General features: G+C 73.0%; 57 protein-coding genes (2 of these 57 running past the window's edge). 28 read left to right on the top strand and 29 right to left on the bottom strand.

The window, feature by feature from the left end; genetic code table 11:
• The 4 genes from M1L56_RS01955 to M1L56_RS01940 form a co-directional block, all read right to left on the bottom strand.
• Positions 1-369 carry the 5' portion of a glycosyltransferase family 4 protein gene (locus tag M1L56_RS01955; protein WP_248597932.1) on the bottom strand. It extends 1,803 nt beyond the left edge of the window, so 369 of the gene's 2,172 nt are visible here — the first part of the coding sequence; its start codon is at positions 367-369; its stop codon lies beyond the left edge, outside the window.
• Between the two features lie 170 nt (positions 370-539).
• Complete coding sequence (locus M1L56_RS01950; RefSeq protein ID WP_248597931.1) at positions 540-974, bottom strand: hypothetical protein; 435 nt, start codon at positions 972-974, stop codon at positions 540-542.
• A gap of 100 nt (positions 975-1,074) precedes the next feature.
• Positions 1,075-1,893, bottom strand: coding sequence for a M15 family metallopeptidase (locus M1L56_RS01945; RefSeq protein ID WP_248597930.1), 819 nt, complete (start codon positions 1,891-1,893; stop codon positions 1,075-1,077).
• The gene (locus M1L56_RS01940) at positions 1,893-2,567 is read right to left on the bottom strand and encodes an amidase domain-containing protein (RefSeq protein ID WP_248597929.1); all 675 of its coding nucleotides are present in this window, start codon (positions 2,565-2,567) and stop codon (positions 1,893-1,895) included. The genes M1L56_RS01945 and M1L56_RS01940 overlap by 1 nt, the downstream gene beginning before the upstream one ends.
• A 289-nt stretch (positions 2,568-2,856) precedes the next feature.
• Here M1L56_RS01940 and M1L56_RS01935 point away from each other — a divergent pair, with 289 nt between their 5' ends.
• The 5 genes from M1L56_RS01935 to M1L56_RS01915 all read left to right on the top strand — a co-directional run bounded on the left by M1L56_RS01935 (position 2,857) and on the right by M1L56_RS01915 (position 8,666).
• The gene (locus M1L56_RS01935; protein ID WP_248597987.1) at positions 2,857-4,122 is read left to right on the top strand and encodes an ABC transporter substrate-binding protein; all 1,266 of its coding nucleotides are present in this window, start codon (positions 2,857-2,859) and stop codon (positions 4,120-4,122) included.
• A gap of 82 nt (positions 4,123-4,204) precedes the next feature.
• Positions 4,205-5,182, top strand: a complete 978-nt coding sequence (locus tag M1L56_RS01930) for a carbohydrate ABC transporter permease (protein WP_248597928.1) — start codon at positions 4,205-4,207, stop codon at positions 5,180-5,182.
• A 2-nt stretch (positions 5,183-5,184) separates the two neighbouring features.
• On the top strand, positions 5,185-6,126 hold the full coding sequence (locus M1L56_RS01925) for a carbohydrate ABC transporter permease (RefSeq protein ID WP_374255622.1): 942 nt from the start codon (positions 5,185-5,187) through the stop codon (positions 6,124-6,126).
• Positions 6,123-7,583: a GH1 family beta-glucosidase gene (locus M1L56_RS01920; protein WP_248597927.1), complete on the top strand. Its 1,461-nt coding sequence runs from the start codon at positions 6,123-6,125 to the stop codon at positions 7,581-7,583. Before M1L56_RS01925 ends, M1L56_RS01920 begins: the two co-directional genes overlap by 4 nt.
• A 57-nt stretch (positions 7,584-7,640) precedes the next feature.
• The gene (locus M1L56_RS01915; RefSeq protein ID WP_248597926.1) at positions 7,641-8,666 is read left to right on the top strand and encodes a LacI family DNA-binding transcriptional regulator; all 1,026 of its coding nucleotides are present in this window, start codon (positions 7,641-7,643) and stop codon (positions 8,664-8,666) included.
• A 3-nt stretch (positions 8,667-8,669) separates the two neighbouring features.
• Here the strand turns inward: M1L56_RS01915 and M1L56_RS01910 are convergent, their stop codons facing one another.
• Positions 8,670-9,572 (bottom strand): site-specific DNA-methyltransferase, encoded by a 903-nt coding sequence (locus M1L56_RS01910; protein WP_248597925.1) that lies wholly within the window; start codon positions 9,570-9,572, stop codon positions 8,670-8,672.
• Between the two features lie 105 nt (positions 9,573-9,677).
• Between M1L56_RS01910 and M1L56_RS01905 the strand changes: the two genes are divergently transcribed.
• Positions 9,678-10,184 carry a hypothetical protein gene (locus tag M1L56_RS01905; RefSeq protein ID WP_231878591.1) on the top strand — a complete coding sequence of 169 codons (507 nt, stop codon included), beginning with the start codon at positions 9,678-9,680 and terminating at the stop codon, positions 10,182-10,184.
• A 51-nt stretch (positions 10,185-10,235) separates the two neighbouring features.
• On the opposite strand, the gene M1L56_RS01900 is transcribed toward M1L56_RS01905, so the two are convergent.
• Together M1L56_RS01900 and M1L56_RS01895 are read right to left on the bottom strand one after the other, a co-directional pair.
• A complete protein-coding gene (locus M1L56_RS01900; protein ID WP_248597924.1) occupies positions 10,236-10,556 on the bottom strand; it encodes a hypothetical protein in 321 nt (106 codons plus the stop codon).
• 83 nt (positions 10,557-10,639) lie between these two features.
• Positions 10,640-11,689 (bottom strand): biotin/lipoate A/B protein ligase family protein, encoded by a 1,050-nt coding sequence (locus M1L56_RS01895; RefSeq protein ID WP_248597923.1) that lies wholly within the window; start codon positions 11,687-11,689, stop codon positions 10,640-10,642.
• A gap of 74 nt (positions 11,690-11,763) precedes the next feature.
• On the opposite strand from M1L56_RS01895, the gene M1L56_RS01890 reads away from it, so the two are divergent.
• Complete coding sequence (locus tag M1L56_RS01890) at positions 11,764-12,384, top strand: histidine phosphatase family protein (protein WP_248597922.1); 621 nt, start codon at positions 11,764-11,766, stop codon at positions 12,382-12,384.
• 138 nt (positions 12,385-12,522) lie between these two features.
• On the opposite strand, the gene M1L56_RS01885 is transcribed toward M1L56_RS01890, so the two are convergent.
• A complete protein-coding gene (locus M1L56_RS01885) occupies positions 12,523-13,371 on the bottom strand; it encodes an alpha/beta fold hydrolase (protein ID WP_248597921.1) in 849 nt (282 codons plus the stop codon).
• Positions 13,372-13,465: 94 nt separating this feature from the next.
• Here M1L56_RS01885 and M1L56_RS01880 point away from each other — a divergent pair, with 94 nt between their 5' ends.
• Both M1L56_RS01880 and M1L56_RS01875 read left to right on the top strand, forming a co-directional pair.
• Positions 13,466-13,888: a MarR family winged helix-turn-helix transcriptional regulator gene (locus tag M1L56_RS01880; protein WP_248597920.1), complete on the top strand. Its 423-nt coding sequence runs from the start codon at positions 13,466-13,468 to the stop codon at positions 13,886-13,888.
• A 5-nt stretch (positions 13,889-13,893) separates the two neighbouring features.
• Entirely contained in the window at positions 13,894-15,324 is a 1,431-nt protein-coding gene (locus M1L56_RS01875) for an MFS transporter (protein WP_248597919.1), read from the top strand.
• Between the two features lie 36 nt (positions 15,325-15,360).
• On the opposite strand, the gene M1L56_RS01870 is transcribed toward M1L56_RS01875, so the two are convergent.
• Complete coding sequence (locus tag M1L56_RS01870; protein WP_067948162.1) at positions 15,361-15,996, bottom strand: hypothetical protein; 636 nt, start codon at positions 15,994-15,996, stop codon at positions 15,361-15,363.
• 59 nt (positions 15,997-16,055) lie between these two features.
• On the opposite strand from M1L56_RS01870, the gene M1L56_RS01865 reads away from it, so the two are divergent.
• Entirely contained in the window at positions 16,056-17,009 is a 954-nt protein-coding gene (locus M1L56_RS01865) for a 2-hydroxyacid dehydrogenase (RefSeq protein ID WP_248597918.1), read from the top strand.
• Positions 17,010-17,029: 20 nt separating this feature from the next.
• Here the strand turns inward: M1L56_RS01865 and M1L56_RS01860 are convergent, their stop codons facing one another.
• Both M1L56_RS01860 and M1L56_RS01855 read right to left on the bottom strand, forming a co-directional pair.
• On the bottom strand, positions 17,030-17,950 hold the full coding sequence (locus M1L56_RS01860) for a VCBS repeat-containing protein (protein WP_248597917.1): 921 nt from the start codon (positions 17,948-17,950) through the stop codon (positions 17,030-17,032).
• 90 nt (positions 17,951-18,040) lie between these two features.
• Complete coding sequence (locus M1L56_RS01855; protein ID WP_248597916.1) at positions 18,041-18,991, bottom strand: VCBS repeat-containing protein; 951 nt, start codon at positions 18,989-18,991, stop codon at positions 18,041-18,043.
• A gap of 162 nt (positions 18,992-19,153) precedes the next feature.
• On the opposite strand from M1L56_RS01855, the gene M1L56_RS01850 reads away from it, so the two are divergent.
• Complete coding sequence (locus M1L56_RS01850; RefSeq protein ID WP_248597915.1) at positions 19,154-20,233, top strand: NYN domain-containing protein; 1,080 nt, start codon at positions 19,154-19,156, stop codon at positions 20,231-20,233.
• A gap of 21 nt (positions 20,234-20,254) precedes the next feature.
• On the opposite strand, the gene M1L56_RS01845 is transcribed toward M1L56_RS01850, so the two are convergent.
• On the bottom strand, positions 20,255-20,764 hold the full coding sequence (locus M1L56_RS01845; RefSeq protein ID WP_248597914.1) for a DUF1707 domain-containing protein: 510 nt from the start codon (positions 20,762-20,764) through the stop codon (positions 20,255-20,257).
• 88 nt (positions 20,765-20,852) lie between these two features.
• The gene (locus M1L56_RS01840) at positions 20,853-21,125 is read right to left on the bottom strand and encodes a hypothetical protein (protein WP_067946763.1); all 273 of its coding nucleotides are present in this window, start codon (positions 21,123-21,125) and stop codon (positions 20,853-20,855) included.
• 170 nt (positions 21,126-21,295) lie between these two features.
• Here M1L56_RS01840 and M1L56_RS01835 point away from each other — a divergent pair, with 170 nt between their 5' ends.
• Together M1L56_RS01835 and M1L56_RS01830 are read left to right on the top strand one after the other, a co-directional pair.
• Positions 21,296-22,582 (top strand): alpha-hydroxy acid oxidase, encoded by a 1,287-nt coding sequence (locus M1L56_RS01835; protein ID WP_248597913.1) that lies wholly within the window; start codon positions 21,296-21,298, stop codon positions 22,580-22,582.
• Positions 22,579-23,616 carry a beta-propeller fold lactonase family protein gene (locus tag M1L56_RS01830; RefSeq protein ID WP_248597912.1) on the top strand — a complete coding sequence of 346 codons (1,038 nt, stop codon included), beginning with the start codon at positions 22,579-22,581 and terminating at the stop codon, positions 23,614-23,616. The genes M1L56_RS01835 and M1L56_RS01830 overlap by 4 nt, the downstream gene beginning before the upstream one ends.
• A gap of 19 nt (positions 23,617-23,635) precedes the next feature.
• Here M1L56_RS01830 and M1L56_RS01825 read toward each other — a convergent pair whose 3' ends face one another.
• Genes M1L56_RS01825 through M1L56_RS01815 form a run of 3 tightly spaced genes read right to left on the bottom strand, consistent with a single transcriptional unit; the run spans position 23,636 to position 24,682 of the window.
• Positions 23,636-23,983, bottom strand: a complete 348-nt coding sequence (locus tag M1L56_RS01825; protein WP_248597911.1) for a hypothetical protein — start codon at positions 23,981-23,983, stop codon at positions 23,636-23,638.
• A gap of 1 nt (position 23,984) precedes the next feature.
• A complete protein-coding gene (locus M1L56_RS01820; RefSeq protein WP_067946771.1) occupies positions 23,985-24,461 on the bottom strand; it encodes a hypothetical protein in 477 nt (158 codons plus the stop codon).
• 14 nt (positions 24,462-24,475) lie between these two features.
• Positions 24,476-24,682, bottom strand: coding sequence for a DUF2945 domain-containing protein (locus M1L56_RS01815; protein ID WP_067946773.1), 207 nt, complete (start codon positions 24,680-24,682; stop codon positions 24,476-24,478).
• 138 nt (positions 24,683-24,820) lie between these two features.
• On the opposite strand from M1L56_RS01815, the gene M1L56_RS01810 reads away from it, so the two are divergent.
• Positions 24,821-25,606, top strand: a complete 786-nt coding sequence (locus M1L56_RS01810) for an SDR family NAD(P)-dependent oxidoreductase (RefSeq protein WP_248597910.1) — start codon at positions 24,821-24,823, stop codon at positions 25,604-25,606.
• A 1-nt stretch (position 25,607) separates the two neighbouring features.
• On the opposite strand, the gene M1L56_RS01805 is transcribed toward M1L56_RS01810, so the two are convergent.
• Both M1L56_RS01805 and M1L56_RS01800 read right to left on the bottom strand, forming a co-directional pair.
• Positions 25,608-26,096: an MSMEG_6728 family protein gene (locus tag M1L56_RS01805; RefSeq protein WP_248597909.1), complete on the bottom strand. Its 489-nt coding sequence runs from the start codon at positions 26,094-26,096 to the stop codon at positions 25,608-25,610.
• A 118-nt stretch (positions 26,097-26,214) separates the two neighbouring features.
• Positions 26,215-27,012 carry a polyprenol monophosphomannose synthase gene (locus M1L56_RS01800; RefSeq protein ID WP_067946780.1) on the bottom strand — a complete coding sequence of 266 codons (798 nt, stop codon included), beginning with the start codon at positions 27,010-27,012 and terminating at the stop codon, positions 26,215-26,217.
• A 210-nt stretch (positions 27,013-27,222) separates the two neighbouring features.
• On the opposite strand from M1L56_RS01800, the gene M1L56_RS01795 reads away from it, so the two are divergent.
• Positions 27,223-28,062: an alpha/beta fold hydrolase gene (locus M1L56_RS01795; protein WP_248597908.1), complete on the top strand. Its 840-nt coding sequence runs from the start codon at positions 27,223-27,225 to the stop codon at positions 28,060-28,062.
• Positions 28,063-28,066: 4 nt separating this feature from the next.
• Here the strand turns inward: M1L56_RS01795 and M1L56_RS01790 are convergent, their stop codons facing one another.
• Positions 28,067-28,651 carry a Rho termination factor N-terminal domain-containing protein gene (locus M1L56_RS01790; protein ID WP_248597907.1) on the bottom strand — a complete coding sequence of 195 codons (585 nt, stop codon included), beginning with the start codon at positions 28,649-28,651 and terminating at the stop codon, positions 28,067-28,069.
• 163 nt (positions 28,652-28,814) lie between these two features.
• Entirely contained in the window at positions 28,815-29,672 is an 858-nt protein-coding gene (gene ddaH, locus M1L56_RS01785; protein WP_248597906.1) for a dimethylargininase, read from the bottom strand.
• 392 nt (positions 29,673-30,064) lie between these two features.
• Here ddaH and M1L56_RS01780 point away from each other — a divergent pair, with 392 nt between their 5' ends.
• From M1L56_RS01780 to M1L56_RS01770, 3 genes are all read left to right on the top strand, one after another.
• Positions 30,065-30,916: a hypothetical protein gene (locus tag M1L56_RS01780; protein ID WP_248597905.1), complete on the top strand. Its 852-nt coding sequence runs from the start codon at positions 30,065-30,067 to the stop codon at positions 30,914-30,916.
• A gap of 115 nt (positions 30,917-31,031) precedes the next feature.
• Complete coding sequence (locus M1L56_RS01775) at positions 31,032-31,751, top strand: hypothetical protein (protein ID WP_248597904.1); 720 nt, start codon at positions 31,032-31,034, stop codon at positions 31,749-31,751.
• A gap of 69 nt (positions 31,752-31,820) precedes the next feature.
• Positions 31,821-32,522: a hypothetical protein gene (locus M1L56_RS01770; protein WP_248597903.1), complete on the top strand. Its 702-nt coding sequence runs from the start codon at positions 31,821-31,823 to the stop codon at positions 32,520-32,522.
• Positions 32,523-32,543: 21 nt separating this feature from the next.
• Here the strand turns inward: M1L56_RS01770 and M1L56_RS01765 are convergent, their stop codons facing one another.
• From M1L56_RS01765 to M1L56_RS01755, 3 genes are all read right to left on the bottom strand, one after another.
• Positions 32,544-33,368 carry an LLM class F420-dependent oxidoreductase gene (locus tag M1L56_RS01765; RefSeq protein ID WP_248597902.1) on the bottom strand — a complete coding sequence of 275 codons (825 nt, stop codon included), beginning with the start codon at positions 33,366-33,368 and terminating at the stop codon, positions 32,544-32,546.
• A 104-nt stretch (positions 33,369-33,472) separates the two neighbouring features.
• Complete coding sequence (locus M1L56_RS01760) at positions 33,473-34,933, bottom strand: APC family permease (protein WP_248597901.1); 1,461 nt, start codon at positions 34,931-34,933, stop codon at positions 33,473-33,475.
• A 16-nt stretch (positions 34,934-34,949) separates the two neighbouring features.
• Positions 34,950-36,647 carry an amidohydrolase gene (locus tag M1L56_RS01755; protein ID WP_248597900.1) on the bottom strand — a complete coding sequence of 566 codons (1,698 nt, stop codon included), beginning with the start codon at positions 36,645-36,647 and terminating at the stop codon, positions 34,950-34,952.
• Positions 36,648-36,778: 131 nt separating this feature from the next.
• Between M1L56_RS01755 and M1L56_RS01750 the strand changes: the two genes are divergently transcribed.
• The 3 genes from M1L56_RS01750 to M1L56_RS01740 all read left to right on the top strand — a co-directional run bounded on the left by M1L56_RS01750 (position 36,779) and on the right by M1L56_RS01740 (position 38,320).
• The gene (locus tag M1L56_RS01750; protein WP_248597899.1) at positions 36,779-37,396 is read left to right on the top strand and encodes a TetR/AcrR family transcriptional regulator C-terminal domain-containing protein; all 618 of its coding nucleotides are present in this window, start codon (positions 36,779-36,781) and stop codon (positions 37,394-37,396) included.
• Between the two features lie 103 nt (positions 37,397-37,499).
• Entirely contained in the window at positions 37,500-37,937 is a 438-nt protein-coding gene (locus tag M1L56_RS01745; RefSeq protein WP_067946799.1) for an Lrp/AsnC family transcriptional regulator, read from the top strand.
• 11 nt (positions 37,938-37,948) lie between these two features.
• Positions 37,949-38,320, top strand: a complete 372-nt coding sequence (locus tag M1L56_RS01740) for a GntR family transcriptional regulator (RefSeq protein ID WP_248597898.1) — start codon at positions 37,949-37,951, stop codon at positions 38,318-38,320.
• A gap of 13 nt (positions 38,321-38,333) precedes the next feature.
• On the opposite strand, the gene M1L56_RS01735 is transcribed toward M1L56_RS01740, so the two are convergent.
• On the bottom strand, positions 38,334-39,539 hold the full coding sequence (locus M1L56_RS01735) for a RimK family alpha-L-glutamate ligase (protein ID WP_067946803.1): 1,206 nt from the start codon (positions 39,537-39,539) through the stop codon (positions 38,334-38,336).
• 27 nt (positions 39,540-39,566) lie between these two features.
• On the opposite strand from M1L56_RS01735, the gene M1L56_RS01730 reads away from it, so the two are divergent.
• Positions 39,567-40,046, top strand: a complete 480-nt coding sequence (locus tag M1L56_RS01730) for a RimK/LysX family protein (protein WP_248597897.1) — start codon at positions 39,567-39,569, stop codon at positions 40,044-40,046.
• 92 nt (positions 40,047-40,138) lie between these two features.
• On the opposite strand, the gene M1L56_RS01725 is transcribed toward M1L56_RS01730, so the two are convergent.
• Complete coding sequence (locus M1L56_RS01725) at positions 40,139-41,083, bottom strand: 1-phosphofructokinase family hexose kinase (RefSeq protein WP_248597896.1); 945 nt, start codon at positions 41,081-41,083, stop codon at positions 40,139-40,141.
• 84 nt (positions 41,084-41,167) lie between these two features.
• On the opposite strand from M1L56_RS01725, the gene M1L56_RS01720 reads away from it, so the two are divergent.
• Positions 41,168-41,668 (top strand): hypothetical protein, encoded by a 501-nt coding sequence (locus M1L56_RS01720; protein WP_248597895.1) that lies wholly within the window; start codon positions 41,168-41,170, stop codon positions 41,666-41,668.
• Here M1L56_RS01720 and M1L56_RS01715 read toward each other — a convergent pair.
• Positions 41,649-44,324, bottom strand: a complete 2,676-nt coding sequence (locus tag M1L56_RS01715) for an HAD-IC family P-type ATPase (RefSeq protein WP_248597894.1) — start codon at positions 44,322-44,324, stop codon at positions 41,649-41,651. The genes M1L56_RS01720 and M1L56_RS01715 overlap by 20 nt on opposite strands.
• Before the next feature lie 138 nt (positions 44,325-44,462).
• Complete coding sequence (locus M1L56_RS01710; protein WP_374255599.1) at positions 44,463-48,176, bottom strand: proline dehydrogenase family protein; 3,714 nt, start codon at positions 48,174-48,176, stop codon at positions 44,463-44,465.
• A gap of 118 nt (positions 48,177-48,294) precedes the next feature.
• On the opposite strand from M1L56_RS01710, the gene M1L56_RS01705 reads away from it, so the two are divergent.
• Positions 48,295-49,371 (top strand): LysR family transcriptional regulator, encoded by a 1,077-nt coding sequence (locus M1L56_RS01705; RefSeq protein WP_248597892.1) that lies wholly within the window; start codon positions 48,295-48,297, stop codon positions 49,369-49,371.
• 122 nt (positions 49,372-49,493) lie between these two features.
• Entirely contained in the window at positions 49,494-49,958 is a 465-nt protein-coding gene (locus tag M1L56_RS01700; RefSeq protein WP_248597891.1) for an META domain-containing protein, read from the top strand.
• A gap of 120 nt (positions 49,959-50,078) precedes the next feature.
• Here M1L56_RS01700 and M1L56_RS01695 read toward each other — a convergent pair whose 3' ends face one another.
• Together M1L56_RS01695 and M1L56_RS01690 are read right to left on the bottom strand one after the other, a co-directional pair.
• Positions 50,079-50,498 (bottom strand): VOC family protein, encoded by a 420-nt coding sequence (locus tag M1L56_RS01695; RefSeq protein WP_248597890.1) that lies wholly within the window; start codon positions 50,496-50,498, stop codon positions 50,079-50,081.
• Between the two features lie 38 nt (positions 50,499-50,536).
• On the bottom strand, positions 50,537-51,538 hold the full coding sequence (locus M1L56_RS01690; protein WP_067947813.1) for a YafY family protein: 1,002 nt from the start codon (positions 51,536-51,538) through the stop codon (positions 50,537-50,539).
• A 60-nt stretch (positions 51,539-51,598) separates the two neighbouring features.
• Between M1L56_RS01690 and M1L56_RS01685 the strand changes: the two genes are divergently transcribed.
• From M1L56_RS01685 to M1L56_RS01675, 3 genes are all read left to right on the top strand, one after another.
• A complete protein-coding gene (locus M1L56_RS01685; protein ID WP_248597889.1) occupies positions 51,599-52,555 on the top strand; it encodes an ATP-binding cassette domain-containing protein in 957 nt (318 codons plus the stop codon).
• A 64-nt stretch (positions 52,556-52,619) separates the two neighbouring features.
• Entirely contained in the window at positions 52,620-53,453 is an 834-nt protein-coding gene (locus M1L56_RS01680; protein WP_248597888.1) for an ABC transporter permease, read from the top strand.
• 57 nt (positions 53,454-53,510) lie between these two features.
• Positions 53,511-54,443 carry the 5' portion of an NAD(P)/FAD-dependent oxidoreductase gene (locus tag M1L56_RS01675; RefSeq protein WP_248597887.1) on the top strand. The gene runs 831 nt beyond the window's last position, so the window shows 933 of its 1,764 coding nt (coding positions 1-933); its start codon is at positions 53,511-53,513; the stop codon falls past the right edge of the window.

The raw sequence follows: 54,443 nt of genomic DNA, 5'->3' as shown, positions 1-54,443 counted from the left end.
GAGCGTGCGCTGCGCGAGCATGCCCGTGAAGCCGCCGTCCGTCACGAGGCGGAGCAGCGCGCCCATCGCGTCGGCCCGCGGCAGACCTGATGCGAGCGCCCACGCGGCGTGCTCTCGGAGGAACGCGCGCTCGTCGGACAGCAGGCGCACGAGCAGCTTCGCCGCCCCCGCGTCGAAGACCCCGGCGAGCGCGTGCGTCGCCGCGATCGCGGTGAGCTCGTCGTCGCCCTGGAAGGCCTGCGCGAGCACGCGCACGGTGCGGAGTCCGGGATCGCGGCTCGCCTCGAAGGCGAGGTCGTCGGCGAGGCGCATCGCATCGACGATGGCCGGCGCGCCCGTGACGGCGTCGAGTGCGGTCTGAACGCCCATCGGTGGTCCCCTCGTCGGCACGCGCGGGCGGGCTCCGCGGCGTGACACCGGTGCGGGCGCCGGAATGCCGCCCCCTCGCGGATCATATGGTCGCGAGGTTGACGATTCGCTACGGCTTGCTGGGAATGCGGTGAGGGCCGGAGGGTCGTTCGCTGGACGCGGTTCGGGCGTCAGCCGACGACGACGCTGCGGCGGGGGCCGCTCGTCGGGCGGCGGTTGCCGACGCGGTCGGCGCGGTGGCGCGGATGCCGCGGGCGCTCCCCCACTGGCCCGGCGACGAACGACGACCGGGCGACCTGCGGCCGCGGTGCGCTCGTTCCGGTGGCCGTCTCCTCGCCGGCGAGGCCGTGACGACGCGCCGCCGCCGCGCGGTCCTCGGCCGCCTCGGCGGCGAGGCGCTCCTCGACGAGTCGCCGCTGCTCGAGCAGTGCCGTCTCGATCGACTGGCTCCGCAGGTCGTCGAGCTCGGCGAGTTCGGCGGCGGGTCGGCGGTCGTCGTCGACGTTGGCCCCGGGCAGGGCGAGGTCGAAGCGCGCGGCGGCCTCGGGATCGGGGGCGCGGAAGGTCGAGCGGCGGAACGTGGGGAGGAGGATCTTACGAGGCACGGTGGGCGGGGGTTCTCATGTCGGCATTAAGGGGGACATGACCATGAGAACACGGTGCCGTGTGAGGATCCCTCGCACTCGCTGGGAACCGGGTGAACGCTCAGCCGTACTCGGGGGCCGGCGGGAGGCCGAAGAACTCCTCGAGCGTCGTGACGCCCTGGGTCCGCATCTCGGCCGCGAGGTCCGTGCCGACGTAGCGGAAGTGCCACGGCTCGAACTGGTACCCGGTCACCGCCTGCTTGTCGGCCGGGTAGCGCAGGATGAACCCGAACCGGTGGGCGTTGTCGCGCAGCCACTGCCCCTCGGGCGTGTCGGCGAAGCACACGTCGAGCGAGCACACGCCCGACTCGGGGCCGATGTCGATGGCGAGTCCGGTCTGGTGCTCGCTGAAGCCGGGGCGTGCGGTGAGGTCGTCGTCGCCGGCGTAGATGCTCTCCTGGGCGCCGTACGAGCGGTAGGCGCTGTTGGAGGCGAGCGCGAGACCGGCCTCCTGCGCGGCGGCGTCGAACATGGCGACGGCGGCGTCGGCCGCCTCCTGGCGCAGCAGCGGCTCCCAGGTGTGGGCGACGGGCACGGCGACGAGGTCGGCCGGCTCGTAGTCCTGCGGCTGCAGCGGGCGCAGCTTGTCGACGACGACCCAGATGCTCGCGGGGTCGTCGATCGAGTGCGCACCCTTGTCGAACGCGGGCACCACCGGCTCCGGCGTGGCGGTCTCGGCGGGCGCGGGGCGTTCGGTCGCGGGGGCGACCGTCGCCTCGGCGGATGCCGCGGGCTCGCCCTCGGCCTCGCGACCGGCCGTCCCGGCGCCCGTCGCGATGAGCGCGGTGAACGAGCCGATGATCAGGACGACGCTGAGCACGGACGCCACGATGAGCCGTCGTCGCTGCACCTCGGGGCTGGGTCCGGTTCCCTCCGACATCAGCCGGCCAGGCGCCAGTAGTAGACCGAGGCCCCGGGGTGCTCCTCCGTGATGGCCACGTCGACGTCGCGGTAGTCGCTGTCGCGCGTGTGGCCGGCGAAGTAGACCTTCACGTCGCCGTCGTCGTTGCGCTCGATGCGCGTGACGATGCCGGTGTGGTCACGGTCCCCCGAGTCGTCCCAGTCGAACTGGACGAGGTCGCCGAGCTGCACGTCGGCCCGATCCGAGTCGTCGAGCGGCGTCGCGAGGTCGGGGCGGGTCGAGAGCCACTCGTGCATCGCCGTGGAGCTGCGCCAGGTCGGGCTGGACGCGTAGGGGTCACCACCGTGGAACCACTCGTCGTCCTGCTCCCAGCCGCGGACGACCAGCGCCTGGCTGGCGAAATTCACGCAGTCGTTGCCCTCGAGCACGCCCCACTCCTCGTCGTTGTAATCCGACCAGTATGCGAGGACGTACTCGAGCTGCGCCAGCACGGCCGGGTCCGACGTCTCGTCCGCGACGTACTCGGACTCGACGTCCGACCGCTCGCCCGAACCCGCGACGCCGGCGCGCGGCACGGAGGCGGCGGCGTCGGGCGAGGTCGCCTGCGGCGGCAGCGGGGGGATGCCGGCGCAGCCGGTCGCGCACAGCGCGAGTCCCGCGGCGAAGCCGGCGGCGAGGAGGGTTCGGATCACGCGGGCCACGCTAACCGCGCCGGCTCCGAGGACGCCGGGAGCGGCATCCGCTGGGCCTGAGTGCGAGGTGGGCAGACGCCGGGACCGGCGGCGGGCTCCCCCACGCCGCGGGATGCCGCGCCCCGCCGGTCACGATCAGGTCACGGCGCGACATCCGTGAGAGCGCTCTCTTGACAAGTCGCATTCCGGGTCCCTAGCATCGGGAACCGCATCGTGAGAGCGCTCTCACCACTCGGTGACGCGTGCTCGCGAGGCCCCCGTCAACCACGCACACAAGGGAGTGACCGTGATGCTTTCACGACGCACCAAGGCGTTCGCGGCCGTCGCCGGCGCCGCTTCGTTCGCCCTCATCGCCACCGGATGCGCCTCGGGCGCCGACAGCGCCTCGGAGGAGGGCGGCCCGGTCGAGCTGACCATCGCCACGTTCAACGACTTCGGGTACACCGACGAGCTCCTCCAGGAGTACATGGACGAGAACCCGGACGTCACCATCGTCCACAACCGCGCCGCCACCTCCAACGACGCGCGCGCCAACTACTTCCAGAAGCTCGGCAAGGAGGGCCTCGCCGACATCGAGGCCGTCGAGGTCGACTGGTTCACCGAGGCGATGCAGTACTCCGACCTGCTCGCCGAGGTGCCCGACAGCGCCAAGGGCCGCTGGCTCGACTGGAAGGAGGCCGCAGCCACCGACGCCGAGGGCCGCCTCGTGGGCTTCGGCACCGACATCGGCCCGCAGGGCGTCTGCTACCGCGCCGACCTGTTCGAGGCCGCCGGCCTCCCGACCGACCGCGGCGAGGTCGCCGCCCTGCTCGAGGGCGACTGGGAGAACTTCTTCGACGTCGCCGACCAGTACACCGCCGCCACGGGCAAGCCGTTCATCGACTCGGCCAACTCGGTCCTCCAGGGCATCGTCAACCAGCTCGAGACCGCGTACGAGGAGCCGGACGGCACCATCGTCGCGACCGAGAACGCCGACATCGAGGAGGCGTACAACACCGTCGTCGAGCGCGCCGTGCCGATCTCGGCCTACGCCGGCCAGTGGAGCGACGACTGGTTCGCCTCGATGGCCAACGGCGAGTTCGCCGCCATGCTCTGCCCGGGCTGGATGCACGGCGTGATCTCCGGCAACGCGCCCGAGATCGAGGGCTGGGACATCGCCGACGTCTTCCCCGGCGGCGGCGGCAACTGGGGCGGCTCGTACCTGACCGTCCCGGCCAACGGCAAGCACGTCGAGGAGGCGCTGAAGCTCGCCGACTGGCTCACCGCGCCCGAGCAGCAGGTCAAGGCGTTCGCCAACGCCGGCACCTTCCCGAGCCAGACCGAGTCGTACGCCGACGAGGACCTCACCGCCTTCACCAACGAGTACTTCAACGACGCCCCCACCGGTGAGATCGGCATCGCCCGCGCCGAGGCCGTGACCGTCGCGACCTTCAAGGGCCCGAAGTTCTTCCAGTTCCACGACGCGCTGCAGAACGCGGTCACCCGCGTCTTCGACGGCGTCGAGGACCAGACGACCTCGTGGAACACGTGGGTCACCGAGGTCAGCGCCTTCTAGTCCCCCGCTGACCGGGTGGGGGCCGCGCCCGCACGGCCCCCACCCGCCCTCGATCGCCCACCGCACACCACCGGGAGTCCCCGTGACCGCCACCGCCACCAGGCCGCCCGCCGCACCGACGAGCGGACCGCCCCGCCAGCCGCGCGTGATCTCGTTCAGCCAGCGGCTCAGCCGCTGGGACCTGAAGGTCTCGCCGTACCTCTACATCTCGCCGTTCTTCATCATGTTCGCGATCGTCGGGCTCTTCCCGATCGCGTTCACGGCCGTCATCTCGTTCATGGACTGGGACCTGGTCCGCAACTCCGGCGAGTTCATCGGCTTCGACCAGTACGCGTGGATCCTCGGCCAGCCGCAGTTCTGGACCGCCCTGCGCAACACCTTCAGCATCTTCCTGCTCTCGAGCGTGCCGCAGCTCATCGCCGCGCTGTTCATCGCCGCCATGCTCGACCGCAACATCCGTGCGAAGACCTTCTGGCGCATGGGCGTGCTCGTGCCCTTCGTCATGGCGCCCGTCGCCGTCGCGCTGATCTTCAGCAACATGTTCGGCGACAACCACGGGCTCGTGAACAACGTGCTCGCCGACATCGGCATCAGCCCGATCCCGTGGCACAAGGACCCGTTCTGGAGCCACGTCGCGATCGCGACGATGGTGAACTTCCGCTGGACCGGCTACAACACCCTGATCCTGCTCGCGGCCATGCAGGCGATCCCGCGCGACTACTACGAGGCGGCCAAGGTCGACGGCGCGGGCGCGTTCCGCCAGTTCTGGAGCATCACCCTCCCGTCGCTGAAGCCCACGCTCATCTTCGTGATCATCACCTCGACGATCGGCGGCCTGCAGATCTTCGACGAGCCGCGCATGTACGACCAGTTCGGCCGCGGCGGCGCCGCGCAGCAGTGGCTCACGATCACGCTCTACCTCTACGACATCGGCTGGGGCCAGTGGAACTTCGGCCGGGCGGCCGCGCTCGCCTGGATCCTATTCCTCATCATCCTGATCATCGGCCTCATCAACCTGCTCGTCACGAGGCGACTCGTGCGCGACGAAGGGCGGCGATAGCCATGACCGCACTCGACACCTCCCCCGCCTCGGCGCCCGCCCCCGAGGCGACGCCGGGCGCAGCCGAGCGGATGCCGCGTGGCCGGGCGCCCCGCGGCCGCCAACGCACCACGCGCATCCGCGGCGCCCGCGCCGGCTTCTGGGTGTACGGCGGCCTCACGGCCGTGCTCCTGGCCTCGCTGTTCCCCTTCTACTGGTCCTTCCTCATCGGGTCGGGCGACGCGTCGACGCTGAACGACCCCGACATGTCGTGGATCCCCGGCGGGAACTTCCTGAAGAACGCGGCGACGGTCGTCAACGACCCGGCCGTGAACTTCTGGCCCGCGCTGTGGAACTCGATCTCCAGCTCGGCCCTCATCGCGGCATCCGTCGTCGTCACCTCGACGCTCGCCGGCTGGGCCTTCGCCAAGCTGCGGTTCCCCGGGTCGAAGCCGCTGCTGGTGTTCGTCGTCGCGACCATGGCCGTGCCGATGCAGCTCGGCGTGGTGCCGCTGTACATCCTGTTCGCCGACCTCGGCTGGACGGGCACGATCGGGGCGATCATCGTCCCGGCCCTCACGAGCGCCTTCGGCGTGTTCTGGATGACGCAGTACCTGCGCCAGGCCGTGCCGGACGAGCTCATCGAGGCCGCGCGCGTCGACGGCGCATCGATGATCCGCACGTTCTGGACCGTCGGCGTCGTCGCCGCCCGGCCCGCCGCCGCCATGCTCGCCCTGTTCACGTTCGTGACGGCCTGGAACAACTTCTTCTGGCCGTTCATCGTGCTCGACCGCAGCGACCCGACCCTGCCCGTCGCGCTCTCGCTCCTGCAGTCCAACCACTTCGTGGACTACTCGATCGTGCTCGCCGGCGTGCTGCTGTCGACCCTCCCGCTGCTGCTGCTGTTCGTCGTCGCGGGCAAGCAGCTCGTTTCCGGAATCATGCAAGGAGCCGTCAAGGGATGACCATCACCACCCACCCCGCCGCCGAACCGACCGCCGCGGCGGTCCGCCGCTTCCCCGAGGGGTTCCTCCTCGGGGCGGCCGCGGCCGCCTACCAGATCGAGGGCGCCGCCCACGAGGACGGGCGCACGGACTCCATCTGGGACGCCTTCAGCCGCGTGCCCGGCGCCGTGGTCAACGCCGACAACGGCGACGTCGCGTGCGATCACTACCACCGCTACCGCGACGACGTCGCGGTCATGCGCGAGCTCGGCCTGAACTCCTACCGGTTCTCGACGTCGTGGGCGCGCGTGCGTCCCGACGGCGGGCCCGTCAATCCGAAGGGCGTCGACTTCTACTCGCGCCTCGTCGACGAGCTCCTCGAATCGGGCATCACGCCGTGGCTCACCCTCTACCACTGGGACCTGCCGCAGGCCCTCGAGGAGCAGGGCGGCTGGGCGAACCGCGACACCGCGTACCGGTTCCGCGACTATGCGCTGAGCGTGCACGACGCGCTCGGCGACCGCGTGGGCATCTGGACGACGCTCAACGAGCCGTGGTGCTCGTCGTTCCTCAGCTACACGGGCGGTGCGCACGCGCCGGGCCGGCAGGATGTCGCGGCGGGCCTCGCCGCGGCCCACCACCTGCTGCTCGGCCACGGCCTCGCCGTGCAGGCGCTGCGCGAGCGCGACGCGTCGCTCGACCTCGGCATCACCCTGAACCTCACGGTCGCGAAGCCCGTCGACCCGGCCCACCCCGGCGACCTCGACGCGGCCCGCCGCATCGACGGGCAGTTCAACCGCGTCTTCCTCGACCCCCTCTTCCGCGGGCACTACGCCGACGACCTGCTCGCGGACGTCGGGCCCCTGGGCCTCGACGCGGTCGTGCAGCCCGGCGACCTCGAGGTGATCTCGTCGCCGATCGACGCGCTCGGCGTGAACTACTACCACGGGGAGTACGTGAGCGACCGTCCGGCGGCGAACCCCATCGAGGGCCAGGCGCCCACCGACCGGCCGACCCGGTCGCCGTTCCCCGCCGCCGAGGGCGTGCACTTCCACTCGCAGGGCCTGCCGCGCACGGGGATGGGCTGGGAGGTGCAGCCCGACGGCCTCCGCGAACTGCTCGGCCGGGTGCACCGGGAGTACACGGGGCCGGCCGGGGTGCGCCTGTTCGTGACCGAGAACGGCGCCGCCTACGACGACGAGGTGTCGCCCGACGGCGCCGTCCACGACGTCGAGCGCACCGGCTTCCTGCTCTCGCACCTGTCGTCGATCCTCGACGCGATCGACGAGGGCACGCCCGTGCACGGCTACTTCTACTGGTCGATCCTCGACAACTTCGAGTGGGCCTGGGGCTACGACAAGCGGTTCGGCATCGTCCGGGTCGACTACGAGACCCAGGAGCGCACCATCAAGGACAGCGGCCTGGCGTACCAGGCCGTCATCCGCGACCGCGCGCTGCCCGCGGCATCCGCTCGCTGACCCCCGCCGGACCCCCGGACCCGACCACCGCGTGCCACCCGGAAATAGACTGACGGCATGCAGGGGGTGATCGGGTCCGGGGCGCGTCCGCCCGCGCCGACCCTCGAGATGGTCGCGCGCGAGGCCAACGTGTCGCGTGCGACCGTGAGCCGCGTCGTGAACGGCTCGCCGAAGGTCTCGCCCGAGGTCGTGCGCGTGGTCAACGAGGCGATCGCGAAGCTCAACTACGTTCCCAACCGGGCGGCGCGCTCGCTCGCGAGCCGCACGTCGGGCGCGATCGCGCTCGTCGTGCCCGAGGACACCACCCGGTTCTTCGGCGACCCGTACTTCGCCGCGATCGTGCAGGGCATCACGCGCCGGCTCGACGTCAGCGAGTACCTGCTCAACCTGCTGCTGTCGACGAGCGACCCGACGCGCAAGACCCTCCGGTACCTGCGATCCGGCGTCGTCGACGGCGCGCTCGTGGTCTCGCACCACGAGGGCGACCACTCGCTGCACGAGGCCGCGCACGAGATGCCGATGGTGTTCGGCGGCCGGCCGCCCAACATCACCGACGACGACATCTTCGTGGACGTCGACAACATCGAGGGCGGCATGACCGCCACCGAGCGGCTGCTGGCGATCGGCCGCCGACGCGTGGGCACCATCACGGGTCCGCTCGACATGCCTGCCGCCGTCGACCGGCTCGAGGGCTACCGGCGCGCGGTCGCGACCGCCGGCCTGCCCGACGACGCGGTCGAGACCGCCGACTTCTCGGTCGCCGGCGCGGTGGATGCCACCCGGCGACTCCTCGACCGCGCACCCGACCTCGACGGGCTGTTCGTCGCGAGCGACCTCATGGCCACGGGCGCGCTCTCGGTGCTCCGCGAGCGCGGCCGGCGGGTGCCCGAGGACATCGCCGTGGTCGGCTACGACGACAGCCCCGCGGCCACGTCCTCGGCGATCCCGCTGACGACCGTGCACCAGCCCTCGGAGGAGATGGGCTACCTCATGGCCGACCTGCTCCTGCGCCTGCTCGTCGGCGAGGACGTGCCGCACCGCAACATCATGGCGACGCGGCTCGTGCGCCGCGCGTCGGCGTAGGGCTCAGGCTCCGGCGGCCGCGTCGGTCGGCGTCGGGCGTTCGAAGCGGATGCCGCCGGCCTCCGCGAACCGGCGGCGCATGACGTCGATCGCGTCCGCGTGCTCGTCGATCAGCACGAACCGCCGGTCGAGCGACCGCGCGACGGCGCCCGTCGTGCCGGACCCCGCGAACGCGTCGAGCACCCAGTCGCCGGGCCGGCTCGACGCCTGCACGATCCGACGCAGCACGCCCTCGGGCTTCTGCGTCGGATACCCCGTCTTCTCGCGGCCGGTCGGCGAGACGATCGTGTGCCACCACACGTCGGTCGGCAGCTTGCCCGCCGCCGCCTTCTCAGGCGTGACGAGGCCGGGCGCCATGTACGGCTCCCGGTCCACGGCGGCCGAGTCGAAGAAGTACCGTTCGGGATCCTTCACGTAGACGAGGATCGTGTCGTGCTTCGTCGGCCAGCGGCGCTTCGACTTCCCGCCGTAGTCGTACGCCCAGATGAGCTCGTTGAGGAAGCACGCCCGCCCGAACAGCGCGTCGAGCAGCACCTTGGCGTAGTGCGCCTCGCGGTAGTCGAGGTGGAGGTAGAGGGTGCCGTCGTCGGTGAGCAGCCGCCACGCCTCCACCAGGCGCGGCTCGAGGAAGCCCCAGTAGTCGTCGAACCGGTCGTCGTACCGCATGAGGTCGCCCCGGATGCGCTCGTACCGCTTGCCGGCGAACCCGATGATGGTGCCGGACGGCGCCGGCACCGCGGCATCCGTCGCGCCCTGCCGCACGTGCCGGGTGGACTGCCGTGACTGCGCCCGCCCCGTGTTGAACGGCGGATCGAGGTAGACGAGCGTGAACGAGCCGTCGGCGAGCGTCGGCAGCACGTCGAGGTTGTCGGCGTGGATGACGCGGTCGGGCTCGGCGACGGGCACCCGTCAAGTCTGCCAGTGCGCACGCCACCGGCCGAAGGTCCCACTCGGCACGGCACGCGCCGCCGTAACGTGGCCCGCCAGGACCCGAACGAAGGAGCGAGGAGCATGATGCGCGCGCTGGTGGTGTACGAGACGATCTGGGGGAACACTGGCGAGCTCGCGCGTGCGATCGCCGAGGGGTTGCGGTCGAGCGAGGGCGTGGACGCGGTCGACGTGGTCGAGGCCGTCTCGGCGGCGGACGAGATCGACCCCGACGTGGACCTCGTGATCGTCGGCGGGCCGACGCACGCGTTCTCGATGACCACCGAGTCCACGCGCGAGTCCGCCCGCCAGCAGGGCGCGACGACGATCCCGGCGCGCGGCATCCGCGAGTGGCTCGACGCGCTCGCCCCGCCGTCGTCGCCGATCGCGGTCGCGACCTTCGACACACGCACGGTGAAGCCGCGCCTTCCCGGTTCGGCCGCGAAGAAGGCGTTGAAGAAGCTCGTCTCGAAGGGCTTCCGGCCGGTGGACCACCCGGTGACGTTCGGGGTGCACGGCTACTCGGGCCCCGTCGCCGACGGCGAACTCACGCGGGCGCGCGAGTGGGGGGCGACGCTCGTCGACGCCTAGGGCGCGCTGCGGCGGTGCGGCCGCGCGCGCTCCGTCAACGGATGCCGCGCCTCAGCGCTCGACGTCGAGGCGGATGCGACCGCGGAACCGGTCCGGGTCGTCGTCGCCGGCGTCGGCCGCCGCGTAGGAGATGCCCTTGTCGCCGTCGCCGGGCACCGGCGCCGGGACGGGCAGCCGCGCCTGGCGGTCGACCTCGACCTGCGCCTCGTACTTGCGCGGGGCGAACACCTCGTCGCCGATCATGAGGACGGCCGAGCCGCTCGGCTTGCCCTGCTTGGTCTTGTCCGACAGGTCGATCCAGCGCAGGCGCACCGCGAGCGCGCCGAACGCGAGCACCGCGCCGGCGATGAGCAACGCCATCCACCAATCCACCCGGCGAGTCTAACGGCGTGACATCCGCTCACGTTCAGCGGTTCCCCAGCCGACGCCGCGGGTTTCGCAGGAGGCGACGCCGGTCACGGCACGCGCTGCAGCCACTCCTCGGTCGCGAACTTCGAGGCCACGAGCGCCTCCGCCTCGGCGAGCTCGTCGGCGGTCACCGAACCGGACGTCGCACCGTACAGCTCGGCGAACGTCTGCTTCAGCCGCTCGATGATCTCGGCCCGCGCGAGGCCCGTCTGCGAACGCAGCGGGTCGACGCGCTTCGCGGCCGACGCGATGCCCTTGTCGCTGATCTTCTCGCGCCCGATGCGCAGCACCTCGAGCATCTTCTCGTTGTCGAGGTCGTACGCCATGGTCACGTGGTGCAGCACGCCGCCCGATCCGAGGCGCTTCTGCGCGGCGCCGCCGATCTTGCCGGCGGGGCTCGCGATGTCGTTCAGCGGCTGGTACGTCGCCTCGATGCCGAGCGCCCGCAGCCCCTGCAGCACCCAGTCGTCGAGGAACGCGTACGAGTCGGCGAAGCTCATGCCCTGCACGAGCTCGGCGGGCACGTAGAGCGAGTAGGTGACGACGTTGCCCTTCTCCATCATCATCGCGCCGCCGCCCGAGATGCGGCGCACCACGTCGAAGCCGTACTTCGCCGCGCCGTCGGGGTCGACCTCGTTGCGCACGGACTGGAACGAGCCGATGACCACGGCCGACTCCTCCCATTCCCAGAACCGCAGCGTGGGCTTGCGGCGCCCCTCGCCGACCCGCGTGGCGAGCACCTCGTCGAGCGCGAGGTGCAGGCGCGGCGACACGGCGGGATCGTGGACGATCTCCCACTCGTAGTCGGCCCAGGTGGTGGCATCCGTCAACGCCCGGCGCACGGCGACGGCGACCGCCTCGGGCGAGAAGCCCAGCATGACGGCGTCGGGCCGCAGCCCCTTGGTGATCGCCGCGGCGATCTGCTTCGCCTCGGATGCCGCGGGCAGCCCGTCGAGCGCCGCGTTGAGGTCGTCGAGCGCCTCGTCGGGCTCGAGGAAGAAGTCGCCCGCGACGCGCGGGTTGCGGATCGCGCCGTCGACCACGTCGAGGTCGACGACCACGAGCTTGCCGCCGGGAACCTTGTACTCACCGTGCATGGGCCCAGCCTACGGACCCGGGGCCGGGCGTAGGCTCGGGCCAGGTCCGATCCGACGACAGAACGGATGCCGCGATGAGCACGCTCCTCCTCGTCCGCCACGGCGAGACCGTCTGGCACGCCGAGCACCGGTACGCGGGGTCGTCCGACGTGGAGCTCACCGACCACGGACGCGCGCAGGCCGACGAGCTCGCCGAGTGGGCCGCCAGGGCGCGCCTCTCGGCGGTCGTCGCCTCGCCGCTGCAGCGGGCTCGGCTCACGGCGGCGCCCTCCGCGGCCGCCACCGGCCTCGACGTGCGGATCGACCCGCGGCTCGTGGAGATCGACTTCGGCGCGGGCGAAGGCCTCACCCCGGGCGAACTCGACGAGCGGATGCCGGCGGAGTGGGCGGCCTTCGAGCGGCATCCGGCCCGCCAGCCGATGCCCGCCGGCGAGTCGGGGGTCGAGGGCGTCGCGCGGGCGCTGCCGGCGCTGCTCGAGCTCGTGGACGAGTTCCCGCACGGGCGCGTGCTCGTGGTCACGCACGCGACGCTCATGCGGCTCGTGCTGTGCGAGCTGCTCGGCATCGACCCCGACCGCTACCGCGAGCTGTTCCCGGTCGTCGAGAACTGCGCGCCGACGATCCTGCGGTTCGAGGAGCTCGGCGGCGAGCGCCGCGCCCGCCTGCTCGGCTTCAACATCCCGCCCCGCCCCTGACCCGCCATCCGCTCGCTCGGGCACGTGCTTCTTCTCGGGCACGTGCTTTTCTCAGGACCGGCGGCCGGTTCGGCGGGTTTCTCAGGACGACACGCCGCGGTCGGCGCGACCCGTCGGCGTGTCGTCCTGAGAAGGGGTTCAGTCGACGGCGAAGCGCTCGTCGAGCCAGCGGACGAGGTCGGCGCGGACCTCCTCGCGGTTGGTCTCGTTGAAGATCTCGTGGCGGGCGCCGTCGTAGACCACGAGGGTGACGTCGACGAGGCCCGACCGACGGGCGTACGCGTTCGCGAGCCGGACGGCGCTCTGCTCGCCGCCGAGCGAGTCGTCGGAGCCGACCATGATGAGCACGGGCAGCTCGGCGGGCAGCGACCGGCGCGGGCGGCCCACCAGCCGGGCGGCCTCGATGAGTCCGAAGAGCTCCTGCAGCGGGACGGCGGTCGTGTACGGGTCGCGCACGAACGCCTCGGTGACGGCCGGGTCGCGCGACAGCCACTCGAGCCCGGTCGTGCCGAGGTGGCGGTGGCGGCGGTTGAGGTCGCCCGAGTTCATGTGCGGCGGCATCCGGTAGGCCGTGCCGGTGAGGACGACGGCGTCGTACTCCTCGGCGGAGCGGTTGACGATGATCTGCGCCATGAGCGAGCCCCAGGAGTGGCCGAGCAGCACGAGGGGCACGTCGTCGCCCTCGGTCTCGCGGATGACGCCCGTGAAGCGGTGCACGTCGTCGATCGCGGCGCGCAGTCCGCCGGGGCCGAGCCGGCCCATGCGGTCGAGGTCGCCGCCGTGCTGCTCGAACCCGGTCTGGCCGTGACCGCGGTGGTCGTCGGCCCACACCGAGTACCCGGCGGCGTTCAGCTCGGCGACGAGTTCGCCGTACCGGCCGATGTGCTCGCCGACGCCGTGCACGAGCTGCACGACCGCGACCGGCTCGGGCACGCGCCAGTGCTCGTAGTGGATGCGCACCCCGTACGGATCGGTGAACGTCGCCATGCGCTCATCTTGTCATCGACCCGGGGGTGGTGCGGCGGGCGCCGCGCGGCATCCGCTTTACTTAGCATCGCTAATTTGTTATGCTAAGGAACCCATGGGGACGATCGCTGAGCAGAGCACCGCGCTCCGCATGTCGACGCTGCGACTGGCCCGCCGGCTCCGCGCCGAGCGGGTCGACCCGAGCCTGTCCGACGGGCAGTTCGCGGTGCTGGGCTGGCTGCACAAGCACGGGCCGCTCACGCTGACGCAGCTCGCCGAGCACGAGCGCGTGTCCGCGCCCTCGATGAACCGCACGGTCAACTGCCTCGAGGAGTCCGGCTACCTCGTGCGCGAGGCCGACGAGGTCGACCGGCGGCGCAGCAACATCCGGCTCACCGAGACCGGCCGCGACATCGTCACCACCACCCTCAAGCAGCGCGACGCGTGGCTCACCACGCGCCTTCGAGACCTGTCGAAGGAGGATCGCGCCACCCTCGCCCGAGCCGCCGAACTGATGGGAGACCTCGCCACCCTGTGAAAGCCATGTTCCGCTCCCTCGCGTCGGTCGACTACCGCATCTGGTTCATCGGCGCGCTCATCTCCAACATCGGCGCCTGGATGCAGGCCACGGCCCAGAGCTGGGTCGTGCTCACCGAGCTGACCGACAACGACGCGTTCGCCGTCGGCATCACGATGGCGCTGCAGTTCGCGCCCCAGCTCCTGCTCGTGCCCGTCACCGGGCTCATCGCCGACCGGTTCGAGCGGCGCAAGGTCCTCATGTTCACGCAGTCGGCGCTCATGGCGCTCGGCCTCGCCCTCGGCGCGTTGCTCATCTTCGGCCACGCCGAGCTGTGGCACCTCTACGTCTTCGCCGGCCTCCTCGGCATCGTCAACGCCGTCGACCTGCCCGCCCGCCAGACGTTCGTCGCCGACCTGGTGTCTTCGTCGAACATGTCGAACGCGGTCGCCCTGAACTCCGCCTCGTTCAACGCCGCCCGCATGATCGGGCCGGCGCTCGCGGGCCTGCTCATCGTGCTCGTCGGCTCCGGCTGGGTGTTCGTCATCAACGCGATCACGTTCGTGGCGGTGCTCGTGGCGCTCGCCAAGCTGCGCGGTTCGAGGCTGCGACGGATGCCGCGGGCGCCGCGCGAGCGCGGCCAGTTCGTCGCCGGCTTCCGATACGCCGCAGGCCGCCCCGACCTCATGGTCGTGTTCGTCATCGTGTTCCTCGTCGGCGCATTCGGCATGAACTTCCCCATCTTCGCCTCGACCATGGCCGTCGAGTTCGGCCGCGGCGCGGGCGAGTACGGGCTGCTGTCGTCGATCCTCGCCATCGGTTCGCTCACCGGCGCGCTGCTCGCCGCCAAGCGCGAGCGCGCCCGCATGCGCGTGATCATCGCGGCGGTCGCGTTCTTCGGCGTCGCCGCGACGGTGGCCTCCGTCATGCCCACGTACTGGCTGTTCGCCGCGTCGACGGTGTTCATCGGCTTCACCGTGGTGACCATGCTGACCACGGCGAACGGCTACGTGCAGACCACGACCGACCCGCTGCTGCGCGGCCGCGTGATGGCGCTGTACATGGCGATCCTCTCCGGCGGCACGCCCATCGGGGCGCCGATCGTGGGCGCCGTGGCGAACGCCTGGGGTCCGCGCTGGGCGCTCGGCGTCGCCGCCGTCGCGGCCGGTATCGCCGCGCTCATCGGGATCGGCTGGCTCATCGTCGCGCGCGGGCTGCGCGTCGTCCGGCATCCGGCCGACGGGTGGATGCCGCGCTTCGGGCTCGACTACGCCGAGGCGCCGACCGCGGCGATCGCGGTGCCGGTCACGCGCCCGGTCGCGGTCACCCGGCCGGATGCGGCGTCCACTGCGGCGCCGTCCGCGGCGCACGTCGCCGCGCGACGCACCGGCCCGCTCACCCTCGGGCCGACGCCCGGCCGTCCGGCTCGAGCGGGAACGGCACCAGACCGGGCGTGAGCTGCGCGCGGGTGCGCGGCCGCCGCGCCGGGCGGATCAGTGCCCGTGCGCGAGCTGCTGCAGCGCGACGACGGCGAGACCGAGGGCGACCAGCGCGCCCAGCGCCACCAACTGCTTCCACCACTCGGCGCGCGTGCGGCGCACGGCGACGAGCCCGATGAGGCCGAGCGTCACGAGGTAGAGGATCGAGGCGGCTCGCAGCGCGGGCTCGAGGTCGAACAGTCCGAACGCGGCGAGTGCCAGCACCACGAGCGGTCCCGCCGCGGAGGCGATCGCGGTGCCCGAGACGCGCAGCATGCGGCCGACCTCCGCGCGGTCGGGGAATCCGCCGTGCACGGCGACGTGGGCGACCACGTCGGCGACGAAGCCCGCCGCGGTGATCGCGACGATGCCGATGAGCAGCGTGGCGGTGGCGCGAGCCGCCCCGACGTGCTCCACGTTCTCGAGCTGCACGAGCACGATCGCGAGGCCCGTGAAGCTCGCGTACACGCGTTCCTTCAGCGCCTCGGCGAGCTCCTCGCGCGGCCGCCGCGAGCGCTCCCGGTGGAGCCGATGGGCACGTCCGTGACGCGCGGGATGCCCCGCCACCGCAGCACCGTCGACGTCGATCGCGTCAGGACGACCCGCCGGCGCCGCGCCCACCCCGTCGGGCGCTCCCGCCCTCTCGTCCATGCGCGTCACGGTACCACCCGCGCCGGTCGCCGGCGCGGACGTTCTGGGAGGATCGTCGCATGACCGAGACCCGGCCCCTCCTCGTCACCGTGCCCGGCGCGACGCTCCGTCGCGCGCTCGAACAGACGCCCGGCGGCGTGCCCGACGGGGTCGAGCTGGTCGAGTGGGACCTGGCCGGTCCGCCCCCCGGCGCGGCATCCGGTCGCCGCATCGACGTGGTGGTGCCGCCGTACATGGGGGCGTCCGGCCGGCTCGGCGCCCTCGACGGGCTCGACGTGGGCCTCGTGCAGTCGCAGTCGATCGGGTACGACGACATCGCGGCGGCACTGCCGCCGGGGCACGTGTTCGCCAACGCGGCATCCGTGCACGAGACCTCGACGGCCGAGCTCGCGGTGGGCCTCGCGATCGCGGCGCAGCGCGGCCTGCCCGACTTCGTACGAGCGGCGACCGAGGGGCGATGGGCGCCGGCGCGCCACGCGAGCCTCGCCGACCGACGCGTGCTCCTCGTCGGCTACGGCGGCGTGGGCCGGGCGATCGAGGCCCGCCTCGCGCCGTTCGAGGTCGAGCTGACCCGCGTCGCCAGCCGTGCGCGCGACGACGAGGTCGGCCGCGTCCACGGCATCGACGAGCTGCCCGCGCTGCTCCCCCGGGCCGAGATCGTGATCGTCGTCGTGCCGTTGACGGATGCCACGGCCCGCCTCGTCGACGCCGAGTTCCTCGCCGCGCTGCCCGACGGTGCGCTCGTGGTGAACGTCGCTCGCGGGCCGGTCGCCGACACGGACGCGATCCTCGCCGAGGCGTCGAGCGGGCGGCTCCGCTTCGCGCTCGACGTCACCGACCCCGAGCCGCTGCCCGACGGGCACCCGCTCTTCGCGCTGCCGAACGTGCTGATCTCCCCGCACGTCGGCGGCGCCACGACCGCGATGATGCCGCGCATGGCACGGCTGCTGCGAGACCAGATCGAGCGGATGCGACGCGGCGATGAGCCGCGGAACGTCGTGCTCCGCACCTGATCGCCCGAGCGACCGACGGGTCAGCCGACGAGGCGGACCGAGTTGAAGCCGGAGCCGATCGCGTTCCCGGTGGTCCACGATGACGGCCCCGTGCGGACGTACCGCCAGAGCACGCCGGACGGGTCGCGCGCGATCAGCACGCGATCACCGCCGGTCACGGCGGTGAAGGTGCACCACCCGGAGCCGATCGGGCCGCTGTTGCGCAGCGACCCGTTGCCGGTGCCGGAGTAGAGGAGCAGGTCGTACCCGCAGGCGATCGTCTGGCCCTCGTCGTTGGCGCTCGGGGTGGAGACGAGATCGGCGCGCCCGTCGAAGTCGAGGTCGCCCCCGCCGACCACGTGCTGGAAATCGGCGAAGCCGGTGCCGATGACCCGCGGCGTCAGCCATCCGCCACGGCCGTTGCCGGGATAGAACAGCAGCTGCCCCTGGGGGTCGCGGGCGGCGACGTCGGGCGCGCCGTCGCTGTTGAGGTCGCCGGCGCCGAACACCGAGATGAACCCCTGCCAGCCGCGCCCCGCCTGGTACGGCGCGAGCCACCCGCCCGTGCCGTTGCCGGGGTAGACGAAGAGGTCGCCCGCCGCGTTGATCGCCATCACGTCGGCGCGCCCGTCGCCGGTGAAGTCGCCGGGGACGAAGACGCGGTCGAACCCGCTCCAACCGGTGCCGATCCGCACGCCGCCCGTCAGCGAACCGCTGCCGGTGGCGCGGTACATGAGCAGATCGCCCGACTCGCTGATCGCGAGGGTGTCGTCGATGCCGTCACCGGAGAAGTCCCGCTCGGGGCCGGAGCCCGGCGCGGCGACCACGGCGGCGACCGGCCCACCAGGGGGTGCGGCGGTCGCCGGGGCGACGACGGCGACGAGCGGTCCGACGAGGGCCGCGATGCCCGCGAGGGCGATCAGCGAACGACGGTGGCGAGCGTGCGGCAGTGCAGCAGTCATCAGGGTCTCCCGAACGTCCCGGATCCGGCAGGGTTCGCTCAATGTACCCCTCTTCGGGGTACATCCGCATCTGCCAGGACGCGCGGAACCTCAGGTGACGATGCGCAGGTTGCTCCATCCGGTGCCGACGACCACGGGCGACGCCCACGAAGCGGGTCCGGTGCGCACGTAGCGGAGCAGGGTGCCGGAGGCGTCGCGGGCGATGAGGACGCGGTCGCCGCCGCCCATCACGGTGTTGAAGGGGCACCATCCCGAGCCGATCGCCCCGGAGCGGGCGAAGCCGCCGCGACCGGTGCCGGAGTAGAGCAGGAGGTCGGCACCGCTGCCGCAGCCCGGGGCCGGACCCTCGACCTCGCCGTAGGCGACGGCGAGCACGTCGGCGGCTCCGTCGAAGTCCATGTCCCCCGCCGCGGAGAGGAACTTCAGCCGGCCCCAGCCCGAGCCGATCTGGGTGGTGGGCAGCCACCCGCCGGCGCCGTTGCCGGGATAGAGCAGGAGTCGACCGGAGGCGTCGCGGCCGATCACGTCGCTCGTCCCGTCGCCGTTGAAGTCGCCCGCCCCGAGGATCGCGGTGAACCCCTGCCAGCCGTAGCCCACGCGACCGCCGCCGAGCCAGCCGCCGTTGCCGTCGCCCCGATACAGGAAGAGGTCGCCGCCGAGGTCGCGTGCCATCACGTCGGGGCGGCCGTCGCCCGAGAAGTCGCCGACGGCGAAGACGAGGTCGAAGTTGGCCCAGCCGTTGCCGACGCGGGTACCCGCGCGGAGCGGACCGGCCTCGGTGCCCCGGTAGAGGAGGAGTTCGCCGGTCCCGCCGATGGCGAGCACGTCGGCGACGCCGTCGCCGTCGAAGTCGCGGTCCGGCCCGCCGTTCGGCACCTGCGGCGCCATCGCGGGTCGGACGGGCGCCATCGCGGGTGCGACGGAGGGCATCGCGGCGGCCGGCGGGCCGGTGATCGCCGTGGTGAGGAGGAGTGCAGCGCCCGCGCCCGTCGCGAGGAGACGCACGAACCGGGGAGCGGTCGACGGCGGACGGTGCGGCATGACGACCTCCAGCAGGGTTGGGTCAGCAGGGTGCGTCCACGGTACCGGCGTGGTCGCGGCGCCGCCATGATCCGGGCGCGCGAGCCCCGAGCCCGCGCCGACCGGGCGGCGCCGATCAGGGACGGGGCCTACGATCGGAGGACACCCCGACGGAAGGTCGACATGGCCACTACGGCAGAACCCCGGGTCGCGCTCTACTTCGACTTCGACAACATCGTCATCTCCCGGTACGACCAGTTGCACGGCGACAGCTCGTATCGCAAGGACACCAGCCGCACCAAGACGGTCGCTCCGGGCACCCAGGCGTGGAAGCGCCTGCAGCAGGCCACGGTCGACATCGACGCCGTGCTCGACTTCGCGGCGACGTTCGGCACGATCGCGATCGCGCGCGCCTACGCGGACTGGTCGACGCCGGTCAACGCCAGCTACCGCGGCCAGCTGATCGACCGTGCGGTCGACCTCGTGCAGCTGTTCCCGCTCTCGGCGACGAAGAACGGCGCCGACATCCGGCTGTCGGTCGACGCGATCGAGGACCTCTTCATGATCCAGGACCTGTCGCACATCGTGATCGTCGCGGGTGACTCCGACTACGTCGCCCTCGCGCAGAAGGCCAAGAAGCTCGGCCGCTACGTCGTCGGCATCGGCGTGGCCGGCGGCACGAGTCGAGCGCTGACCGCCGCGTGCGACGAGTACGCCGACTACGACGCGCTGCTGGCCACGGATGCGGCGGTCGCGGACGACGAGGATCGCGCCACGTCGCGAGGCGCCGAGCCGAAGTCGTCGACGACCGGCGCGCCCGAGCCCGAGCCGGCAGCCGAGCCCGCGCCCGCGCCCGCGCGGCGCCGGCGCGCCTCGTCGAAGTCGGTGACGGATTCCGCATCCGGCGACGCGGCGCCCGAGAGCGCCGCACCCGCCGAGGCCGCGGCGCCCAAGGGCTCTCCCAAGGCGGTGCAGTTCGTCGCCCCGGTCGAGCCCGGTGCGGACGACGCGGCCGCCGGCACCACGCGCAACCCGGGTCGGCTGCTCCTCAAGGCGCTCGAGCTGCTCCGTGCGAAGAACGACCAGGAGTGGCAGGGGTCGAGTGCCGTCAAGAACCAGATGCTGCGCATGGACCCGTCGTTCCAGGAGCGACGGCTGGGCTTCCCGACGTTCACCGACTTCCTGAAGTCGCGCGGCGGCGTCGTCGAGCTCGACGAGACGCCCGGCAACAACCGGGTGCGCATCCGCCCGAAGAAGGGCTGATCGAGGCGACCCGCAGCGGGCTCAGCGTTCGGAGTCGGGCTTGCCGGTCGGACCGTAGATCACGATCGCGACGATCGGGATGATCAGGAACCACAGCCACGACCAGACGAAGCCGCCGGCGAAGCCGAACAGGAAGAACAGCGCCAGCGCGAGGAACGGCGTGAGCGCCATGACGGTGTCGCCGACGCGTCCGCCGAGCGCGCGGGAGGTGCGCGTCGGCGCAGCCGCGAGCGCGGTGGAGGCGGGCGGCGGCGGGAGTGGCGGCCCCGGCGTTCCGGTGGCGGCCGACGCTGCGGGGGCTGCGGCCCACGGCTCGGACTCCCACGAGGGTCCGGCCGAGGGCAGGTCGGCGAACAGCGGCACGAGGTCGCCGCGCGTCACCGCCGCGCGCGCGGCGGCGGCGCGTTCGTCGAACTCGGACGAGGTGATCCGGCCCTCGACGTGGAACTCGGAGAGCCGCGTGACGGCCTCCTCCCGCTCGGCGGTGCTCAGTCGTTCGTCGGGCCGGTCCGGGTTGGCGTATCCGCTCATGCGCCCAGCGTGCCCGATCCGCTCGGGCGCGCGAAAGGGGCGAACGGCCCGCGGTCGATGCGCGCGGCCGTCCGCCCCGAAGCGCGGGTCAGGCGCCGACGCCGGTCGCGTTCGCGCCCGGCTCGTCCTCGGTGCCGCCCTCGAGCGCGCCGCTCGCGTCGGGCACGCCCGGGACCTCGCCGTCCTCGGTGGGCGGCGGCTGGATGTTGTACGACGACATGTCGTCCGGGGGCGTGTCCTCGTCGCCGCCCTCGGCAGGCTGGTCGGGGTGGCGGCGCTCGTCGGGGGCACCGCCCTCGCCGAAGCCCTCGGCGGGTTCCTGCGGGTGCTCGCCGCCCCGGGGCGTGTTGATGTCGCTCACGTTCGCACTCCCTCCGCGGCGCGGGCGCGCCGTCGCCCCCAAGTCTGCGCGGGCCGACGGACGGCTGTCAGGGGGTTGCGCGACCGGGCCGACGGGCTGAGGATCGACCCCGTCGGGCCCGACCGCATCGGCTACGGTGTGGTCAGACGAGACGTCGGAACGAGAGGGGGATGGTGAAGCGCCAGGTCCCGAACCCGCGTGAGCTCGCCGAGCTCCTGCGGTTCAAACGACCCACGCTGAACCCGACCGATCGCCGCCTCGGGCGGGCGCTCACGATCGCCGACCTGCGCGACATCGCGAGGCGCCGTACGCCGAAGGCGCCGTTCGACTACACCGAGGGCGCGGCCGAGGGCGAGATCTCGCTCGCGCGCGCACGGCAGGCGTTCCTCGACATCGAGTTCCACCCGTCGATCCTGCGGAACGTGCCCGTCGTCGACACGAGCCGCGAGGTCCTCGGCGGCACGAGCGCGCTGCCGTTCGGCATCGCCCCCACGGGCTTCACACGCCTGATGCAGGCCGAGGGCGAGGAGGCCGGGGCCGCCGCGGCCGGCGCGGCCGGCATCCCGTTCACGCTCTCCACGCTCGGCACCACGTCGATCGAGGGCGTGAAGGCGGCGAACCCGACCGGGCGCAACTGGTTCCAGCTCTACGTCATGAAGCAGCGCGAGATCTCGTACGGCCTCGCCGAACGCGCGGCCAGGGCCGGGTTCGACACCCTGCTCTTCACCGTCGACACCCCGGTCGCCGGCGCACGACTGCGCGACCGGCGCAACGGCTTCTCGATCCCGCCGCAGCTCACCCTCGGCACGGTCCTGGACGCCCTCCCCCGCCCGGGATGGTGGATCGACTTCCTCACCACGGCCAAGCTCGAGTTCGCCTCGCTCTCCTCCACCGGCGGAACCGTGGCCGAACTGCTCGACGCGGCCATGGACCCGACCATCTCGTACGCCGACCTGGACGAGATCCGCGAGCTCTGGCCCGGGAAGATCGTCGTCAAGGGCGTGCAGACCGTCGAGGACGCCAAGCTCCTTGCCGACACCGGCGTCGACGGCATCGTGCTCTCCAACCACGGCGGCCGCCAGCTCGACCGTGCGCCCGTGCCGTTCCTGCTCCTGCCCGACGTGGTGCGCGAGGTCGGCGACGACCTCGAGGTGCACCTCGACACCGGCATCATGTCCGGCGCCGACATCGTGGCATCCGTCGCCCTCGGCGCCCGCTTCACCCTCGTCGGCCGCGCCTACCTCTACGGCCTCATGGCCGGCGGCCGCCGCGGCGTGGACCGCGCGATCGACATCCTGCGCAGCGAGATCGTGCGCACGATGAAGCTGCTCGAGGTCGCGACGCTCGACGAGCTGACCCCGAAGCACGTGACCCAGCTCGCCCGGCTCGTGCCGGTCGCGCGGCCCACGGCGCTGGCCGCCGAGGCCGCATCCGAGCGGATGCCGGTGCAGCTGTGAGCGGCGGAGGCGCAGCGCGCCGCTTCGCGATCGGGTCGTACACCCCCGACGGCCCGGGACCCGGGCTGCACCTCGTCGAGCGGTCCGCCGACGGCGAGTGGCGGGTCCTCGCGTCGGCCGAGGCGTCGAACGCGTCGTTCGTCGCACGATCGGGTGACCTGCTCGCCGCGGTCGGCGAGGACGAGTCCGGGTCGGTCTCGACTTTCCGCGTCGTCGGCGATGCGATCGAACCGGTCGACTCGGTCGAGCACGGGGAGACGCACCCGTGCCACGTCGTCGTCGATGCGGCGGCGGGGGTCGTGCTCGTCGCCAACTACGGCAGCGGCTCGGTCACGGCGGTGCCGGTCGACGCGGCGGGGTCGCTCGGCCGGCCCTCCACGCTGGCGCTGCCCCCGCGGACCGGCCCGGTGGCCGACCGGCAGGAGGCACCCCACGCGCACCAGGTCGTCCCCACCCCGTGGGGCACGCACGTCGTCAGCGACCTCGGCGGCGACGCCCTCCACGAGTTCGCCATCGACCCGGCCGAGACGACGGATGCCGCGACGGCGACCCTCCGCATCGTGCGCACCATCGAGCTCGCGCCGGGCACGGGCCCGCGCCACCTGCTCGTCCGCGACGGCGTCCTCCACGTCGTCGGCGAGCTCGACGGGCACCTCCACTCGTTCGAGGTCGACGCGACCTCGGCGCGCGCGGCCGGCACCGAGCCCGCCGTGGTGCGGCCGCCTGCCGATGATGACGACGTCGTCCAGCCGTCGCACCTCGACGTGGCCCCGTCGGGACGGCAGTTCACCGTGACCGTCCGCGGTCGCGACGCGGTGTCCGTGTTCGATGCGACGGATGCCGCGCACCCGCGCGTGGCCGCGGAACACCCCATCGGCGCCCGCTGGCCGCGCCACCACGCGCACGTCGACGACCGGACGGTCGTCGTCGCCGCTCAGGAGGGCGATGCGCTGGTCGAGGTGGACCTCGTCACGGGCGGGACGCGCCGCGCGCTCGACCTCACCGCGCCCGCCTGCATCCTGCCGCTCGACTGAGCGACGGCGCGGCATCCGCTCAGTCGGCGTCGATGAGGTCGAGCAGCTTCTTCGCGGCGTCGCGGATCTCGTCGTGGCCGTACTGGCCCGCCCGGCTCTCCAGGGAGATCACGGCGCAGCGGTGCACCTTCGAGAAGTCGCCGTACGGGAACGTGTAGGCGCCCTTCGTCTCGTCGTTCTCGTCGTCGTCGACCCCGAGGTGCCAGTGCCGGTACTCCGTCCACCCCTCGCGGTCGATGAAGCGGTTCTCGTCGGCAGCGGTGGGCGCGTGCTCGCTCCAGTCGTCGCGCTCGTCGCGCACCACCCGGCCGTCGCGGACCAGCGACCGGGCATGCCGCAGCGCCGTCTCGTTCAGCCGGGTGGCCATGTCACGCCGCTCTCTTCATCCGGCGGACCCGTGTCTTCGCCGTCTTGCGGGCCTGCTTCTGGTCGGTGGGCGTGGTCAGTCCGGCGAGCGCGGTGCGGAACGCGCTGAGCACGGCCATGCGCGACGGCTGCTTGACCTGCGCCCGCTGCTGCTTGATCGTGCCGGACCGGCTGCCCTTCTTCGACGCGTCCTTCGACGATGCGCGGCCGCCCGCGGTGCCGTAGCGCACCGAGACGCGCTCGAGCCGCGCCGACGATCGCCGGGCGACGCGCTCGGCGGCGTGGGGTCGATCGGATGCCGCGCGCTTCGCGTCGTCGATCCGGGCCTGCTCGGCCTTCGCCGCGGCCTTCACCTTCGACTTGGCCGGTTCCGGCAGCGAGGAGGCGAGCTTGCTCGTCTCCTTGCCGGCCTTCCGAGCTTCCTTGACGGCACGCTTCGCGGCCCGTCGGGCCTCGCGGTCGGTCGTGGTCTTCGTCATGCGCGATCCTCCTCCTACTTCTTCAGCACCCGCAGCGCGGAGCCCTTGTGCGCGGCACGCGCGCCGGTCTTCTCGCTCTCGACGATGAACGCGGGTTCGTCGGAACTCGCCGTGAAGCGCTGCCCCTCGAACGTGAAGTCCGACGTCCGGCGCTCGACGACCCTGCCCCTGGTGCGTCCCTGCGACGTGGCCCAGCTCACCCGGTCGTTGACGGCGACCATGCACTCCCCTTCGCGTCGCGGCGGACCGGTGCCGGCCGCCTCCTCGTGAGGCTACGCCGGGCGGCATCCGCACCCAACCCCTTGACGGGTCGCGGCGACGCCGTGCGCGGGCAGGCGCGCCGTGCCTACGATGACGCCATGGACGTGCCATCGATGTGGAACCTCGACGGTCGCGTGGCGATCGTCAGCGGCGCCGGCAGCCCGCACGGGATCGGATTCGCGACCGCCCGCGCGCTCGGCGAACTGGGGGCCGGGATCGTGCTCACCGCCACGAGCGAGCGCGTGCACGAGCGCGCCGAGGAGCTCCGGCGGGCGGGGATCACCGCGACCGGAATCATCGCCCGCCTCGACGTCGAGGAGCAGGTCGACGACCTGGCCGCGGAGCTCGCCTCCGCCGGCATCCGCCCCACCATCGTCGTGAACAACGCGGGCATGATCGCCTCGGGCGATCCGGAGATGCTGCACGGCGACGGCACCATGAGCCTCTCCGACTGGAATGCGCACCTCGCGATGAACCTGACCACCGCGTTCCTCCTGACCCGTGCGATGCTCCCGGGCATGCGCGACGTCGGGTGGGGCCGCGTCGTCTGCATCTCGAGCGTCTCGGGCCCGCTGATGGCGTCGCGCGGCGACGTCGGCTACGCCACCGCCAAGGCCGGCATGCTCGGCTACGTGCGGGCGCTCGCGGTCGACGAGGCGGTCTTCGGCATCACGGCGAACGCCGTCGCCCCGGGCTGGATCGCCACCGCGAGCCAGCTGCCGAGCGAGGCGGAGGAGGGGATGCTCGTCCCCGTCGCCCGCAGCGGCCGCCCCGACGAGGTGGCCTCCGCGGCCGCGTGGCTCGCGACGCCCGGGGCCTCGTACGTGACCGGCCAGCTCATCGCCGTCGACGGCGGCAACACCGTCGCCGAGGAGCGGCGCTGAGTCACGCGGTCCGGCCGGGGTCGGTGATGCCGGCACGGTCCGCGGCGGTGGCGCTCGGCCACACGTACGGCAGGTCGGGCGGCACGTCGGCGGCCGTCTCGGCGTAGTACACCGGGTCCTTGCGGAGCAGGTTCGACCGGTGGGAACGGTGGAAGGCCTCGTCGCCGACCCACGGCGGGACGACGATGTCGCCCGCGCGGTACCGCTTCCCGTCCGCCGCCACCACGTCGAGCTCGACCAGCGTCTTCGGCCGGCACGTGTCGGCGTGACCGCGACGCTCCCACTCGTCGCAGACCGCGTCCTGGTAGGCCATGAGCGCCGGTCGATGTCCGCGCCACATCTTCACCACCGGATGGTGCCGCCAGCCGTAGCCCGGGATCGTCAGCGCGCGCATCACCTGCAGGGTCTCGACGCGCTGCTTGCCCAACCGCACCGAGTCGAGCGCGGCCGCGCAGCGATCGAAGTCCGCGAAGGGCAGGAACGTCTGCATCGCATGCCTCCCCCGCGCCCGCGGCGCCTCGCGTCCGACCACGCTAGGCGCCGAAGTGAGACGGGCGCGACGGGTTGACTCCGCCGCGCCGATGGACGGTGCGGGGAACGGCGTGCCCTCACTCCCGCGCGGCACCCGGCATCGGACGGCGGCGGTCCGGCGCGTGGGCACCCGCCCGCCGTCCGCGTCCGAACCGCAGGGCCAGCCCCCACCGCGTCACGCGGAGCATCGCCTCGAGCACGATGTCGACGCTCATCTTCGAGCTGCCGCGCTCGCGCTCGACGAACGTGATGGGCACCTCGACGATGCGCAGCCCGGCGAGCGCCGCGTGCCACGTCATGTCGACCTGGAACACGTACCCGCGGGTGTGCACCTCCTCGAGGTGCAGGTCGCGCAGCGCCTCGGCGCGGAAGACCCGGTAGCCCGCGGTCGCGTCGCGCACCGGCAGGCGCAGCATCCACCGGGAGTAGGCGCTTCCCGCGCGCGAGAGCCAGATGCGACGCGTCGGCCAGTTCACGACCGCACCGCCGGGCACCCAGCGCGAGCCGATGACGACGTCGGCGGGCCGGCCCGCGGCATCCGTCGACTCGAGGCCCGCCAGGAGCTGCGGCAACTGCTCGGGCAGGTGCGACCCGTCGGCGTCGAGCTGCACCACGGGGTCGTGTCCGCGCGCGAGCGCCCAGTCGAACGCGGCGAGGTACGCGGCGCCCAGCCCGGCCTTGCCCGCCCGGTGCAGCACGTGCACCGCGGCATCCGCTCGCGCCAGCTCGTCGGCGAGTTCGCCGGTGCCGTCGGGCGAGTTGTCGTCGACCACGAGCACGGATGCCGCCGCCACCGCCGTACGCACGCGCGCGACGATCTCGGCGAGGTTGTCGCGCTCGTTGTAGGTGGGGATCACCACCAGCGGCCCGGTCATGCGTGGCTCCTCAGGTCGCGACGGCACGAGTGGAATCGTACCTGCGCTCCGCACGGGGTCCGAACCCGCGGATGCCGCCGCCGACCCCCAGTCCGGGGTGCCCGCCATAGCACGCCGGGGTGTGCGACCGGCCGGTCGGCGCCCACCCTTGCCCGGGGCCCCGCGGGGTGCTGGACTTGCGCCACACCACACCACGCACCAGGGGGACGCATGCCGTACATCGAAGTGGGAACCGAGAACTCCGCACCGATCGAGCTCTACTACGAGGACCACGGCGTCGGCCAGACCGTCGTGATGATCCACGGCTACCCGCTCGACGGGCAGTCGTGGGAGAAGCAGCAGCGGGCCCTGCTCTCGTCGCGCCACCGCGTGATCACCTACGACCGCCGCGGGTTCGGCCGGTCGAGCAAGCCCGCGACGGGATACGACTACGACACGTTCGCCGCCGACCTGAAGGTCCTCCTCGACACCCTCGACCTCACCGACGTCGCGCTCGTCGGGTTCTCGATGGGCACGGGCGAGGTCGCACGCTACCTCGGTGCCCACGGCAGCGCCCGCATCGCGAAGGCCGCCTTCCTCGGGTCGCTGCAGCCGTACCTGCGGCAGACCGACGACAATCCCGCCGGAGCGGCACCCGACTTCGACGGGCTGAAGGCGCAGGCCGAGGAGGACCGGTTCGCCTGGTACGACTCGTTCTTCGAGAACTTCTACAACCTCGACGAGAACCTCGGCTCGCGCATCTCGGAGGCGGCCGTGCGCGGCAGCTGGGCGACCGCGGCGCAGGCGTCGTGGTACGCCGCCTCGGCCTGCGTCGACACGTGGCTCACCGACTTCCGCGGCGACATCGAGCGCATCGACGTGCCGTCGCTCATCCTGCACGGCACCGCGGACCGCATCCTGCCCATCGACGCGACCGCGCGGGAGTTCGCGAAGCGCCTCCCCGCCGCGCAGTACGTCGAGATCCCGGGCGCCCCGCACGGCCTGCTGTGGACGCACGCCGACGAGGTGAACGCGGCGCTGCTGACGTTCCTCGCTGACTCGCTCGAGTAGCGGGCTAGCCGCGCAGCGCCTCCACCAGCTGGGCCTTCGGCATGCGCGAATAGCCGGTCAGTCCGCGCTCCTTGGCGATCGCGCGCAGCTCGGCGACGGTCTTCTTCGCGAGGTCGTCAGCGGACGCCTCGGTGGCCGAGCGCTTCGGCGCGGCCGGCTGCTTCGCGGCGGCGGGCTTCGCGGCGGCCGGCTTCGGCGCAGCGGCCGGCTTCTTCGGGACGGCCGGGGCCGACTCGGCAGCGGCCGGCTGCGGTGCCGCCGCGGCACGGGCCGCAGCCGTCGCCTCCTCGGGCGTCGTGTCGGCGGGCTCCGCCCGGGTCGACGTCGAGCCGTCGGCCGTGCCGCGCTTGCGCAGCTTGTCGAGGCTGCGTTCGAGGTCGCGGACCTTCGCCCGCGCCGCCTTGTCGGCCTGCTTCGCGAGCCGCGCCGCTTCGGCGACGGCGGCCTTGGCGGCCTCGACGGCCTTCGCGGCGGCCTTCTGGGCGGACCTCGCCGCCGAGTCGGCCTGCGCCGCGGCATCCGTCGACGTGGCCTTCGCCTTCGCGCCGGACTTCTTGTCGGACTTCTTGTCGGCCTTCTTGCGCGCCATCGTCGCACCTCCGGTCATCGCGGTCCTGGGTCTCGCTGCATCGTAGCGCGGCGGTCGCGGGGGCGCCGGGCGACCACCTCGGCCCGGCACGCGAACGGGCGGATGCCGCGGGCTCGCACCCGTGGCATCCGCCCGCTCGATCAGCCGACTGCGGTGCGTTCGCTCAGCGACGCAGCTCGAGCGTGCAGCACTTCACGCCGCCGCCGCCGAGCAGCAGCTCGGACAGGTCGACGCCGATGGGGTGGTAGCCGGCGTCGCGGAGCTGCTGCTCGAAACCCTTGGCGCGTGCGGCGATGACGACGTTGCGGCCGTCGCTGTAGGAGTTGAGGCCGAGCACCGCGGCGTCCTCCTCGGAGACGAGGATCGCGTCGGGGTAGCGCTCGCGGAGGATCTCGAGCGACGGCTCGTCGAACGCGCTCGGCAGGTAGGCGATGTGCTCCTGGCCGGGGCGGGAGTCGAGCACGGCGATCGCGGTGTCGAGGTGGTAGAAGCTCGGGTTGACGAGGTTCAGGGTGACGACCTCGCGGCCCGTGATGCGGCGCAGCTCGTCGTGGCTCGACGAGTCGCTGCGGAAGCCGGTGCCCGCGAGGATCACGTCGCCGACGAGGAGGAAGTCGCCCTCGCCCTCGTTGGTCTCGACGGGCTCGCGCACGTCGAAGCCGGCCTGGCGGAACCAGTCCATGTACGCGGGACCCTCGGCCGCGCGCTGCTCGTGGGTGAACTTCGCCCCGTAGGCGATGCCGTCGATCACGGTGCCGCCGTTGGCCGCGTAGACCATGTCGGGCAGGCCCTCGACGGGGTCGATGAGGTGCACGTCGAACCCGAGTCCGACGTAGGTGTCGTGCAGCACCTGCCACTGCTGGACCGCGAGCGCGGTGTCGGTGGGCTTGGCCGGGTCCATCCACGGGTTGATCTGGTAGACCACGGTGAAGTGCTCGGGGCGGCACATCAGCACGGTCTTCTTCGACGGGGTGCGCTCGGGTGCGGCGGTTCGGGTCTCGGTCTCGATCACAGTCGACATCTCACTCCTCATGAGGTGTTCGGGAGCCGAGCACGGCGGCGCGCCGCCGACCCGGCCGGTGGGGTGTCGGCGGACCAGGTCGCTCTTGTCGAGCCCCGACGGCGTGCTCGGGATGCACGCGCGGCGGGACGCCACCTCCAGTGTGCGACGAACCGGACGGGAGTTCTCGGCATCGCGCACAGGATCCGTGCGCGTTGGGCGCCCCGACGCAACGAATCACGGGTGACGGAGGGCGCCGCCGCGCGTTTTCGCCGCATTCGCCCGCCTCGAGCGCGCACCGATCGTGCGCGGCGCGCGGTCGGGTCCGGGCGCGGCGGTGGTTGCCGCCGGTGGTCGCGCTCGGGCAGGCTGAGCGGAGTCCGGTCCCTGCGCCGGCAGGACGAGGAGACCGGATGTCGAACGCCGAGCGCATCGCCGAACTCCAGCGCATCGCGTACGGGGCCGGGGCGAGCGACGCGGAGCGGCGACGCGCGATCGACGCCCTCGAGGCCGTGCGTTCGGGCGCCGTCGGCTCCGCCGACCCCGAGCCGCCGGCATCGAGCGCGCTCGGAGGCACGGCACCGGACGACGGGGCGCCGACCGCCGAGGCGGCCGGAGCGACGCCGCCCGCCGAGGGGCACGTCGACGACCCCGTCGCGGACGATCCGGACCCGCTCGGGATCGGCGCGCTCGGGGGCGCGTCGTCGCCGTCGGTCATGCGGACCGTGGGCGTGCCGACCGCCGTCCTCGTGGGGGCGATCGCGCTCGCGATCGGGTTCAGCGCGGGCTGGGCGACGGCGTCGATCGCCGCCGCCGAACTCGTCGCCGAGGGCGCCGACGGCCGGGCCGAGGAGGACGTCACGTTCCCCCTCGGGCTCGAGCCGCCCAGCACCCTCGTGGGCCCGATCGACGAGACGCCGGTGGCCGACGTGTTCGAACGCGAGCCGACGGCCGCCGACCTGGCCGTGGACCCGTCGTTCTTCGCGGCCGGCGACCTCATCCCCGAGAGCCTGCGGCTGCTCGCCACACGGTCCGACGGCGTCGCCGTGTGGGCGGCGCGCAGCTCCTCGGGCGAGCTCTGCCTGCTCCTGCGGGTCGACGAGGTGAGCGGCGGGAGCACCTGCACGGTCGATCGCATGTTCCCGTCCGAGGGTCTCACGATGCAGACCTTCATCCAGTCGCGCGGGTTCTACGCCGTCTCGCTCGAGCCGACCGGCGACCTGCGGATCAGCGTCGAGGGCGTGCGGGCCTCGTCGGGCACCTGACGCGGACCGGGAGCGGACGTTCGGAGCGGTCGCCCGGAGCGGTCGCACATCCGATTCCCAACGTCGCGTCGCATGCTGGACCGGTCGGCCCGGCCGGCAGGACGACGGAGTTCCCATGCACGATGACGACGACCTCGACCAGCGGATCGCGCGGTTGCAGCGACTCGCGTACGGCGCTGATGCCTCCGATGCCGATCGTGCCGCAGCGGCGGCCGAGCTCGCCGCCATGCGCACCGGCGGCGATCACGATCCCGACGGCCCGCCGCTCACCCCGGCGCGGTCCGCCGCCTCGGACGACGGCCGGCCCGCCGAGGCGGACCGCGCCGACCGGTCGGGCGCCGACCGCACCGGCCGCCCGCCCCGGTGGGGCCTGCGTCGCATGCTCGCGTCCTCGTCGGCGGCGCTCATCGTGGGCGTCGCGATCGGCTGGGGCGTCGGCGGCGCCATCCCGCCGTCCGAGGGAGCGGATGTCGGCGTGCCGGTGACCGAGACCGCGGCCTGGGACGTGTTCGATCGGCCGGCCACCGACGGCGACTTCGTGCGGCATCCGCCACCGCTCATCGACATCGACGCCGACGACTCGACCCGCCGGTTGCTCCTGACGCGCTCCGACGGCGTCCGGCTCGTCGCGGTGCGCACCGCCGACGGCGAGAACGCGTGCCTCATCCTCGCCCTGCCGGTGGGCCGGCCCGCGACCGCCTGCACGATGGAGGGTCGCTTCCCGCGCGAAGGGCTCCGCGCGGAGATCTCGGTGCAGGGCGTCGGCGTCTACCTCGCCGGCTGGACGCCGGACGGCCGTGCGGAGGTCAACGCCGCGTCGGCGCCGACCGGCTGACCGTCACACCCGATTCCCAACCTCCCGTCGCATGCTGGGCGACCAGACCGGCAGGACGACGGAGTTCCCATGCCCGACCACGACGACCCGGACGAGCGCATCGCCCGACTGCAGCGCGCGGCGTTCGGCGCGAACGTGCCCGACGCGGAGCGCGAGGCGGCCGCACGCGAGCTCGCGGCCCTGCGGTCCGCCGGTCCGAGCCGACCCGTGGCCGCCCCCGAGCCGACGGCGGGCGGCGAGCCCCGCGCGGAGTCCCCGGCGGACCGCGCCGACGACCGCGGGCATCCGACCTCCGCGCCGTCGCGGACCACCCTCATCGCGGCGACCGCGGCCGCCCTGCTCGTCGGGCTCGCCGCGGGGCTGACCCTGGATGCCGTCATCCCCGAGCCCGATGAGCCGGGCTCGGTGCCGACCTCGGAGACCGCGGCGTGGCGGGTGTTCGACGCGCCGGTGCCGAACGGCGACCGCGTCCGCTACCCGGCACCGCCCGTCGAGGTGGAACTCGACCGCGACAGCCGACGCCTGCTCGCCGCGCGCTCGGACGGCGTCCGCGTGGTCGCGGTCCGGAGCGAGGACGGCCGGGACGCGTGCCTGGTGCTCGTCGTGCCGTCGGGTCCGTCGGCGGCGTCGTGCACGTCCGACGGCCGGTTCCCGCCCGACGGGCTCGTGGTGCGGACCGAGCAGCCGGACACGGGCACCTTCAGCGCCACGTGGGATGCGAACGGTCGCGTCTCGCTCGGCCCCGAGGAGCCGGAGGGGTCGGCCGGCTGAGCCGCCCGCGGCATCCGCCCGCTACGCGGCGTCGACCCCGACCGCGTCGTTGCGACGGTCGCGCCACGCGAGCCAGTGCCGCACGGGCGCGTCGTCGTAGTCGGGCCCCGAGACGCCGAGCGTGAACAGGCGCACGCCCGCGTCGTAGAGGGCGTCGGCGTGGTCGTCGTCGAGGCGGCCACGCGAGAGCTCGTTCGACACGGTGATCTCGGAGACGTCGCGCCCGACCCGCTCACCCCAGCGGGCGAGCACGTCGAGCTTGTGCGCGATCGCGTCGGGTCGCACGAACGAGTGCCAGATGTCGGCGTGCTCGGCCACGAGCCGCAGCGTCTTCTGCTCGCCCTGCCCGCCGATCATGATCGGGATCTCGCGGGTCGGACCGGGGTTCAGCTTCGCCCAGCGCGCCTTCACCCGCGGGAGGGCCTCGGCGAGGTCGTCGAGCCGGGAGCCGACCGTGCCGAACTCGTAGCCGAACTCGTCGTAGTCGCGCTCGAACCAGCCCGACCCGGTGCCGAAGATGAAGCGACCGGTGTCGCCGCCCTTCGCGCTGATGTGGTCGAGCGTGCGGGCCATGTCGGCCTGCAGGTCGGCGTTGCGGTACGAGTTGCAGTTGACGAGCGTGCCGAACTCGACGCGCTCGGTCTGCTCGGCCCACGCGCCGAGCATGGTCCACGCCTCGAAGTGCAGCCCGTCGCGGTCGCCGGAGAGCGGGAAGAAGTGGTCCCAGTTGAAGACGACGTCGACGCCGAGGTCCTCCATGCGCATCACCGCGTCGCGGATCTGCCCGTAGGTCGCGTGCTGGGGCTGCAGCTGGATGCCCAGGCGGGCGGGTGCGGTGAGGCTCATGGTTCGAGCGTAGGTCGGCGGTGAGCGGCATCCCACCGTGTCAGCCGAGGGCGAACGGATGCCGCGGCGCCGGCGTGGGCGCCGCGGCATCCGGGGAGCGGGAGCTACCCCTGCGCTCGCTCCCTCGTCGGCACCGCCGGAGCGGTGGCCGGGTCCGCAGCGGCGTCGGCGCTCCCCTCGTCGATGGCCGCCTCCTCGCGGAGGTCGAGCATCGGCACCGGACGGCGGAACCCGCGCGTGACGATGCCGAGCAGCACCAGGCCGAGGGCGAGCCAGATCAGGCCGACGACGAACGTGCGTCCCGACAGGCTGGTCCAGAGCCACACCGTCAGGCCGAAGCCGATGAGCGGCAGCACGAGGTTGTTCACGACGGCCGCGCCGGAGCGCTCACGCCGGTCGATGAAGTAATGCTTCACGACGGTGAGGTTCACGACCGAGAAGGCGATGAGCGCGCCGAAGCTGATCATCTCGACGAGGAGGCCCAGGTCGATGACGACGGCGAACAGCGAGATCGCCGAGACGACGAGGATCGCGACGACCGGCGTGCGGAACCGCTCGGACAGCCGACCGAAGACGGCCCGCGGCAGCACCCGGTCGCGGCCCATGGCGTAGAGGATGCGCGCGACGGACGCCTGCGAGGTCAGTGCCGAGCCCGTCGCCCCGGCGATGTAGGCGGCGGTGAAGAAGATCGCGAGGAACTGCCCGCCCGCGGCGCCCATGACGTCGAGCGCAGCCGAGTCGACATCCGTGAACGCGTTCGACGGGAACGCGAGCTGCGACAGGTACGAGAGCAGGATGAAGATGACGCCGGCCGCGATGGTCGTGATCATGATCGCGCGCGGCACGGAGCGCGTGGCGTCCTTCGCCTCCTCGGCGAGCGTCGAGACCGCGTCGAACCCGAGGAACGACAGGCAGAGCACCGCGGCGCCCGCGAAGAGCACGCCCGTGCCCTCCACCGTCCCGTCGCCGGTGAAGGGCGCCACCGGGTCGACCTGGCCGGTCCCCCCGATCGAGACGAGGCTCAGCACGATGAACGCGGCGATGAACAGGGTCTGCACGGCGATGATCACGAAGTTCGCGCGCGCGACCGACAGGATCCCGACGACGTTCAGGACGGTCACGAGTGCGATGGTCGCGACGATGAACACCCACTGCGGCACGGCCGGGAAGGCGGCGTTCAGGTAGATGCCGATCACGAGGTAGTTGATCATCGGCAGGAACAGGTAGTCGAGCATGAGCGACCAGCCGGCGAGGAAGCCGACGCCGGGCCCGAAGCTGCGCTGCGCGTACACGTACGCCGAGCCCGCGTACGGGTAGGCGGCGGCCATCCGGGCGTACGAGCGGGCGGTGAAGAACATGGCCACGAGCGTGATGGCGTAGGCGAGCGGCACGCGCCCGCCGGTGAGCTGCGTGACGATGCCGTAGGTCGTGAACACGGTGAGCGGCACCATGTAGACGAGGCCGAACAGCACGAGCGAGGGCACGCCGAGCACGCGGCGCAGGTGCGTTCCCTCGGTGGCGGATGCCGCGTGGCCGGGCGTTCCGGCGACGGTGGTCTGTGACATCGCGGGGTGGGTCCTTTCAGGGGTGGAGCGCGACGCTGCGCTCGGGTTCTGCGTGGGGGTCCGGGGCGGAGGCGGTCGGGGCCGCGTCCGCCGGCGTGAGTCGTGGTGCGCCCACGAGGTAGGTCTCGCGCACCGCGACGGCGGGCAGGTCGTGCGGGTCGACCGTGCGCGGGTCGCGCGCCAGCCGGACGAGGTCGGCGCTCGCACCGGGGACGATGCGTCCCCACGGTGCGGCGGCGTGGTCGGCGAACGCCTGGTGGGCGACCGCCGAGGTGTAGGCGCCGAGCGCGGCCTCGATCGGCACGATCTCGTGCGGGGTCCATCCGCCCGCGGGCTCGCCGTCGACCGTGCGTCGGGACGCCGCGATCGCGAGCCCGTCGCGCGGGTCGCCCGACGAGACGGGCCAGTCGGAGCCGAACGCGAGGGTCGCGCCCGTGCCCGCGAGCGAACGCATCCGGTACTGGCGGTCCGACCGCTCCCGGCCGAGCCGCGGCACGGTGAGCACGGTCATGAGCGCGTCGAGCTGCGCCCAGAGCGGCTGCATGTTGGCGATGACGCCGAGCTCGGCGAACCGGGCGAGGTCGGCGTCGTCGATGAGCTGGGCGTGCGCGATGACGGGGCGACGGTCGCGCGGGCCGTTCGCGTCGATGGCGCGCTCGATGGCGTCGAGCGCCTGGCGCACGGCCGCGTCGCCGATGGCGTGGACGTGCACCTGGAAGCCCGCGGCATCCGCTGCGCGCACCGCCTCGGCGAGGCGCTCGGCGCCCCAGACCGACATGCCGTGCGAGTGCAGGCCCGAGCAGTACGGTTCGAGCAGGGCGCCGGTCTCGTTCTCGACCACGCCGTCGGCGAAGAACTTGATCGTGTTCGCGGTGAGCAGCGGCGACCCGGCCGCCGCGACGCGGTCGCGGGCCATGGCCATCTCGGGCAGGTCGCGGAGGAACCGCCGTGGGTCGGCGTACAGCGCCAGGTTGAACCGCAGCGGCAGGGCCCCGGATGCCGCGGCGGCGAGGTAGACGTCGAGGTCGGCGGGTTCGACCCAGGCGTCCTGCACCCAGGTCACGCCGCGCTCGAGGTAGTAGCGGCCGGCGCGTTCGAGGGCGCGGACGCCGGCCTCGACGGAACGCGGCGGCATGACCGCCGTCACGAGGTCGACGGCGCCCCACTCGCGGAGGGTGCCGAGGGGCGTGCCGTCCTCGCGGCGCGGGATCTCGCCGAGCTCGGGCTCGGGCGTCGCGGCGTCGATGCCGGCGAGCTCGAGCGCCCGCGAGTTGACCCACACCGTGTGGTAGTCCCAGGCGCGCAGCAGGACCGGCCGGTCGGCGACCGCATCGTCGAGCCATCGCGCGTCGAAGAGGCCCTGCTCGGCGAGGCTGCCGTCGTACGACGCGCCCGTGATCCACTCGAGTTCGGGGTGCGCCTCGGCGTACCGGCGCACCTCAGCGACGATCTCCTCGACCGACCGGCAGGAGCGCACGTCGGGCCCGTCGGCCTCGAGCCCGCCGAACATCGGGTGGGCGTGCCCGTCGCCGAACGACGGCATGAGGAACTCGCCCTCGAGGTCGATGCGCTCCACCTCGCCGGCAGCGGATGCCGCGGCCTCCGCCGCCGCGCCCACCGCGACGACCACGCCGTCGCGCACGAGCAGGGCGCGCTCGTCGCCGCCTCCGGCACCGGTCCACACCGTGCCGCCGTGGAAGAACGTCGTCGTCACCGCACCTCGTCTCGTCGGGGTCGTTCGCCGGACGTCGCGGACCGCGGCATCCGTTTACGAACAGTGTTCGTGTTTGCGTGCGGTCACGTTACACTCCGGAGCACGGCGACGGAAGACCCCGGGAGGGATTCGTGACACGGCTGAAACGCGAGCAGCTCATCAGCGCCGCGCTCGACCTCGTCGACGAGGAGGGCGGCGACGCCCTCACCATGCGCTCGCTGGCCGCGCGGGTCGACCGGCAGGTGTCGTCGCTGTACAACCACGTGGGCAGCCGTGCCGAGCTCATCGAACTCGTCCGGGCGCGGATCGTCGAGGGCATCGACGTCGCGGCCTTCGGGGTGCACCCGTGGGATGCCGCCCTCGAAGCCTGGGCGCGCTCGTACCTCACCGCGTTCGCCGCCCACCCGAACGTCATCCCGCTGCTCGCGACCACCCCGATCCGCGACCGATCCACCCTCGAGATGTACGAGACCGTCGTGGGCTCCCTGCTCGCGGGCGGCTGGTCGACGCGCGACGCGGTCGCGGTCATGCGCACCGTCGAGGCGCACGTGCTCGGCTCGGCGCTCGACATCGTCGCACCGGGCGACCTGCTCACGCAGGCGTCGGTGCCCGTCGAGCTCGCGTCGCTCCGCTCGGCCCTCGACCCCGAGCACGCCGACGCCTCGGGCGCCGAACGCGCCTTCCGCCTCGGCCTCGACGCGCTCATGCACGGCCTGCGCGCCCGGCACGCGGGCACGGGCCGCGCCTGACGCGTCGTCGCCGAGCGCGCGGGCGATCACGAACGTGCAACACCGCGCACGAAAGCCGCGCCGGGTCGTGTCGCGGCGCAACGAACGGTCGTACACTCCCCGCATGGACAACCTCGACCGCGCCATCCTCGACCTGCTCCGGCAGAACGCCCGGGCGGGGTACGGCGACATCGGGTCCTCGGTGGGCCTGTCCGCCTCCGCCGTGAAGCGCCGCGTCGACAAGCTCGTCGCCGACGGCGTCATCAAGGCGTTCACCATCCAGGTCGACCCCGCCGTCGACGGCATGAGCACGGAGGCGTACGTCGAGCTGTTCTGCCGCGGCACGGTCGCGCCCGACGAGCTCCAGCGGATCCTGCAGAACGTGCCCGAGGTGGTCTACGCGGGCACGGTCACCGGCAGCGCCGACGCCATCGTCCACATGCGCGCCCGCGACATCACCTCGCTCGAGGACGCCCTCGAGCGCGTGCGCATCGCCCCGAACGTCGACCACACGCGCAGCGCCATCGTGCTGTCGCGGCTCGTCAACCGGAACCGCGACTGACGGCCGCCGGCATGCGGTTCACGGTCGACGGCGACTCGGGCACCCCGCCCTACGAGCAGCTGCGCATGCAGGTCGTCGACGCCGTGCGCGACGGCCGGCTCCCCGCCGGCGCCAAGCTGCCCACGGTGCGCGCCCTCGCCGAGGAGCTCGGCCTGGCCGTCAACACCGTCGCGCGCGCCTACAAGGAGCTCGAGGCCGACGGCGTGGTCGAGGGCCGCGGGCGGGCCGGCACGTTCGTACTCGCGACCGGCGACCCGGTCGAGCAGGCGCTGCAGGCCGCGGCATCCGTCTACGCCGACGCGGTCGGCCGGCTGGGCGTCGCCGCACCCGAGGCGCTCGCCGCGGTCGAACGGGCGCTCCGCTCGCGGTCGACGACCGTCTAGCGCGACGGCGTGGTCAGCCGGCGGCCTCGGCGGGCGCCGGGATCGGCTCCTTCGGCAGCTTGCGCACCTTCTGCCGGCGCCGCCGCCGCTCGGGGATCATCGAGCGCATCTCCTCGAGCTTGCCGAAGCACAGCAGCCGGTCCTCGGCTTCGAGCACGACGCCCTTGCGCGGGTTCGGGATCACCGTCGTACCGCGGTGCAGCGTGAGCACCGTGATGTCCCGGTCCCACAGCCCCGACTCGCCGAGCGTGGTGCCGACGAGGTCGGCCGCGCCGTGCACGACGAGCTCGGCCACGCCGTAGCCCGTCGAGACGGTGAGGCGCTGGCGCACGTCGATCTCGGGGAACGCGACCTGGTTGGCGATGTAGTCGATGATGGCGCCCGCGACATCCAGGTTCGTCGCCGTCTCGATGCCCTGCAGGCCCGGCGACGAGTTGACCTCCATCACGAGCGGGCCCTCGTTGCCCTCGAGCATGTCGACGCCGGCGACCTTGAGTCCCATGATCTGCGCCGAGCGCACGGCCGCCTGCTCGTACTCGGGCGTGAGCTCGACGGCGGCCACGGTGCCGCCCCGGTGCACGTTCGAGCGGAACTCGTCGCCCGCCGCGCTCCGCCGCATGGCGGCCACGACGCGGTCGCCCACGACGAGGGCACGGATGTCGCGTCCGCGGCTCTCCTTGATGAAGCTCTGGATGAGCACGTTCTGCTTCGTCGAGTGCAGCGTCTCGATGATCGCCTCGGCCACCTTCACCTCGGGGGCGAGGATGACGCCGATGCCCTGGGTGCCCTCGAGCAGCTTGATCACGACGGGCGCGCCGCCGACGCGCTCGATGGCGGGGCGCAGGTCGGCACGGTTGCGCACGAACGTCGTGGCGGGCATGCCGATGTTGTGGCGCGAGAGGATCTGCGTCGCGCGGAGCTTGTCGCGCGCGTTCGTGATGCCGTTCGCGGTGTTGGGCGTGTAGACGTCCATCTGCTCGAACTGGCGCACCACGGCCGTGCCGAAGTACGTGATCGAGTTGCCGATGCGGGGCAGGATCGCGTCGTAGTCCGACAGCTGCCGGCCGCGGTACTGCAGGTCGGGTTCCGGGCCGGACAGGTCGATGCCGAAGCGGAGCGTGTTCAGCACCTTGACGTCGTGACCGCGCTGCTGCGCTGCAGCACGGAGACGCTGGGTCGAATAGGCGTGGGGCGCGCGCGACAGGATCGCGAGTTTCATGGGGTGGTCCCTGCGAAGATGGTTCGGATGACAGAGCCCACCCATTCAAGCACCATCGCCGGATGGCGCGAGTGGGTGCGCCTGCCCCAGGCCGAGGTCGAGTGGATCAAGGCGAAGCTCGACACGGGCGCGCGCTCGTCGGCGCTGCACGCGTTCGACGTCGAGGAGTTCACGCGGGACGGCGTCGACCGGGTGCGGTTCGGCATCCACCCGTGGCAGGACACCGACCAGGACGCCGCCACGGTCGAACTGCCGGTGCACGACCGCCGCGTGGTGCGCAGCTCGACGGGCCACACCCAGGAGCGGATCGTGGTGCTCATGGACCTCGTGCTGCTCGGTCGCGAGGTGACCGCCGAGGTGACGCTCACGAACCGCGACGAGATGGGCTTCCGCATGCTCATCGGCCGCGAGGCGCTGCGCAACGGGTTCCTCGTCGACGCCGGCCGGTCCTTCGTCGGCGGACGTGCGCCCCGCGCCATCCGTCGCCGCAACCGCGGCCGCGCCTGACCCGCCGGTGGTCGAGTAGGACGCGAAGCGCCCGTACCGAGACCCGCCGGTGGTCGAGTAGGACGCGAAGCGCCCGTACCGAGACCCCGCCCTCAGGCGGCCGCCAGCTCCCCCTCGAGCCGCGCCACGTCCTCCGCCCGGCACAGCTCCGTCGCCGGCAGCATCGCCGTCGCACTGCCCGCGGCGACCGCGGTCCGGAACGCGTCCGCGAGCGGGCGCCCCTCGGCGAGCCGCAGCACGAGCCCGGCCAGGAAGGAGTCGCCCGCGCCCACCGCGCTCGCGACCTCCACGCGCGGGGTCGCGAGCCGGAGCGCCTCCCCCTCGCTCACGAGGATCGCGCCGCGGCCGCCGAGCGTGAGCGCCACGATGCGCGACCGCCCCGCCGCGACGAGCGACCTGGCGGCGTCGACCATCGCCGCGTCATCGAGCTCCCCACGCGCGCCGACGAGCTCCGCGAGTTCGTCGCGGCTGGGCTTGATCAGGTGCACGCCCGCGTCGAGCGCGGCCGCGAGCGCCGGCCCCGAGGCATCCACCACCAGCCGGATGTCGTGGTCGGCCGAGATGCGCGCGAGCATCGCGTAGAAGTCGTCGGGCACGCCCGGCGGGAGACTGCCGCTCGCGATGAGGAACCCGCCGACGGGCAGGTGGTCGGCGACGACCGAGAGGCACGCGCGCCACTCCGGCTCGCGCAGCGTCGGCCCCTGGAGCACGAACCGGAACTGCTCGCCCGTCGCGAGCTCGTCGACGGTGAAGCTCTCGCGGGTGTTCCCCGCGATGGTGACGACGCGGCCGATGATGCCCGCCTGCTCGAGGAACCCTCGATACGCCTGGCCGGTGGGCCCGCCCAGCGGGTACACCGCGATCGAGTCGCCGCCGAGGTTCCGGATGGCGCGGCTCACGTTCACGCCGCCCCCGCCCGGGTCGAACCGGCTCGGGCCGCACCGCAGCTTGTGCTCGGAGACGACCCGGTCGACCGTGCTCGACACGTCGAGCGCGGGGTTCATGGTCAGCGTGACGATCGGCGCGTGCGCGGACATGCCCCGAGCCTACGGCGACTCGTGGATACTGGTTCGAACCGGGCACCGGCATGGACCGCACACGCGACCGAACGGGGGGACTCCGTGGACGAGCAGGGAGAGGACGCGGCCGAGTTCCGCATCGCCGAGCACCCGATCGCCGGTCCGGCCCGGCTCTTCGAGGTGGCCCTCACGGACGGCACGGTGGCGGCCGTCCAGACCGACCCGGCGGCGCAGCTGGTCCACATCGAGATCGTCACGGCGACCGGGAGCCCGCCCGCTCGGCTCACGATCGGCGAACGGGAGGCGGTCGCCACGGCATCGCTCCTCGCCGGCCTCCGGTTCGCGGTCGACGGACCCCCTTCGGGGGCGCTGGCGGCGGGTCCGGCCGAGGTCCGCGTCGTGTCCCTGGAAGACGGCGATCCGGCGGTCGGTCGTCGGGCCGATGAGTTCCGCGACGCAGACGCCGAGGTGGTGGCGGTGATCCGCGACGGCCCGGACGGACTGCTCGCCGACGCGCATGCGCCGTGGGAGGCGGGCGACCGGCTCGTGGTCGTCGCGCGTGCCGGGTCGGTGGAGGGGTTCGTCAGCCGCCTTCGGTCCTGACCGGGGAATCCGGCGCGCGCAGCCTGCGGGTGATCGCCTTCTCGATCTCGACGATCACGAGCACGCTCGCCCCGATGCCCAGGCACCACGACCACTCCTCGGCGGAGAGCGGCGTGAGTCCGAGCACGTCGGCGCTCGGCCCCCACGTCATCGCGCCCCAGTGCAGGAGCACCGAGCCGATCGCGGTGAGCAGCAGGAACGGGTTCCCGACCGGGTTGAGCGCGAACAGCGAACGGCGCTCGGCGCGCGCGTTGCCGGCCTGGAAGAAGTTCAGGGTGACGACGACCGTGAGCGCGAGGGTTCGCGCGTGGTCGACCGCGTACCCGTGGTCGAGCGCCCACGTGTAGACGAGGAGCACGACGACGCCGATCCAGGCGCCGGTGATGAGGAGCCGGATCCAGAGGAGACGTGACAGGAGCCCCTCCCGCCGACTGCGCGGCGGACGCTCCAGCTCCCCGCCCTCGGCCGGTTCGAACGCCAGCGCGACGTCCTGCAGCCCGTTCGTGACAATGTTCACCCAGAGCACCTGCACCGGCAGGAACAGCAGCGGATGCTCCGCGAAGACGTTGGTCGTCACCGCGATGATGACGCCGAGCGCGGTCGACAGCAGGAAGAAGGTCGCCTTCCTGATCGCCGCGAAGGTCACGCGGCCCTGGCGGATGGCGCTCACGATCGTGACGAAGTCGTCGTCGGTGAGGACCATGTCGGCGGATTCGCGCGCGACATCCGTACCGCTCGCGCCCATGGCCACGCCGATGGACGCCGCCTTCAGGGCGGGCGCGTCGTTGACGCCGTCGCCGGTGACCGCGACGACCTCCCCGTGGTCCTGGAGGACGGTGACGATGCGGAGCTTGTCCTGCGGCGCCACGCGCGCGGCCACGCCCGCCTCCCGCAGCCGGGCGGCGAGCATCGCGTCGTCGAGATCCCGCATCTCCGCCCCGGTGATCGCCGGACCGCTGCGGGGGATGCCGAGGCGATCCGCGATCGCCTCCGCGGTGACGGGATGATCGCCGGTGATCATCTTCACCGCGATGCCGGCCTCCTGGCAGGAGGCGATCGCCTCGGCCACTCCGGGTCGGGGCGGATCGTCCATGCCCTCGAGCCCGAGCAGGGTGAGGCCCGCGGGTCTCGGAAGCGGTGACGCCGGCTCCCACGCGGGGGGCAGCACGCGCTCGGCAGTCGCAAGGACCCGGAGGCCGCGGCGTCCCATGTCCGCGTTCGCCGCATGCACCTCCTGGTGGTCGACGGGTTCGTCCCCGTGGGCGCTGCGCAGGTGCGTGCTCATCGCGATCAGCGCGTCCGGCGCTCCCTTCACGAACAGGACGTGACGACCGTCCGCGCGTCGGCGAACCGACTGCGAGTACCCGTGATGCGGTTCGTACGGCATGTGGGCGACGGGTGCCGCGGCGATCTCGTCTCGACCGACGCCACCGTGCCGCACGGCCGCCACCGCCATCGCGACGTCGACGGAGTCGCCCGTGAAGCCCTCCGAGCCTCCATGGCGCGGTCGTGCCTCGTTGGTGAGCGCACCGGCACGGAGCACCCCGATCACGAGCGGATCCTCGTGCGGGCCGGTCGGACGGTCCGTCTCCGCATCGAAGCGGGTGCGCCCGTTCGACGTCCACACCTCCTCGACGGTGAGGACGTTCTGCGTGAGCGTCCCGGTCTTGTCCGACCCGATGACCGTCGTGGAACCCAGGGTCTCGACCGCGGGAAGGCTGCGGATCACCGCCTTCCGACGCGCCATCCGGGCCACGCCGATGCTCATCGCGATGGTGAGCACGATCGGGAGGGCCTCGGGTATGGATGCGACCGCGAGTGCGACCGCGGAGAGGAAGACATCCTGCACCGCCTCCCCCAGCGCGATGCCGCCGACGAAGACGAGTGCGGCGACGAGACCGACGAAGACGCCCACCCGCGCCTCGAAGCGGTGCATGAGGCGCTGCATCGGCGTCATCGGCGACGGCCCCTGCACGAGGGCGTTGATGCGGCCGATCTCCGTCTCGTCGCCGGTCGCGACCACGACGCCGACTCCGCGACCGGAGGTCGTGAAGGTGCCGCTGAACGCCATGCTCGTGCGGTCGCCGACGCCGGCGTCGGGATCCACCGGCGCCGTGTCCTTCGCGACGGCGTAGACCTCGCCCGTGAGCATGGACTCGTCGAGCTGCAGCGCGGTGGACTCGATGAGCCGGAGGTCGGCCGGCACGCGGTCGCCGCTCTCGAGGAGCACCACGTCGCCGGGGACGAGTTCGCGCGCCGAGAGCAGGACGGTCGCGCCGTCGCGCAGGACCCGGCAGCGCGGCGTGTTGAGCACGGCGAGGGCGCGGACCTCCGCTGCGGCGCGCTGTTCCTGCCAGAATCCGATGACGGCGTTGACCACGAGGACGATGAGGATCGCCACGGCGTCGACCCACTTCTGCAGGACGGCCGTGATGATGCCCGCCCCGATCAGGATGAGGATCAGCGGCGATAGGAACTGCCTCAGCAGCACCTTCCACGCGGGGGTCGGCGGCGCGACGTCGAGCTCGTTCGGTCCGACGGCGGCGAGGCGCTCGACCGCCTCCTCGGTGGTCAGGCCGCGGGGGCGGCTCGCCAGGACCTCCAACGTCTCGGCGACCGTCTGCTCGTGCCAGACCGTGTCGTCGACCGGGTCCACCGCGCCCTCCTCGAAGTCGGTCCTTCCACCGTATTCGGACCGGCCCTCGGGAGGCAGGGTCGATCGTCCCCCGGGTGCGGGACGAGGGGGCGGCCGCTCGCGCGACCGCCCCCCTCGTGGCATCCGTTCTGGGAACCCCTAGATGACGCCGTCGGAGATCGTCGTCGGGTTGCCGAACCGGTGGTTGGTGATCGAGATGGCCTGCTCGTGCAGGAACGGCAGCAGCTCGACCCGGCCCGACGGGGTCACCGGGTGCGCCCACACGGCGAGGTCGGGCGTGCCGTTCGTCGCGTCGGCGAGCGCCGCGGCCGAGCCGCCGACCAGGCGCACGCGCGAGGTCGTGATCTCGCCCTTGGCGGCGCGAGCCAGCCACCCGGCGTCGCCCTCGCGGACCACGCGGATGTCGCGGGCCGCGAGGATCGCCCGCACGCCCTTGGGCAGCTCGTGGGCGGTCGAGACCTCGAGCTTCGACTTGGCGAGCAGGCCCGCGGCGATCACGCGGAGGCCGTCGGCGAGGGTCGCGTCCTCGCTGATCCGGACGGTGACGGGCAGGGGCAGGTAGCGGAACAGGTTGCGCTCCACGCCGACGCCCGAGACGTCCTTGACCGTGCCGTACTCCTCGGCCCAGGCGACCTCGTCGGAGAGGGCGCCGCGGCGCAGCACCTCGTAGGAGTCGTAGTCGAGCGACGACTGCGACGCCTCGATGAGCTCGGCGACGCGCTTCTCGAGGCCGCGCAGGTGGAGCGAGCGGCTGCCGTCGCCGTGGTCGGGCTGCCAGTCGCCGAGGCCGAGCAGGTAGTTCGGACCGCCCGCCTTCGCGCCGGCGCCGACCGACGAGCGCTTCCACCCGCCGAACGGCTGCCGCTGCACGATCGCGCCGGTGATCCCGCGGTTGACGTAGAGGTTTCCGGCCTCGACGGTGTCGAGCCAGGTCGCGATCTCCTCGGAGTCGAGCGAGTGCAGGCCCGCGGTGAGGCCGAAGTCGACGGCGTTCTGGAAGCGGATGGCCTCCTCGAGGTCCTTGGCGTGCATGACGCCGAGCACCGGGCCGAAGAACTCGGTGAGGTGGAAGTACGAGCCGGGCTTCACGTTCGCACGGATGCCGGGCGACCAGAGGCGGTTCGTGTCATCCAGCGGCTTCGGCTCGACGAGCCACTCCTCGTCGGCGCCGAGCGTCGTGAGCGCGTGCAGGAGCTTGCCGTTCGCGGGCTCGACGATCGGGCCCATCTGGCTCGAGGGGTGCTCGGGCCAGCCGACGCGGAGGCTCGTCGCGGCATCCACCAGCTGGCGGCGGAACCGCTCGGACTTCGCGACCGAGCCGACGAGGATCACGAGCGAGGCGGCCGAGCACTTCTGGCCGGCGTGGCCGAACGCGCTCTTCACGACATCGGATGCCGCGAGGTCGAGGTCGGCGGACGGCGTCACGATGATCGCGTTCTTGCCGCTCGTCTCGGCGAGCAGCGGCAGGTCCTTGCGGAACGAGCGGAACAGCTCGGCGGTCTCGTACGCGCCCGTGAGGATGACGCGGTCGACCTTCTCGTCGGAGACGAGCTTGGTGCCGAGTTCGCGCGAGCCGAGGTCGACGAGCGCGAGGAGGTCCTTCGGGATGCCGGCCTCCCACAGCGCCTCGACCATGACCGCGCCCGAGCGCTGCGACAGCTTCGCGGGCTTGATGATCACGCCCGAGCCCGCGGCGAGCGCGGCGAGCACGCCGCCGGCGGGGATGGCGACGGGGAAGTTCCACGGCGGGGTGACGACGGTGAGCTTCGACGGCACGAACGTCGCGCCCTGCACGTGGTCGAGCTCGCGGGCGCGCTCGGCGTAGTAGTGCGCGAAGTCGATCGCCTCGCTGATCTCCGGGTCGGCCTCGGCGATGGTCTTGCCGGTCTCGGCGGCCATGACCTCGATGAGGCGGTCGCGGTTCGCGGCGAGCGCGAGGCCCGCACGGTGGAGGACGGCGGCGCGCTCGTCGCCCGACATCCGGCCCCACTCCGCGCCGTTCGCGGCGACGGCCGACATGAGCTGCTCGAGCTCGTCGGCGGTCTCGATGCGGTTGGCCTTCAGGGTGTCGATGCCGAGCGTGGAGGTGGGCACGCGCTCGAGGATGCGGCGACCCCAGTCGCGGTTCGCGGCGAGCGCGGGGTCGGTGTCGGGCTCGTTGCGGAAGCCGGGGGTGACGCCCGGGCCGGCGAGCGCGGCGGCCTCGTCGGCGTAGCCGAGCACGGGCTCGCCGTCGGAGCCGCGCGTGATGCCGAGCACCACGCTCGTCAGCGAACCCTCGTGCTGGTCGCCCGGGGCGGGGGCGCCGGTGACGGTGCCGGCGAGCTCCGCGGCATCCTTCTCGTCCCACTCGGTGCGGCGGTTCTGGGTGCGGTTCGGGCCGGGCGCGGGGGCCTCCGGGTCCTCGCCCTCGAGGGCGGCGAGCGAGGCGAGGTAGCGGTCGCGCTCGCGCTCGAACAGGGCGCGGTTCTCGCTCAGCTCGAACACGGCCGACATGAAGTTCTCCTGGCTCGCGTTCTCCTCGAGCCGGCGGATGAGGTAGGCGATCGCGACGTCGAACTCCGACGGGTTCACGACCGGCGTGTAGAGCAGCAGGCGGCCGACGTCGCCGCGCACCGCCGCGGCCTGGCCGGTGGCCATGCCGAGCAGCATCTCGAACTCGACGCCGTGCTCGACGCCGCGCTCCTTGGCGGTGAGCCACGCGTGGGCGACGTCGAAGAGGTTGTGGCCGGCGACCCCGAGCTTCACGGCGTCGATGCGCTCGGGGGTCATCGACCAGTGGAGGACGCGCTTGTAGTTCGTGTCGGAGTCCTGCTTGGTCGAGTACGTCGCGATCGGCCAGTCGTGGATGGCGGCGTCGACGTGCTCCATGGCGAGGTTCGCGCCCTTGACGACGCGCACCTTGATGGGTGCGCCGCCGGCGGCACGGCGGGCGAGCGCCCACTCGGTGAGGTCCTGCATGGCGCCGAGGGCGTCGGGCAGGTACGTCTGCAGGACGATGCCGGCCTCGAGGCCGCGCAGCTGCGGCTGGTCGAGCACCTTCTTGAAGACCGCGATGGTCAGGTCGAGGTCGCGGTACTCCTCCATGTCGAGGTTGATGAACTTCGCCTGGCCGCGCGCGGCGCCCTTCGCGGCGAGCTCGTACAGCGGCGTGAGCTTCTTCACGACCTTCTCGACGGCCTCGTCGAACGACCACATCGAGAGCTGGCTGACGACGCTCGACACCTTGATCGACACGTAGTCGACGTCGTCGCGCGCGAGGAAGTCGTAGGTGCCCTTGAGTCGGCGGTCGGCCTCCTGCTCGCCGAGCACGGCCTCGCCGAGGAGGTTGAGGTTCAGGCGGTTCCCGGTCTCGCGGAGCTTCTCGATGGCCGGGCCGAGCTTGGCGGGCGTCGCGTCGAGCACGAGGTGGCCGACCATGGCGCGGAGCACGCGGCGGGCGATCGGGATGACGATCCACGGGAACGCGGGCGCCATCGCCCCGCCCAGGCGGATGGCGGCCTTGAGGTACGCGGGCAGGAACTTCGGGGTGAGCTTCGCGACCTGCGCGAGGTTGCGACCGGCGACGCCGAGGTCCTCGGGGCGCATGACGCCGTCGACGAAGCCGACGGTGAAGGCCAGGCCGTTCGGGTCCTTCAGCACGCCGGCGAGGCGCTGGGCGGCGGGGTCGACGGGATGGGTGCTGCTCTCGGCGAGCCAACGCTCGACGAGGGCGACGACGTGGTCGGTGCTCGGCACGACGTTCGCGAGCGTGTTCTGAGTGGTCACGACGGCGATGTCCTTCGGTCTCTGGGTAGGGGGGAGTGCGCGGGGTGGTGCGCACCCGCCGATTCCAGTGTGCGCCCGCGGCATCCGTTCAGTACAGCGAACGAATCCGATGCATACTGTTCATGTTTCCCGAATGTTCGGTGTCCGTCATCCGGCACGCCGAACCTAACCCCACGGATGCCGCACGAGGAGGTGCCACGCGATGCTCGACGTACGCCGCCTGCGCCTGCTCGTCGAGCTCAGCCGCCGGGGCACGCTCGCCGCGGTCGCCGACGCGCTCGCGTACAGCCCGTCGTCGGTCTCGCAGCAGCTCGCGCAGCTCGAGAAGGAGGCCGGCGTCCCGCTCCTGGTGCAGGTCGGCCGCCGGGTGCAGCTCACGCCGCAGGCCGAACTGCTCGTCGGGCACGCGCAGGCCGTGCTCGAGCGGCTCGAAGAGGCCGAAGCGGATGTCGCGCGGTCGCTCACGACCGTCAGCGGCACCGTGCGCATCGCCGTGTTCCAGTCCGCGGCGCACGCCGTCGTGCCGCAGGCGCTCACCCTCCTCGCGCAGGAGCACCCGGACCTGCGTGTCGAGATCACCGAGCGCGAGCCGGAGCTCGCCCTGTTCGACGTCGCCGCACGCGACTTCGACCTCGTCGTCGCGGAGCAGTACCCGGGGACGACGAGGCCGCTGCACCCGGAACTCGACCGGGTTCCGCTCGCCCGCGACGCGATCCGCCTGGCGCTCCCGCCGCATCCGTCGTCGCGCCGCCGTGCCGCCCGCCGGGTGGACCCCGCCGCCGCCCCGGTCGACGTCGACGCGCCGCCCGGGCCGGCGCCCGCCGATCCCCCGACGCCCGGCGGCGTGCGCTCGGCGGAGGACCCGGCCGCGGCCGCGACGGGACTCGGCGCCCTGCGGAGCAGCCCCGCCGTCGAGCAGCTGCGCGGCGCGGCCTCCCTGCCCTGGGTCATGGAGCCGCGCGGCACCGCCGCGCGCCGCTTCGCCGAGCAGCTCTGCCGCGAGGCGGGGTTCGAGCCCGACGTGCGCTTCGAGACGGCCGACCTCATGGGGCACATCCGGCTCATCCGCTCGGGCAACGCGGTCGGCATGCTGCCCGACCTCGTGTGGGCCGGCGAGCCGCCGAGCGTGCACCTGGCTGAGCTCCCGGGGGAACCCGAGCGCGAGGTCTTCTCGTCGACCCGGCGGGCGTCGGCCCGGCGCCCGGCCGTCCTCGCCGCGCGCGACGCACTCGCCCGCGCTGCGGCGCGCAGCGACCGACCGGATGCCGCCACCCCCTGATGCCGGCGCGCCTGGCGCCGCGCCCCGCGCGGTGCATGAGAATCCGGGCCTCAGCCCACCCACGACGGGCATCGCTCGGATTCTCATGCAGACGGAACCGCCGGCGGCCATAGGGTTCGAGGATGACCAGCCGCAGAACCATTGCCCGAGCCGTCGCCGCAGCATCCGTCGCGTTGCTGCTCGCCGGATGCACGGGCGGAGGCGGCGCGTCGATCACGCGCCCGTCGGCGGTCGTCATCTCACCGACCGCGACGCCGACCCCGGCCGAGGCGCCACCCATCGGTCAGACCGACGCCTACGTGGGATCCTGGGGCGAGGTGGCGGAGCAGTCGCCGCATCTCGTCATCGCGGCCGACGGCAGCTTCATCGGGAGCGACGGCTGCAATGCCATCGGCGGCCGCTGGGAACTCGAGGACGACGGCGCGATCGAGTTCGACGACGTCTCGAGCACGCAGGTCGGATGCGACGTCGAACAGACGCTCGGCGACCTCGACGAGGCGACCGTTGACGGCGACACCCTCACGGTCGTCGACGACGACGACCGTGTGATCACCACCCTGCCCCGAACCGGCGGCCCCGACGCGTGAACCGGGGCATGACGCCCGCTCCGACGCGGCCCGGGCTGGGGCCACGACCAGGACGAGTGCACACGCGGACGTCGGGGAGTGACGGGCCGGCCTGCGGCCGGCACCGCGCCCGCACCGGCGTCAGGTCGCGTCGTGCATCCACGGGGTGTGGCTGACGCCCACGAGCAGCCCCTCAGGGCTCTGCAGCCGCGAGGTGGTCTGCCCCCACGGCTCCTCGTGCGCCTCCACCAGGATCTCGAGGCCCTTGGCCCGCAGCTCCTCCACCGCGGGCGCGACCGACTCGGGCGAGGCGACGTCGAACTCGATCCACGCCTGCGGCACCGGCCGGTCGGCCGGCCACTCGGGCGTGCCGAACGTCGCCTCGGCGGCCTGGTCGAGCGGCCAGATCGCGAACGCCCGGGCACCCGCGACCTCTTCGGTGTGGAAGTAGCGGGGCGCGGCCTCCTCGAACGGGATGCCGAGCGCGCCGGCCCAGAAGTCGTGCGAGGTCGAGTCGGCGGTGCCGATCGGGCCGAACCCGGCGATGAAGGAGAAGTCCATGCGGCCATTCGACCGCGGGCCGCCGACACCCGCAAGGATCACCCGGCGGCGGCCGCCGCGAACCGGGCCGACTGCGCGCGAAGGTACTCGTGCAGTTCGGGCGGCCCCTCGACGCGGCATCCGGCGCCCTCGGGCACCCAGAGCAGCGCCGCCGCCACCGCCGCGACCGACTCCCCCTCGATGGGCCAGACCGAGCCCGCGCCATCCGCCGATGCCACCGCGTCGCGCGCCCACCAGCCGAGCCGCGACTGCAGCTCCGCGAGCGGCATCGCCACGTGCAGGGTCGCCCGCACGGTGGTCTCGCGCCAGCGAACCGCCTGCTGCACGCGCTCGAGCGCCTGCTCGTCGGTGAGCGGCCTCGGCGTGAAGCGCACGCGGGTCGGGAACACGTCGCCGACGCGGTCGAGGCGGAACGTGCGCCAGTCGTCGCGGTCGCGGTCCCACGCGAGCAGGTACCAGCGCCGACCGAGCGGCACGAGCCGGTACGGCTCGATCGATCGGGCGGATGCCGCGCCCGTGGCATCCGTGTACTTCATGCGCACGCGCTCGGCGTCGCGGCAGCAGAGGGCGAGCAGTCCGAGCAGCTCGCTGTCGACGGATGGCGCCGCCTGGCCGCCGCCTGGACCGGAACCGCCGCCGCCCGCGGGCCCGAGGGGCGCCGCCACCGACTGCATGGCCTCGATGCGCCGCCGGAGTGCGGGCGGCAGCACCTGCTCGAGCTTCGCGAGCGCGCTGAGCGTCGTGTGCTCGGCGCCGCGCAGCCCGGCCGCCGCCTGCGACCTGAGCCCGACCGCGATCGCGACGCCCTCGTCGTCGGTGAGCAGCAGCGGCGGAAGCCCGGTGCCGGCCTGGAGCCGGTAACCGCCGGCGACGCCGCGGGTCGACTCGATCGAGTACCCGAGCTCGCGCAGCCGCTCGACGTCGCGGCGCAGGGTGCGCTCGGACACCTCGAGGCGATCGACGAGTTCGCGCGCCGTCCAGTGACGGTGGCTCTGCAGGAGCGAGAGCAGGTCGAGGGTGCGGGTGGTGGTCGCGGCCATGGATCGATTCTCCTCCAATTCAGGACAGGAACTGACCGGATGCCTCGAGATGCTCGAGGCATGACGAACCAGATGATCACGGCGCGGGGCCTCACCAAGACGTTCCGCGCGAAGGGCCAGGTGGTCGCGGCCGTGCAGGGCGTCGACCTCTCCGTCGCCGAGGGCGAGCTCGTGGCGTTCCTCGGACCGAACGGCGCCGGCAAGTCGACCACCGTGCGCATGCTCACGACGCTGCTGCCGCCGACCGCGGGCGACGCGGTCGTCGCCGGGAGCGACATCCGCCGTGACCCCGCCGGGGTACGGCGCCGCATCGGCTACGTCGGCCAGGGCACCTCCGGCGGGCACACGCAGCGGGTGCGCGACGAGCTGCACGCGCAGGGCGCGTTCTACGGCATGGGCCGGCGCGAGACCCGCGCGCGGGCCGCGGAGCTCATCGACTCGCTCGAACTCGGGCAGGTCGCGAACCGGCAGGTGCAGTCGCTGTCGGGCGGGCAGAAGCGGCGCGTCGACATCGCACTCGGACTCATCCACCGGCCCGAGCTGCTCTTCCTCGACGAGCCGTCCACGGGCCTCGACCCGCACAGCCGCGCCAACCTGTGGGAGCACATCGTCGACCTCCGCCGCGAGACGGGCACGACCATCTTCCTCACCACGCACTACCTCGACGAGGCCGACCAGCTCGCCGAGCGCGTCATGGTCATGGACGAGGGACGGGTCATCGCCGACGACACCGCGCCCGCCCTCAAGCAGCAGCTCGCGGGCGACCGCGTGACGCTCGCGTTCGGGTCGGCGACGGATGCCGCGGCCGCGGCCGCTCGCGTCGGCGGCGAGTCGCACGGGGCCGTCGTCACGGTCACCGCCCCGGGCGGCGACCGGGCGCTCCCCCGCTGGATCCGCGAGCTGGCCGACGCCGGACTCGACGTGCACGCCGCGACCCACCGACCGCCGACGCTCGACGACGTGTTCCTCGCCCTCACCGGGCGGAGCCTCCGCGAAGAGGGCGCCGCCGCGGCATGACCCCGCTGGTCGAGTAGGACGCGAAGCGCCCGTATCGAGACCCACGATCGAAAGGACCCCTCCAATGAACACCATCACCACCGACGCCGCCACCGCGGCGCCCCGCCCGGCCGACGCCCGCCCCGCGGCATCCGTCGCCCGCCCCACCGGATTCGCCCGCGACACCGCCGCCGTCTTCGTGCGGGAGTCGCGCCCGCTCGTGCGCGACCCGTTCAGCGTCGTGTTCTCGCTCGTGCAGCCGCTCGTGTTCCTCGGGCTGTTCGGGCCGCTCCTCGTCGGCGCGGCCGGCGGCGACGTCGCGGGCACACTGCAGTGGTTCGTGCCCGGCATCCTCGTCATGGTCGCGCTGTTCGGCACCGCGGCGACCGGCTCGAACCTGCTCTTCGAGATGCAGACGGGCTCGCACGAGCGCACTCTCGTCGCCCCGCTCTCGCGCGGCGCGCTCCTCGTCGGCCGCGCGCTGAAGGACGTCGTGCCGCTCGTCATCCAGGGCACCATCGTGGTGCTCGTCGCGGTGCCGTTCGGGTTCCGGCTCGACGTGCCGGGCCTGCTCGTCGGCCTCGCCGTACTGGCCGTGTTCGGCGTCGGGCTCGGTGCGCTGAGCTACACGCTCGCGCTCGCCTGCCGCAACCGGGACTGGATGTTCTGGATGGTGCACCAGACGCTGCTCTTCCCGCTGATGATCCTCTCGGGCATGCTGCTGCCGCTCGACGAGGGTCCGGCGTGGATGCGGGCCGCCGCGGCGGTCAACCCGCTGAGCTACGTGGTCGACGCCGAGCGGGCGCTGCTCGCGGGCGCGTTCGGGGACCCGTCGATCCCGGGCGGCGTGCTCGCGGCCGTCGCGACCTGCGCGGTCGGGCTCACCCTCGGGGTGCGCGCCATGCGCCGCGCCCGCTGACGGCACGGAGGATCCCGGCGGCGTTCCGGGATCCTCCCGTTCGTCTACGCTCGATGGATGCCCGACGCCGCGCAGCCGACCTCCGTCTCCCCCTCGCCCGCCCACGACCAGGGGGCCGCCCACGACCACGACGTCGTCATCGTCGGCGGGGGCCACAACGGCCTCACCGCCGCGGCCTACCTCGCCCGCGCCGGCAAGCGCGTGCTGCTGCTCGAGCGCGACGACCACCTCGGCGGCGCCGCGGTCTCGGCGCAGGCGTTCGACGGCGTCGACGCACGCCTCAGCCGCTACTCGTACCTCGTGAGCCTGCTCCCCCAGCGCATCATCGACGACCTCGGCCTCGACGTCGGGCTGGTGCGCCGCCGGTTCTCGTCGTACACGCCCGACCCGCGCGACCCGAGCCGCGGCCTCCTCGTCGACGTCGAAGCGGATGCCGCAGCCGCCCGTGACGCGTTCGCCCGGGTGGGCGCGGCCGATGACGCCGACGCGTGGCAGGCCTTCTACGCCGACACCGCGCGCGTCGCCGAGGCGCTCTTCCCGACGCTCACAGAGCCGCTGCCGACGCGCGACGAGGCGCGTGGGCTCGTCGGCGACGACCGCGTGTGGACGGACCTCATCGAGCGTCCGCTCGGCGAGACCGTCGACGCGCGCTTCGCCGACGACCTCGTCCGCGGCGTCGTCGCGACCGACGGCCTCATCGGCACCTTCACCGACCTCGGCGACGCGTCGCTCGACGCGAACCGCTGCTTCCTGTACCACGTCATCGGCGGCGGCACGGGCGACTGGGACGTGCCCGTCGGCGGCATGGGCGCGGTCTCCGGCGAGCTCGCCCGGGCCGCCCGCGAGGCCGGCGCGAGCCTCCGCACCGAGGCCGAGGTCACCGCGATCGACCCCGACACCGGCGAGGTCCGCTGGCTCGAGGCGGGCAGCGAGCGGATGGCGCGCGCCCACGTCGTCCTCGCGAACGTCGCCCCCGTCGTGCTCGACCGG

The organism is Agromyces sp. C10 (assembly GCF_023217995.1).
GTDB classification, from domain to species: domain Bacteria; phylum Actinomycetota; class Actinomycetes; order Actinomycetales; family Microbacteriaceae; genus Agromyces; species Agromyces indicus.
This window is presented reverse-complemented; position numbering and strand designations above follow the sequence as displayed.

Excerpts from the sequence above, each read along its gene's own strand:
- M1L56_RS01945 (WP_248597930.1), bottom strand. The coding sequence starts at position 1,893 with ATGTCGGAGGGAACCGGACCCAGCCCCGAGGTGCAGCGACGACGGCTC.
- M1L56_RS01935 (WP_248597987.1), top strand. The coding sequence starts at position 2,857 with ATGCTTTCACGACGCACCAAGGCGTTCGCGGCCGTCGCCGGCGCCGCT.
- M1L56_RS01925 (WP_374255622.1), top strand. The coding sequence starts at position 5,185 with ATGACCGCACTCGACACCTCCCCCGCCTCGGCGCCCGCCCCCGAGGCG.
- M1L56_RS01920 (WP_248597927.1), top strand. The coding sequence starts at position 6,123 with ATGACCATCACCACCCACCCCGCCGCCGAACCGACCGCCGCGGCGGTC.
- M1L56_RS01915 (WP_248597926.1), top strand. The coding sequence starts at position 7,641 with ATGCAGGGGGTGATCGGGTCCGGGGCGCGTCCGCCCGCGCCGACCCTC.
- M1L56_RS01905 (WP_231878591.1), top strand. The coding sequence starts at position 9,678 with ATGATGCGCGCGCTGGTGGTGTACGAGACGATCTGGGGGAACACTGGC.
- M1L56_RS01895 (WP_248597923.1), bottom strand. The coding sequence starts at position 11,689 with ATGCACGGTGAGTACAAGGTTCCCGGCGGCAAGCTCGTGGTCGTCGAC.
- M1L56_RS01890 (WP_248597922.1), top strand. The coding sequence starts at position 11,764 with ATGAGCACGCTCCTCCTCGTCCGCCACGGCGAGACCGTCTGGCACGCC.
- M1L56_RS01885 (WP_248597921.1), bottom strand. The coding sequence starts at position 13,371 with ATGGCGACGTTCACCGATCCGTACGGGGTGCGCATCCACTACGAGCAC.
- M1L56_RS01880 (WP_248597920.1), top strand. The coding sequence starts at position 13,466 with ATGGGGACGATCGCTGAGCAGAGCACCGCGCTCCGCATGTCGACGCTG.
- M1L56_RS01875 (WP_248597919.1), top strand. The coding sequence starts at position 13,894 with ATGTTCCGCTCCCTCGCGTCGGTCGACTACCGCATCTGGTTCATCGGC.
- M1L56_RS01870 (WP_067948162.1), bottom strand. The coding sequence starts at position 15,996 with ATGGACGAGAGGGCGGGAGCGCCCGACGGGGTGGGCGCGGCGCCGGCG.
- M1L56_RS01865 (WP_248597918.1), top strand. The coding sequence starts at position 16,056 with ATGACCGAGACCCGGCCCCTCCTCGTCACCGTGCCCGGCGCGACGCTC.
- M1L56_RS01860 (WP_248597917.1), bottom strand. The coding sequence starts at position 17,950 with ATGACTGCTGCACTGCCGCACGCTCGCCACCGTCGTTCGCTGATCGCC.
- M1L56_RS01855 (WP_248597916.1), bottom strand. The coding sequence starts at position 18,991 with ATGCCGCACCGTCCGCCGTCGACCGCTCCCCGGTTCGTGCGTCTCCTC.
- M1L56_RS01850 (WP_248597915.1), top strand. The coding sequence starts at position 19,154 with ATGGCCACTACGGCAGAACCCCGGGTCGCGCTCTACTTCGACTTCGAC.
- M1L56_RS01845 (WP_248597914.1), bottom strand. The coding sequence starts at position 20,764 with ATGAGCGGATACGCCAACCCGGACCGGCCCGACGAACGACTGAGCACC.
- M1L56_RS01835 (WP_248597913.1), top strand. The coding sequence starts at position 21,296 with ATGGTGAAGCGCCAGGTCCCGAACCCGCGTGAGCTCGCCGAGCTCCTG.
- M1L56_RS01825 (WP_248597911.1), bottom strand. The coding sequence starts at position 23,983 with ATGGCCACCCGGCTGAACGAGACGGCGCTGCGGCATGCCCGGTCGCTG.
- M1L56_RS01820 (WP_067946771.1), bottom strand. The coding sequence starts at position 24,461 with ATGACGAAGACCACGACCGACCGCGAGGCCCGACGGGCCGCGAAGCGT.
- M1L56_RS01815 (WP_067946773.1), bottom strand. The coding sequence starts at position 24,682 with ATGGTCGCCGTCAACGACCGGGTGAGCTGGGCCACGTCGCAGGGACGC.
- M1L56_RS01810 (WP_248597910.1), top strand. The coding sequence starts at position 24,821 with ATGGACGTGCCATCGATGTGGAACCTCGACGGTCGCGTGGCGATCGTC.
- M1L56_RS01805 (WP_248597909.1), bottom strand. The coding sequence starts at position 26,096 with ATGCAGACGTTCCTGCCCTTCGCGGACTTCGATCGCTGCGCGGCCGCG.
- M1L56_RS01800 (WP_067946780.1), bottom strand. The coding sequence starts at position 27,012 with ATGACCGGGCCGCTGGTGGTGATCCCCACCTACAACGAGCGCGACAAC.
- M1L56_RS01795 (WP_248597908.1), top strand. The coding sequence starts at position 27,223 with ATGCCGTACATCGAAGTGGGAACCGAGAACTCCGCACCGATCGAGCTC.
- M1L56_RS01790 (WP_248597907.1), bottom strand. The coding sequence starts at position 28,651 with ATGGCGCGCAAGAAGGCCGACAAGAAGTCCGACAAGAAGTCCGGCGCG.
- ddaH (WP_248597906.1), bottom strand. The coding sequence starts at position 29,672 with ATGTCGACTGTGATCGAGACCGAGACCCGAACCGCCGCACCCGAGCGC.
- M1L56_RS01780 (WP_248597905.1), top strand. The coding sequence starts at position 30,065 with ATGTCGAACGCCGAGCGCATCGCCGAACTCCAGCGCATCGCGTACGGG.
- M1L56_RS01775 (WP_248597904.1), top strand. The coding sequence starts at position 31,032 with ATGCACGATGACGACGACCTCGACCAGCGGATCGCGCGGTTGCAGCGA.
- M1L56_RS01770 (WP_248597903.1), top strand. The coding sequence starts at position 31,821 with ATGCCCGACCACGACGACCCGGACGAGCGCATCGCCCGACTGCAGCGC.
- M1L56_RS01765 (WP_248597902.1), bottom strand. The coding sequence starts at position 33,368 with ATGAGCCTCACCGCACCCGCCCGCCTGGGCATCCAGCTGCAGCCCCAG.
- M1L56_RS01760 (WP_248597901.1), bottom strand. The coding sequence starts at position 34,933 with ATGTCACAGACCACCGTCGCCGGAACGCCCGGCCACGCGGCATCCGCC.
- M1L56_RS01745 (WP_067946799.1), top strand. The coding sequence starts at position 37,500 with ATGGACAACCTCGACCGCGCCATCCTCGACCTGCTCCGGCAGAACGCC.
- M1L56_RS01740 (WP_248597898.1), top strand. The coding sequence starts at position 37,949 with ATGCGGTTCACGGTCGACGGCGACTCGGGCACCCCGCCCTACGAGCAG.
- M1L56_RS01735 (WP_067946803.1), bottom strand. The coding sequence starts at position 39,539 with ATGAAACTCGCGATCCTGTCGCGCGCGCCCCACGCCTATTCGACCCAG.
- M1L56_RS01730 (WP_248597897.1), top strand. The coding sequence starts at position 39,567 with ATGACAGAGCCCACCCATTCAAGCACCATCGCCGGATGGCGCGAGTGG.
- M1L56_RS01725 (WP_248597896.1), bottom strand. The coding sequence starts at position 41,083 with ATGTCCGCGCACGCGCCGATCGTCACGCTGACCATGAACCCCGCGCTC.
- M1L56_RS01710 (WP_374255599.1), bottom strand. The coding sequence starts at position 48,176 with ATGCCGCGGGCGCACACTGGAATCGGCGGGTGCGCACCACCCCGCGCA.
- M1L56_RS01705 (WP_248597892.1), top strand. The coding sequence starts at position 48,295 with ATGCTCGACGTACGCCGCCTGCGCCTGCTCGTCGAGCTCAGCCGCCGG.
- M1L56_RS01700 (WP_248597891.1), top strand. The coding sequence starts at position 49,494 with ATGACCAGCCGCAGAACCATTGCCCGAGCCGTCGCCGCAGCATCCGTC.
- M1L56_RS01695 (WP_248597890.1), bottom strand. The coding sequence starts at position 50,498 with ATGGACTTCTCCTTCATCGCCGGGTTCGGCCCGATCGGCACCGCCGAC.
- M1L56_RS01690 (WP_067947813.1), bottom strand. The coding sequence starts at position 51,538 with ATGGCCGCGACCACCACCCGCACCCTCGACCTGCTCTCGCTCCTGCAG.
- M1L56_RS01685 (WP_248597889.1), top strand. The coding sequence starts at position 51,599 with ATGACGAACCAGATGATCACGGCGCGGGGCCTCACCAAGACGTTCCGC.
- M1L56_RS01680 (WP_248597888.1), top strand. The coding sequence starts at position 52,620 with ATGAACACCATCACCACCGACGCCGCCACCGCGGCGCCCCGCCCGGCC.